Source organism: Marinobacterium sp. MBR-111, from assembly GCF_040547585.1.
In the GTDB taxonomy this organism is placed as follows: Bacteria; Pseudomonadota; Gammaproteobacteria; order Pseudomonadales; family Balneatricaceae; genus Marinobacterium; species Marinobacterium iners.
Genome location: NZ_JBEPQA010000025.1, coordinates 1 through 53,392, shown reverse-complemented (window position 1 = coordinate 53,392; position 53,392 = coordinate 1). Strand labels below are relative to the sequence as shown.

Genomic DNA, 53,392 nt, shown 5'->3' with positions numbered 1-53,392 from the left:
GGTGCCGTTCCTTCCTGCACCAGTGCCAAGCTCGTGTCGAAGAATCGACACTGCAGTCCAAACTCGATCCGGGGGCAGTTTCAGGCACTGTCATTCAGTACGGTGCCGTTCATTCCTGCGCCAGGCCAAGCGGGTGTCGAAGAATCGACACTTCAATCACACTGGGCCAGAGGCAATCTCAGGCACTGTCATTCAGTACGGTGCCGTTCATTCCTGCGCCAGTGCCACGCGGGTGTCGAAGAATCGACACTTCAATCACACTGGGCCAGAGGCAATCTCAGGCACTGACCTTCAGCATGGTGCCGTTCATTCCTGCGCCAGTGCCAAGCGGGTGTCGAATACTCGACACTTCAATCCAAACCGGATCCGGAGGCAATCTCAGGCACTTACATTTCTGCCAGATACCGGACCCAACTCAGACATTCGAGCACTTCATCCATCATTACCTATCACATCTTGAGAACTCAGGGCCGGGACCATTAAAGGATGAGATACTCACGAGGCTTGATGCTCTGCAGTGCTACCCTGCTGCACCAGAGCTCATCGAAGTTATAGCTGATGACGTTATCAGTCACACTGTAAATTATGCTGCATGAAATTAGACTGCTCAACTGGTATATGGACAGCAGCGGAATCACTTCCCGCAAGTGAGGGATTTCACGACCAGACTACTGCCCATTTTTTGGTTTTTAAAATATAGAAAATTTAAATTTCAAACTCACATACGCTTATCGTTAATAATAAAAAACCATAACCTCATAAAATATAACTGACCTTCTAATTATTGCGATTTTTCGGCAATTTCACGGCTCTACATCAGACTCTCTTGAAATAGTATCTACATCCAGTCATCCGGATGACTTTCACTGAAAAGGTTAAGAATCAATTTAAAGTCAGAGATCAGGGTAGAGATCATCACATATGAAGGTAAAACCAATCAGCTTTGTGACCAAGAAAAAGCTGGCAGAGCTTACTGGTTACACGATCGCAGCAATTGAGACAAAAGTCCGTGACGGTGTATGGCGAGAGGGGGTAATCTACGTGAAGTCGCCCGATGGCCGGCTGCACTTCAATTTGGAGGAGTACGAAAATTGGGTGCAATCCGGCAAACAGGCCTGAAAATCAGGCCTACGTCAATCCTCATCCGCTTCCAGTACCAGGGGCAGCGGTATGAGGAGACGGTCCGCATGAAGCCGACACAAGCAAACATCAAAGCTGCAGCACGGATGCGTGCCGAGATTCTCAGAGAGATCGAGCTAGGTAGCTTCACATTTGCAAACTGGTTTCCTGATAGTAAACACGCACAGAAGGAGAAGAAAACCGACAGTACATTCGAACAGGTTGCACAGACCTATATGAACAGCCTGATGTTGGCTGACTCTACGATTATGGAGTACAAAAAGGTCCTCCGAAAATACTGGATCCCAGAACTAGGCAGTATGCTTATACGCGACATCCGGTTTTCGGATTTAATCGAGGTCGTTAACAGCATTCCCTGGTCTTCAGCCAAAACACGAAACAACGCATTAACTCCGCTGAGGGGGTGTTTCAAGTTCGCAGTACAAGATATGCAGATCGAACGAGATCCATCGGAGTATTTGAAGAACCAGAAGCATATCAAACCAGAACCGGATCCATTCACCCTACAAGAGCTCAATATGATCACCGGTTGGCTCGACAAAAATGCCCACCCATGCGAAGCAAATTTGATTGAGTTTGCTTTTTGGACCGGCCTGAGATCGTCAGAGCTTTCAGGCCTAATGTGGTCCGATGTTGACTGGCAACAGTCTACAGTCAGAGTACAACGTGCCCGGGATCGGTCTGGAGGTGGTTTGAAGCCGACAAAGACCTATGAAGTTCGAGATGTGGAGCTTAATGCCAGAGCCAGAGCGGCGCTTCAACGCCAAAGGCGATGGTCTGAACTACAGGCTAAGGAGGTGTTCATTAACCCCAATACCGGTGAGCATTACATGACCAACAAAGCAGTACGCACTTTCTTCAAGAAGGCCTTGAGGAAACTGGGGATTCGACACCGCCCTCCCTACAACACGCGCCACACGTTTTGCACGCTGGCATTGATTGCAGGCGCAAACGTGATGTGGGTCAGTAAGCAGATGGGGCATTCGACAACTCAGATGACACTAACCCGCTACTCTAAGTGGATAAACGGAGTCACGACAACCAGCCAAAGCAAGATGCTGGATGCACTCAATGACAGTGATAACATGAACGAAACTAATAATTCGGAGGTCGTGAACGGTTAGCAAATATAAGGCTGTGGGACAATGATGGGACAAATCCCACACTGAATGCTGCTAACCTATTGAAAATAAAGCAAATAAATGGTCGGGACGGCAGGATTTGAACCTGCGACCCCTTGCACCCCATGCAAGTGCGCTACCAGACTGCGCTACGCCCCGACTAGGCGGGAACCGACTGATCAGTTCCGAAGAGGACGCGAATATTACCTTAAGGTTTTGAAAAAAGAAAGCTTTCACAATGGTTTTTTGTCTACGCTGATTGAGGGCAAGACAACCAACCTCGGAATATATACCGTTGAGAAAACAATCAGAACAATGGAGACATGTATGAACAATAATGACGTTGTCGTGCTGAGCGCTGCGCGCTCGGCTATTGGCTCTTTCGGTGGTGGCCTGAGCCAGCTGGAGCCTTCTGAACTGGCCGGACAGGTAATGAAGTCGTCCATTGAGCGTTCAGGAGTAGACCCTGAACTGATCCGCTACGTGACCTCAGGCCATTGCATACCGACTGACTCACGCTTTGCCTACGTCGCACGTGTGGCTTCCATTCAGGCGGGGCTGCCCATGGACTCGGTGGCGATGTCGGTAAACCGCCTTTGCAGCTCCGGTTTGCAGGCAGTGGTGACCACGGCTCAGGGCATCATGCTGGATGATTACGAATACGGTATTGGCGGCGGCGTCGAGGTCATGTCGCGCTCAGGCTACCTGTCGACCGCCCTGCGCAGTGGTGCACGCATGGGTGACAGCACTATGATCGACATGATGGTCGCAACCCTGAGTGACCCGTTCGGAGTCGGGCACATGGGCCTCACTGCAGAAAATCTGGCCGAGAAATGGGGGATTACTCGGGAAGAGCAGGATGCATTCGCTGCTGAATCTCACCGTCGCGCCGTTGCAGCGATTGAGGCGGGTCATTTCAAGGATCAGATCGTCCCGATCAGCATCAAAACGCGCAAAGGTGAGCTGATTGTCGATACCGATGAACATGTGAAAGCCGGCACAACCGTCGACACGCTGGCCGCCATGCGACCCGCGTTTAAAAAGGATGGCACAGTGACCGCTGGTAACGCCTCAGGCATCAACGACGGCGCCTCCTATCTGGTGCTGGCGTCTGCCCAGGCCGCTGCACGGGATGGCCACAAACCGATGGCCAGGCTGGCCTCTTATGCGGTTGCGGGCGTTTCCAATGAAGTCATGGGCGAAGGCCCCATCCCGGCTACACGCCTGGCACTCAAGAAAGCCGGCTTGAGTCTGGCCCAAATGGACGTCATTGAATCCAACGAAGCCTTTGCTGCACAAGCGCTGGCGGTAGCCAAAGGGCTCGAACTGGATCTTGCCAGGACCAACCCCAACGGTGGCGCCATTGCACTGGGTCATCCGGTAGGCTGCTCAGGTGCCTATATTGCCACCAAGGCGCTGCACGAACTGCAGCGAACTCAAGGACAATATGCGCTGGTCACCATGTGTATTGGTGGCGGTCAGGGCATCGCGGTTATCTTTGAACGTCTCTGAAGGCAGCCGTTGACAAGACACCCCCTGGCCGGGGTGTCAGCCTCCAGGCGGCCTGACTGAAACAGAGTTGATATACATCGAAAGAGGAAGGTGGAGACAGAGGCGCGCACTCAAACCGACTTCAGCAGTGTGCGTATCTCTTCCAGCTCGGTAATCGTCTGACGCAGCAGCTGGCGGTAACGCGCGGCGTCATCCCCGGCACTTTCCCCGGCCAACCATTGGCGCGCACCGGCGATAGTATAGCCCTGCTCGTGCAGAAGACTTCGGATCTGGCGCAGCAGCAACAGGTCCTTGTGCTGGTAATAGCGACGGTTGTTGCGCTTGACCGGCTGTACCTGTTTGAACTCCTGCTCCCAGTAGCGCAGTACATGGGGCTTGAGTTGACACAGTTCAGCGGCTTCGCCGATGGTGAAATAGCGTTTGGAAGGGATGGGCCCCAGTTCAGACGCTGTCTGGCTGGTTTCCGGCATGGATCTCCACGCGCTCCTTGAGTTTCTGCCCCGGGCGGAATGTGACCACCCGGCGGGCAGAGATGGGGACTTCCTCCCCGGTTTTCGGATTTCGACCTGGGCGCTCACGCTTGTCACGCAGATCAAAATTGCCGAAGCCGGAGAGTTTTACCTGCTCGTTGTGCGCCAGACTGGTACGGATCTCATCGAAGAACGAGTCCACCATATCCTTGGCTTCGCGTTTGTTCAGGCCTAATTCCTCATAGAGGCGTTCGGCCATGTCAGCTTTGGTCAACGAGCTCATGTCGGTCACCCTGTGTTTACTCTCGTAACGTTGCAGCACAACGATCGCGGAGTGCGGATACAACGGCACTTACCGCACTGTTGATCTCTTCGTCATTAAGAGTGCGCGATGGGTGCTGCCAGGTCAAGCCCAGCGCCAGACTTTTTCGTCCCGGTTCAATGCCTTGGCCCTGGTAGACATCAAACAGTGTCACCTGCTTGATGAACTCGCCAGCTGCTTCAGCAGCGGTATTGCGGATATCAGCGAATGCGGTCGACTGGTCCACGAGCAGTGCCAGATCGCGGCGCGACTCGGGGAATTTTGACAGCGAGCTGAAACGGGGCAGCTTGCCACCGGTCACCGCATCCAGCGTGACTTCAAACAGATAGACGGGGCCGTTCAGGTCCAGCTTCTTCACCAGTGACGGATGCAGGGCTCCCAGGAAGCCCACCGCCTCGCCATTTCGCTCAATGCGGGCAGCCTGACCCGGATGCAGTGCCATGTGACGATCCGCCACAAAGCTGAACTGATCGCCACAACCGCCCAGCGCCAGCAGGGATTCCAGATCCCCCTTGGCATCGAAGAAGTCCAGCTTATCCTTCCCGGCTGTCCAGCCTTCCGCATCACGGTTGCCCGCGATCAGACCGGCAATGACATTCTCCTGCACCAAACCTTCCTCCTTGGGCACAAAGCGCTGACCGGTTTCAAACAGGCGCACGCGGCTTTGCTGGCGATGCTGGTTGTACTGCAGCGCCTTGGCCAGTCCCGGCCACAGCGTTGTGCGCATCACTGCCATTTCAGCCGAAATGGGGTTGGCCAGCGCCAGTGCCGTATGCTGATCATCAAAGGCCTTTTGCAGCTCGGCTTCTATGAAACTGTAGGTGATCGCCTCCTGATAGCCGCGCGCAACCAGATGACGGCGCAGTTGCTGCAGCGTCAGGCGTGCCTCGGCGATCGGAGGGATCGGCAGCTGTGCAGTCGGCGTGTGGACCGGCAGATTGTTGTAACCGTATACCCGTGCAATCTCTTCAATCAGATCGACTTCGATGGTGAGATCAAAGCGATAGCTCGGCACCGTTACCTGCCAGCCATCGTCCACTTCAACCAGCAGCATGCCCAGACGGTTCAGAATCTCTTCAACTTCGGCGTCCGGGATTTCCAGTGCCAGCAACGCCGCCAGCTTGCTGCGACGCAGAAGGACCTGCTGTACTTCGGGCAAGTCAGCCTCGGATACGGCCTCAACCACCGGACCCGGCTCACCGCCAACGATGTCCAGCAAGAGAGCGGTGGCACGTTCGATCGCCTTGCGCTGAAGCTGCCAGTCGACACCACGTTCGAAGCGATGCGAGGAATCCGTATGCAGGCCGTAGCTGCGGGCACGGCCGGCAATGGCCAGTGGCGCAAAAAAGGCGCTTTCCAGGAAGATGTCGCGGGTCGACTCGGTAACCGATGTCGGCTCGCCGCCCATGATACCGGCCATGGCCACCGGGCCCTTGGTATCGGCGATCACCAGAGTGTCGGCGTTCAGTTCGACCTCCTGACCATCCAGCAGCTGCAGCTTTTCGCCCTGCTCCGCCAAACGCACGCGAATGCCGCCTTCAAGCTTGCTCAGGTCAAAGGCGTGCATCGGCTGGCCAAGCTCCAGCAGCACGTAGTTGGTGACATCCACAACCGGATCGATGCTGCGCACACCGGAACGACGCAGTTTTTCCTGCATCCACTGCGGTGTAACAACCCCCGGGTTGATATTGCGAATGACGCGACCCAGATAGCGCGGACAGCCCTCTGCATGCACCAGTTCAACATCGAAGCGATCGTCATTCTGCGGTGCGACTGGCGCTGCTTCAATAGAGGCCACTGCCGCCTTGTTCAGTACACCAACTTCCCGCGCCATACCGGCAATGCTGAGGCAGTCGCCCCGGTTCGGCGTCAGATCAACATCGATGATTTTGTCGTTGAGGTTCAGGAAGTCGCGAATATCCTCACCGACCGATGCGTCTTCCGCCAGTTCCATTATGCCGCCATGGTCTTCGGACAGCCCCAGCTCGTCTTCGGCACAGAGCATGCCAAAGGACTCGACCTGACGCAGTTTAGCCTTCTTGATTTTGAAGTCACCCGGCAGAACAGCTCCGACACGGGCAAACGCGGTTTTCAGGCCGGCACGGGCGTTCGGCGCTCCGCATACCACCTGTACGATCTGCTCGCCGTCATTGACCTGACATACCTGAAGTTTGTCGGCGTTGGGGTGCTGTTCGGCACTGACGATTTCGCCAACCACGACGCCGCTGAAATCACCGGCAACGCTTTCAATATCATCCACTTCAAGGCCGGACAGACTCAGCTGATCCGCCAGTTCCTGTGTTCCGATCTGCGGCTGAACCAGCTCGCGCAACCACTGTTCACTGAATTTCATGCTGCTTTCCTGAAAAATCTGTTGGTGTGCGTTGACGTCTTACTTGAACTGGCCGAGGAAGCGCAGATCATTTTCAAAGAACAGACGCAGATCGTCCACGCCGTAGCGGAGCATCGCCAGACGCTCAACGCCCATGCCGAACGCAAACCCGGTAAACTCTTCCGGGTCGATGCCGGAGTATTCAAATACCTTCGGATGCACCATGCCGCAGCCGAGTACTTCCAGCCACTTGCCGTCACCACGGTCGATATCGACTTCGATTGAAGGCTCTGTGAACGGAAAATAGGACGGACGGAAGCGGACCTTCACGTCTTCTTCGAAGAACTCACGCAGGAACTGCTCCAACGTGCCCTTGAGGTCGGCGAAGGTGATGTTGCGGTCAACCAGCAGACCTTCCACCTGATGGAACATGGGCGAGTGGGTCTGATCGTAGTCACAGCGATACACGCGACCGGGGCAGATGATGCGGATCGGTGGCTGTTGCGCTTCCATGGTCCGCACCTGCACCGGCGAAGTATGGGTCCGCAGCAGTGTGTGGGCATCGAAGTAGAAGGTATCATGCATCGCTCGCGCCGGATGGTGAGCCGGAATATTCAGCGCCTCGAAGTTATGATAGTCGTCTTCAATCTCAGGACCTTCTGCAACACTGTAACCGATACTGCCGAAAAAGGCCTCGATACGCTCCAGGGTGCGGGTCACGGGGTGCAGACCACCGACGGACTGGCTGCGACCGGGCAGGGTCACGTCAACGGTTTCCGCCGCCAGTTTTGCCTCCATCGCAGCACTTTCCAGTGCATCACGACGCGCGGTAATCTCAGCCTGTAAAGCTTCTTTGGCTTCATTGATGCGAGCGCCCGCAGCAGGACGTTCGTCTGCCGACAATTTGCCCAGTCCTTTGAGCAGCTGTGTCAGCTCACCTTTTTTGCCAAGATACTGCACCCGGATTTCGTCCAGCGCAGCCAGCGTATCAGTTTCAGCAACAGCCTGTTTGCCTTGCGCCAACAGGGTCTCAAGATTTTCCATTTCCGGCTCCAGACAAAAATAGGGGAAGAGCTTGCACCCTTCCCCTATTCGATTCGATCATTTACCTACCAATAGGCGGGCGTATGTTACGCCAGTGCAGCTTTGGCTTTCTCGACAACCGCAGTAAAGGCACCCTGCTCGTATACAGCCAGGTCAGCCAGAACCTTACGGTCGATTTCGATGTTGGCCTTTTTCAGACCAGCAATAAAGCGGCTGTAGGACAGACCGTTGATACGGGCAGCAGCGTTGATACGTGCAATCCACAGAGCGCGGAACTGACGCTTACGCTGACGACGGTCACGGTACGCATACTGACCAGCTTTGATGACAGCCTGTTTGGCTACACGGAACACACGGCTGCGGGCACCGTAGTAACCTTTGGCCTGTTTCAGAATCTTTTTGTGACGGGCGCGAGCCTGTACACCACGTTTTACGCGAGGCATGGCAATTCCTTCCTATAAAAACTAATAATGACCGAAAAAACTCAGAGGTAAGGCAGCATACGCTTAACCAGAGCCTGGTCAGCAGCATGAACCTGCAGCATTGGGCGAAGCTGACGCTTACGCTTGGTGCTTTTCTTGGTCAGAATGTGGCTTTTGAAGGCCTGCTTGTGCTTCACGCCGTTAGCGGTTTTCTTGAAACGCTTTGCCGCACCGCGGACAGTTTTGATCTTAGGCATTAACTTTCTCCACGCATTCGTTTGTTAGTCAGTCAACCCGAACAAACAACAGGACCCGTCACCTGATTTCCGAAGATCTCAGGCAGGCGGGTCCTGCAGTCGGGTGACTATTTCTTTTTCGGAGCCAGCACCATGACCATTTGACGGCCTTCCATCTTCGGACGCTGTTCAACAGTACTGATTTCGGCCAGATCCTTTTCGATCCGCTCCATCAGCTGCATGCCCAGTTCCTGGTGAGCCATCTCACGACCACGGAAGCGCAAGGTAACCTTGCCCTTGTCTCCGCTTTCAAGGAAACGTATCAGGTTGCGCAGTTTTACCTGATAATCCCCTTCTTCCGTACCCGGACGGAATTTCACTTCCTTGACCTGCATTTGAGACTGTTTCTTCTTAGCCTCATTTGCTTTCTTCTTGGCCTCGTACTGATGCTTACCATAGTCCATGATCTTGCAGACAATGGGATCAGACTCCGAGATCTGAACCAGGTCAAGTTCGGCTTCCTGAGCTTTCTCAAGAGCCTCTGGAATCGAAACAACACCAATCTGGTTTCCATCCGCGCCGATCAGACGGCATTCGGTGGCACGGATATTTTCATTGATTGGCGGCAGAGGCGCACGGCCCCCGCGTCTGTTATCACGCCTGATAGCTATATCTCCTGACGATTTTATTTTGCCTGACGGCCTTTGCGCTCGGTTTCCTGAACCAGCTGTTCAATCAGCGCATCGACGGTCATCGTACCCAAATCCTCACCGGAGCGCGTACGCACTGCAACGGTTCCGGACTCGACCTCTTTGTCACCTACTACCAACAGGTAGGGCACTTTTTGTAGAGTACGCTCGCGGATTTTAAAGCCGATCTTCTCGTTTCTCAAGTCCGCAGTGGCTCGCAGGCCTGATTTTTCAAGTTTTTCTGCAAGATCGCGGCAATAATCCGCTTGATTGTCGGTAATATTCATCACGACGGCCTGCAGCGGCGACAGCCACAACGGCAAGGCGCCGGCATAATGCTCAATCAAAATACCAATAAAGCGTTCAAACGATCCAAGAATGGCACGATGCAACATTACCGGTGTTTCACGCTCGCCATGCTCGTTAACAAACTGGGCGCCAAGACGTCCCGGCATGGAGAAGTCGACCTGAATGGTGCCGCACTGCCAAACACGACCAAGGCAGTCACGCAGGGAGAATTCTATTTTTGGGCCATAGAAAGCCCCCTCACCCGGCAGTTCCTCCCAGTCGAGTCCTGCTGTGTTCAATGCATCAGCCAGCGCCTTCTCCGCCTTGTCCCAACTTTCGTCTGAACCCACGCGTTCTTCCGGACGGGTGGACAGCTTGTACAGAATGTCACTGAAGCCAAAGTCAGCGTAGACCTCATGCAAGAAGTCGATAAAGTCTGCCACTTCGGTCTGGATCGAGTTTTCGGCACAGAAAATGTGCGCATCATCCTGCACGAAACCGCGCACACGCATGATGCCATGCAACGAGCCCGAGGGTTCATTGCGGTGACAGGAGCCAAATTCGGCCAGACGCAGCGGCAGGTCGCGGTAAGAACGAAGCCCCTGGTTGAACACCTGCACGTGGCATGGGCAGTTCATCGGCTTGATGGCGAAATCACGGCTCTCGGAGTGCGTAGTGAACATCTGCTCCTGAAACTTGCCCCAGTGGCCAGACTTTTCCCACAGAGTACGCTCCACCACCTGCGGTGTTTTGATCTCCTGGTAACCGTGACGGCGCTGCTTGGCACGCATGTACTGCTCGATCTGCTGATACAGCGTCCAGCCATGTGGATGCCAGAACACCATGCCCGGTGCTTCTTCCTGCATGTGAAACAGGTTCAGCTGTTTGCCCAGCTTGCGGTGGTCACGCTTTTCAGCCTCTTCAAGACGATGCAGATAGGCCTTGAGCTCTTTCTTGTCGCTCCAGGCGGTACCGTAAATGCGCTGTAGCATTTCATTCTTGGCATCACCGCGCCAATAGGCACCAGCCACCTTCATCACCTTGAATGCCTTGATATGGCCGGTTGAAGGCACATGCGGGCCTCGACACAGGTCGATAAAGTCGCCCTGTTTGTAGAAAGAGAGCGGCTGATCGCCCGGAATGGAATCGATAATCTCGACCTTATACTTCTCGCCCATCTGTTCAAACAGCTTGATCGCCTCATCGCGCGACATCACGGAGCGGCTGACCGGCAGATTTTCCTTGGCCAGCTGATTCATGCGCGACTCGATCTTTTCCAGATCTTCCGGCGTGAACGGGCGCTCATAGGCAAAATCGTAATAGAAACCATCGTCGATCACCGGACCGATGGTCACCTGAGCACCCGGGAACAGATCCTGTACAGCCATCGCCATCAGATGCGCACAGGAGTGACGAATCACGTCCAGCCCTTCTTCATCACGTGCGGTGACGATCGCCAGATTGACATCGTTTTCGATCAGATAGCTGGTATCCACCAGCTCACCGTTGATCTTGCCGGCGAGGGCAGCCTTGGCCAGGCCAGTACCGATATCGGCGGCCACATCGTGAACGGTAACGGGCTCATTGAAGGTGCGAGTACTCGCATCCGGAAGCGTAATGACAGGCATGTTCTGTTCCCTGATTGACGGATGTACCCATACGAAAGGCCACATCCTGATTGATACACGGTAAATGAAAGCGGACTTATGGTTGCGACAGGTACGAGGTGCCGGCCAGTCCGAGCGGCGATTATAACGGCCCAGTCTGGAAAGCGCGATCCGAAAGCGCAAAAATCAGCGGCATCGTTGCAGCAGGTCACGGGTATACAGGATATGTTGGCTTGCCGCTTCACGAGCCGCAGGGGCATCACGAGCCTGCAGTGCACGGTGGATGCTCTCGTGCTGCCTGCCGATGCCATCGGGATAACGGCCAAAACGCCCCAATGTGCGTGACAGCACACTGTAGATCGCATTGAAGTAACGGTGATAAAACAGCTGACTGAAGGAACACACCAGCAGATGATGACTGGACTGGGCTATCAGCATGTGAAACTGCAAATCCGCCTTGGCTTTTTCCAGCGTACTGTCACCACGGCCAACTGGGCGGCGGTTACGCTCGCACATCCGCTGATACTCCTGCGCCAGAGCGAACAGCTCCTCATCACTGGCACGCTGCGCCGCATACCAGGCCGCTTCAGCCTCCAGCACGGCGCGCGCTTCCAGCACCTGCATCTGGAAATCAATATCGTCCCCCCGCCCTTCCAGCGGCAGCTCAAGGTGTTGTGCCAACAGATTAATGCAGTGGCTGCGCCCGCCCTGACGGGTTTCGATAACCCCGTTGGCTTTCATGCCAGCCAGTGCTTCACGAACAGTCCCCCGCGAAACTCCATATATTTGCATTAATCTGCGCTCTGAAGGCACCGGGTGCCCCGGCACCCATTCGCCTTCCAGCAACAGGCTTTCCAGCTCATATTGTAGTGTCACCATCGCCCCCGGTGATCATTTTGGTAAGACCAGTTGGAAGTATAGCATTCACGCTTAGGCCCTGATCACCTATCTTGATAGCCATACCGCCATGAAACCGCACCGATAATAATCCGAGGTTGCCGACACCATGTCCGACACCCAAACCAAGCCGATCAAGGTCGGCCTGTTTGTTACCTGCCTGGCCGACATGTTCCGCCCCGAGGTAGCCTTTGCCACCGTCAAGCTGCTGGAACAGGCTGGCTGCGAAGTGGAAGTACCCCGTAATCAGACCTGCTGTGGACAACCGGCATTCAACTCCGGGGACAAACACAACAGTCGTACCATCGCGCGTCAGACCATCGAAGCTCTGGAGGGCTACCGCTATGTGGTGGGTCCATCCGGCTCCTGCATCGGCATGCTGCACCACTACCCTGAACTCTTTACCGAGGACGATCCCTGGAAAGCACGTGCGGAAGCACTCAAGGCTCGCGCCTTTGAGGTCACATCTTTTCTGGTAGACGTATTGAATTTCAGCGGCATCCAGAGCGAGTTCAACGGCAAGATCACCTATCACGACTCCTGCTCCGGGCTGCGAGAGCTTGGCATCAAGCAGCAGCCACGCCAGTTGCTCAGCGAAATCGACGGAGTTGAACTGGCCGAGATGCAGGAAGCGGAGACCTGCTGCGGTTTTGGCGGCACCTTTTGTGTCAAGTACCCCGACATATCCAACCGCATGGTCAGCAACAAGACCGGCTTTGCTGCCGACAGCGGCGCCAGCACGCTGGTGGGTGGAGACCTGGGCTGCCTGCTCAACATGGCCGGCAAGCTCAAACGTGAAGGCCGTGAAGTACAGGTACGTCATGTGGTCGAGCTGCTCGCCGACATGACTGGAACTCCGGCAATCGGCGAAGCCGATTACGACCTTGGTCAGCCACTTTAAGCGGAGCCCCCCCATGCAGATCAAAAGCCCCGAATTCAATCAAAGTGCTCGCATCGCGCTACAGGATGTCAACCTGCAAAAGGCGCTGGGCAACCTGAAGGCCGGTTTTCCCGGCAAGCGCGCCGCAGCTGTCGCCCGCATGCCGGAGTTCGATCGGCTGCGCGATGAAGCTCGCGACCTGAAGAACCATATCCTTGAACACCTGGACCTGTACCTGGAAGCGTTTGAGGCCCGCGTAGTCGAGAACGGCGGTCAGGTACACTGGTGTCGCACCGCTGATGATGCACGCCAGACCATCCTGCAGATTTGCCGTGAGCAGAATGCCAAAACCGTCACCAAGGGCAAGTCGATGGTGACCGAGGAGATCAACCTCAACGAATATCTGGAGGAGAACGGCATCCACCCGGTGGAAACCGACCTGGGGGAATATATCCTGCAACTGCGCGGTGACCACCCAAGCCATATCATCGCCCCGGCGATTCACCTCAATCTGGAAGATGTATCCGAAGCCTTCCATGAACACCACAAGCGCCCGAAATTGACCGATCCGGCCGCGCTGATGGCCGAGGCCCGTGAAATGCTGCGCAAGCAATTCGTGGCCGCGGATGTGGGCATCACCGGTGCCAATTTTCTGGTTGCCGAAACCGGGTCGACCATTATTGTCACCAACGAGGGCAATGGCGACCTGACCCAGACCCTGCCCAAAACTCATATCGTGGTGTCATCAATTGAAAAGGTTGTACCCACGCTGGAGGACATGACGCTGTTCCTGCGCCTGTTGGCGCGCTCGGCCACGGGGCAGGAATTTTCCGTGTATAACACGCTGTCATCCGGCAACCGCCGCCCGGACGACCAGGACGGACCGGAAAATTTCCATGTCGTGCTGGTCGACAACGGTCGCAGCGACATGGTTGGCACCGAATTTCAGGAGATGCTGCGCTGCATTCGCTGCTCCGCCTGCATGAACCACTGCCCGGTATACGGCGCTGTCGGTGGTCACAGCTATGGTTGGGTTTACCCCGGCCCCATGGGATCGGTACTGACTCCGCAAATGATCGGCATCGAGCGGTCGGCGCTGTTGCCCAATGCCTCAACGGCCTGCGGCAAATGCGAAGAGGTCTGCCCTGTGCGCATTCCGCTGCCCAAGTTGATGCGCCACTGGCGCGAGAAGGAGTTTGAACAGCACCTGACGCCTCGCGCTGTCCGCTGGGGGCTGGGAAGCTGGGCCTTTCTCGCCACCCGCCCGATGCTGTACCGACTGTTCTCGTCCAGTGCATCCCGGCTCATGCGTTTGCTGGGCGGCCAAAAAGGCAGGATCAGCAAACTGCCGCTGGCCTCCGGCTGGACCGACCACCGCGACATGCCGGTCCCAACCGGCAAGACTTTCATGCAGCAGTGGCAAGCGCGCCAGAAACAGGAGAACAAGTCATGAGCAGCCGTGCCGAGATTTTTGCTAACATTCGCCATGGCCTGCGCCGCAGCGAAGCAACGGATGCCCAGCGCGAAGCGGTGCAGCACCGCTTGCAGCAACACCCTCGTAATCTGATCCCCGCCCGCGGCCAGCAGGCGCCTGAGGCACAGGTTGAGCTGTTTATCCGCATGGCACAGGAAGCAGCCGCCGAAGTGGTTACACTTGAAAATATCGAGCAACTGCCAGAGGCGGTGGCGGACACCCTGGAAGCAAAGGGCCAGCATGAACTGATACTGGCCAGCGACGAGACCCTCACTGCTCTGGGCTGGGCCGCAGTACATGAGCGTATCCGCTGTCATCAGCGAGTGGGACAGGTGGGAGACGAGGCGAGCCTGACACTGGCCCTGGTCGGTATTGCCGAGACCGGCACCCTGATGCTCTACTCCCGCCCGGACAGCCCCACCACGCTCAACTTCTTGCCGGATACGCACTTGGTTGTATTGCAGCGCAAGGATATCGTAGGGGTTTATGAGGATGGATGGGATCGATTGCGCAGCCTCTGCAGCGGTCGCCTGCCCAGGACAGTCAACCTGATCACGGGCCCTTCTCGCAGTGCCGACATTGAGCAAAAACTGCAGATGGGAGCCCATGGCCCACGCCAGCTGGTGATCTATTTGATTGGATAACGTCTGATATCAGAGGCTTCTTGCAAGCCAAAGTTGCTGGGCTGCTTTCCGGTAGCCCGGTACTTTTTGAACATCGTACACCTGTACACCACTCACCCAAGTACTTCCTGTCTTGGCCCTGAACATCTGTCCATCAAAATGGTGATCGCCCACATTTCCAGCGTGGCTTGATAGGGTGTCATACCTGTGAATGACCGTCTTCTGGATCAGGGATTCCGGCGCTTACTACAACCTGAGACTCTTGCGGACAAAACCTGAAATAGAAGCAGTTTGCACGCCCTGTGTGGCACGCTGGCCCCTGCTGGTCCGCCAGGCACAGCAGGGTATCGCCATCACAATCCGCTCGCAGCTCTATCAGCCGCTGTGTGTTACCACTGACTTTCCCTTTTTCCCACAACTGTTGGCGTGAACGTGACCAATAGGTAACCCTCTTTTCCTTGAGGGTCATCGCCAGCGACTCACGGTTCATCCACGCCATCATCAACACCTCACCGGAATCATATTGCTGAGTAATGACGGGTATCAGGCCCTGATCATTCCAGCTCAGACTTTCCATAAACGGCTCTAAATCAACAGCATAACCTTCGGGACTGAGCTCCAGCTCTTCAAAAAAACTCTTTCTCATAGGACCACATATCAACCAATGAGGGACCATGCGCAAAACCAGTTTCATACCGGCATGACACAGAGTGACACTCTCTAAAATCAAGTGTTATATTATAACACGAAAACTTGATCCAACTCTGAAAAACTTACCGGACAACCCTGACATGAACCTTGCCGATATGCCTACCAAGTCCATGTTGCACCACAGACCAAAACCCGCAGCACATGTCAGCGACCACCCCGTTATCATGGGGGACATTTATGCTCCTGAGTGCAACCTGACTGTTTGGCAGCGAAGTCTCGATGATTCCATTGAGCGCTATGTACGCAGGCTTTGCGCGCAGCAATCGAGTTTGAATATAAGAACAGTGATTCAGTGTGATGAAGATTTGGAGAAAAACGCATCTGAACTGCTGCAGGCGCAACTGCCTGCAGGTGATGGCCAAGCGTCTATTGTTGCCGATATCATAGAGCTGCTACAAATGTATGAATGCCTGCTTGGCCCCTCACACATCGGTTTGCGAATGACATTGCTGAAAGCCGCCATGTGTCCGAAGTTTCATGTTGACCGGCTTCCTGTAAGACTCGTTACCTGCTATTCAGGCACCGGTACCCAATACCTGCCTGAACCTGAAGGCGACACTGCTCGCATTCCTGCGAACGAACCGGAAAGCGTATTGCAACTTACCGCTGGTGATGTAGCACTGCTCAAGGGTGATGGCTGGCACGGGAATGAAGGTTATGGCATCGTGCACCGGTCCCCACCCGTTAGCGACCACCAGGCAAGGCTGTTTCTATCCTTGGATTATATGGAATAGCCTTTTAGCTAAGCCTTATCGCGATCATTTAGGCAGGCTTAGAGTCAGCTCATTTCCTCGCTGCACCATGTCCAGATGCTGCATAAAGCTCATGCCCAGCAACACCGTATCATCGGGCATATAGGGGTTGATGCTGGCGGTCACATCCCTCAGCTCAATTCCGCCCAGCCGCACCGAGTCCAGCTGCGTGGTGTGTACACTGATCACACCATTGGCGGTCATGGTCTGTTGTCGACGCCCCTTTTCCAGTCCTATTTTGTCCGCCAGTGCCTCGGGCACACTGACTTGGGTCGCGCCGGTATCCAGCAAGAAGGTGACCGGCTCACCGTTGATACGCCCCGGCGCAACATAGTGGCCGCCTCGGTTGCGCTGCAGCACCACCTCGCCCGCATCATGGCTGACCAGGTTCAAGTTACGATTGGGGTTGCGCTTGTCCTCAACAAAGTCCGTGAAGAACAGCGTCAGCAGGAACAGCAGTGCCACCCAGGTCAAATGGTGCATCCAGCGCGCAAGCCCACGACGGGTGCGGTCAGGGTCTGACTGATGGTGATGTTCGGTCATGGCATTCTCCGTTTCCTCTTGTTGTTCTGACCTCAAAAACGACAGGACTATCCCTGCCCTCTCAAAACAGCTCCTGCTGAGGAGCGATCAGCCGGTCAAAGGACTCGCCTACGAACGGCAACAAAGTGTCAGCGACCGGCAGCAGTTGCCGGTCGATATAATGCTGGTAGTCCAGCGGTGAGCGCAGCAATTCCTGCGGTTCCGGGCCGTTGACCGTCATCAGATAGGCGATGCTGTCACCAACCCGTACGACCGGCGGCAAACCACGGTGCCGACGATCATCATCCAACATTTGAGCCGCACGCGCATGAGGCGGCCGATTGCGCTGGTACGCAGCAAGCGGTTGGCGAATACGACGGCGGTACACCAGATCACCATCCCGTTCACCGGCCCGAACGGCACGCACGGTTTCCTGCAACAAGACCTGCCAGGGCTGGTCGCGGAAGATGCGCTCATACAACGCCTGCTGGAACTGGCGCGCCAGCGGCGTCCAGTCGGTCCGGACCGATTCGAGCCCGCGAAACACCAGCTGATCGCTGCCGTCCGGCTGCACCTTGAGACCGGCATACCGTTTCTTGCTGCCTTTTTCTGAGTGACGCATGCGCGGCATCAAAAAACGCCGATAGTGCGCTTCATACTGCAGTTCAAGCGAGCAGTCGATATCAAACCGCTCCCGCAGCTGCTCCTGCCACCAAACGTTCAAATCACTGGCAAGTTGATGCCCATACCGGTCCGTATCCCGATCCGGCCAGTCATCCCCGAGCCAGACGAACACCGAGTCGGTATCACCGTAGATCACCTGATGACCAAAGGCCTGCTCGATCCGCTCGGCGGTCTGCTGCAGAATTTGATGGCCGCGCAGGGTGATGGAGCCAGACAGGCGCTGATCGAAAAAGCGGCACACCCGCGAGCCCAATACGCCATAGCAGGCGTTCATCTGAATCTTGATCGCCTGCGACAAGGCCGAATTGCCCTGCAGTTTGGCTGCGTCTCGCGCCTGCCATAGACGCTCGATAATATCGGGCAGCAGCGCATGGCGGCGATCGAAGATGGCATGGTGGAAGCCCGGCACCAACGCATCTGCGGGCGCATCACCACGGGTGCCCAGCGCCAGCCCCAGCGGATCAATCCGGAAGCTGCGGATGATGCTGGGATACAGACTCTTGAAGTCCAGCACCAGCACATGACGATACAACCCGGGACACGATTCCATCACGAATCCACCCGGAACATCCAGCCCATCCACACCGGAGGCATACTGGGGTGCCACATATCCGGCGCGGTGCAAACGTGGCAGGTAGAGGTTATCAAACGCCTGCGATGAGCCACCGACCTTGTCCAGCGGCAGCCCGGTCAGGCGTGCCCGTGCCAGGAGGTAAGGGATCAATTCCGTATGTTCAAAAATCTCGCTGACCAGGCGGCAGTCTTCCAGGTTGTAGCGCACCAGCGCCTGCGGATCTTCGCGATACAGGCGCTGAATCTCCTCTCCTCGGTCATCCGGAGTGTCGATCAGCTTGCCACGTCCCAGCAGCTCACGCGCCACAAATTCCAGACTGTAGCGCTCGAACTGCCAAGTCGCGCCTTTAAGAGTATCGATCCCGTCCAGTACCACACGACCATTGAGACGGGCATACCAACGCCCCGTTCGTGTCTGCTCAACCCGTACCGGTTCCTGATCACGACCCAAACAGAGCGGCAAGCGCTGCGCCTCGGCACGCTGCTGCAGCACCCTCAGATCAAAGCCGATCACATTCCAGCCGATAATCAGGTCCGGATCGAAGCGACGCACTTCGGCCATCAGCTGCTGCAGCAGGTCACGCTCGTTATGACAGCGCACAACGGCAGGCGAGTTGGCGATGTTGCCGTTGAACAGCACTCGTTCATAGCCTTGTGACTGCAGCGCAACGGACAGGATTCGGTCGGCCCGAAGAGTGGTTTCGATATCCAGTGACAGGATGCGCAGTGGCGGTTCAAACTCGGCGCGTTGCAGGCGAAGCCCTGAAGCATCATCAATGACCCTGGCGGATGCAAAGATGCCGCGCTCAATCAGATACCGGTCAGCCGGGCGAATATCCTCTTCCATGAGCGCGACACCCGCCTGCTGCAAACGACCAAGCGCTTCATGCCATTCACGCAGGCTGTCTGCATACAGAGCACTGACCGGCTCATGATTCAGGCTTGATAATGACAGCGGTCGCAACTGACAGCCGGGCAGGTCTGAGAGGAGTTCAGCGACATGAGACCCATCCGATTGCAGTATAAAGGCGACAGCAGCCTCTCCCTCAATGACCACCTCATGGGCACCGGTGGCGGTTCTGAGCCAATAACTCAGTTGCAGTCGACCGTTGTGATCTCGCTGTCGACGGGTCAGCGGGAAACCGATCAAGGCGGACATCAGCGGCTGCCGAAAGGCTCCACGGTTTCCAGATCAGGGAAGTGACGCAACACCTCGTCACGGCACTGCTGTTCAAACAGCAGCTTTAAGTTGGGGCCTGCATCCATGGTGAAATATACAGGCACCCCATGTCGACGAAGCGTCCACACCGTCTGCATCGCCGCTACCGATTCCGGTTGCCAGTACAGCAGTGGTGGCCAGCTGGCGATCATGGTGGCATGCATCGACAGCGCATTCTGTTCAGCAGTTTGCCCCAACAGCTCAAAATCCTGTCGTGCGATAGCCTGATGCAGCTTTTCCAGATCAGCCGCCGCCTGCAGAGGCCAGCTCTGGTAGAGATGGGCGGTTTCCACCGTGCGCTGCATGCCAGAGCGGGAGTCTACCGCCTTTTCTCCGGCATCCACCTTGGCAAGGCCAATACACAGGCCGGGCCATTCTGCGTCCAGTGCAATACCGTGGCTGTCGAGCCCATCTTCACGCTGTCCCATACGCCATTCGACGAAGCCATCAAACACCGAACGGCAGGCGCTGCCACTACCATGGCGGGCCAACACCGACAGCAGTTGGGGCTCCAAATCCAGCCCAAGCGCATCATTCAGTGCCAGCGTCAGTGCAGCAAAGCCCGAGGCGGAAGACGCCAGCCCGGCGGCGGTGGGGATGTTGTTGCGGGTTTCCACCCGGAAGTACAGATCCTGCTGCCGACGAAACAGGTCGATGAAGGCTGATACCTTCTGGCTGAATTTTGCACTGGGCAAAAGCTGCTGCCCATTGAGCCAGACTTCATCCACTTCAGCATCAATCGGGGTGAGCCGGGTATGGGTCCCCAGATAATCCAGCGAAACGGACAGGGATGCGTTGACCGGCAAATTAAAGCTTCGGTCACGCTTGCCCCAGTATTTGCATAACGCAATATTACTGGGGGCAAAGAGCTCCGATGACGCCTTTGCCTGCAGGTGCGAGGGTAATAAACGATCAATCACTTCAGCAGGTGTCATGGCTAATCTCCACTCCAGTAGCGGCTACCGAGACCGGGATCGACTCCCAGGGCAGCGTTTCGGTCATGTGTCCCAGTGCCAGTACACAGTCACCCAGGCCCGAGCCCGATATTTTGGAGCCCAGAATGCCCGGTTGCGCTCTCAAGCGCCAAATCATCTCGGACAGGGTGGCATCATTCACCCCCAGCGCATCCATCAGGCCCTGATACAGATTCATCAACTGCCCCAGTTGCGACCAGTCGGCGCTGTCCACCGCACTTCGACCCGCCTCACAGGTCTGACCCATGAGACGATACAGCCCGGCATAGAGTGAGGGTTGAGAGGCCGCACGGGATTCCACAAGCGCCAGCACCTCAGGGGTTTTCATCTTGTAGCCGCAATACAGCAGCGCCAGTGGCGGCAGGCCATTCAGGCGTTCCACCGTACGCGGACTCACACGGTATTGAACGACACCACCATAGATACTGGCCGCCAGATCAGTTCCGGAGCCGCGTCCGTTCTGGGCTTGATGCACGGCATGCAAGGCCACCTCAAACAAGGCTTCAGGCGTTGTATCCGTGCCACAAAATTCGGCCAGTGCTGCTGTGACCGCTGCCGTGACTGCCGCCGAAGAGCCAAGCCCTACGGTATGTGAAAAACCGGAGCGTATCTGCAGGCGAAAGCCCTGTTTCAAGTAAGGTCGGTACGCCTCAATCACGGCCAGCACAAAGCTCAGCGCAGGTTCCGGTTGCAGCTGACTCAGATCACTTCGGTAGCGTGCTAGTGCGCTGTCAATTTCTACCCGTTGTGATGCCAATGGTGTCAGCTCGACTTCAAGCCAGTGCTCCAGCGCACAGGCCAGTGCCGGTTCGCCAAACAGTACCGCATGCTCACCCATCAGCATGATGCTGCCGGGGGCGCGGGTGTTAATCTTCGAGTATGCGGACACCTTGTCGATCCTCTTTCAGAACACCCCAGTGCCAATGCGACTGCAGCGGCAACTGGGCCGGGGTTCCCTGCGGCAGCCAGAGCAGCATCAGCCCACCCTGATCCCCGGAGACCGCACCCGCGCCACAGATTTTGGCGGCACCACCTCGCTGTTCGACACGCTCGGCAAAGCGTTGCAACGAGGCAGGTACAACACCGATACGGCTCAGCAATCGATGGTTGGCACGCACCTGTTCCAGCGGTGTATCACCCTTGAGCAGCGCCGTTGCCACCTGCTCGGTGATGTCGGCAAATTCACTCCAGATTTCAGACTGACCGAAGTGATGCCTCACCTCATCCACGCAAGCGCCTGTGCTGCTGGCCGGAGTACCGGTAAACAGCCAAAACCACCCGGCCCCCAGCCCCTCATCAGCCAGCGGAAGCCGTGACACCTGCTCACCCTGCAACTTGACCAGCCCTCCACTGCACACAGCCGCTGCATCGATCATGCTGCCGCGCCCATGCTGCAAACGCTCACAGTAACGCACCTGCTGAATCAGTTGTTCAAGGCTGTCAAAATGCCCAAACAGTTTCAACAGTGCCGCAATCAACGCCGCGGAAGAGCCCATGCCAGCACCAATGGGTATATCCGAGTCGATACTGAGGCTGCCTCGCGGCTGAATATCAAGTCCGGACAGCACTCGCGCCATATCAATGGCATAGAAAGCCAACTCAGCGGGTTTTTTCAGGATACGGGTAATTGGCAGTTCGCCGCGCAGATAGCGCTCGAAGTGATTGTCGAGGCGACGCCGCAGGCCGGCCAGCTTGTCCAGCCCCAGCTCATGGGTGCGCTCGCGGGTATGCCAGCTCAAACGCGGCAATTGATCAGGGCGGTAGTGGATCCGCATGTGCCGATCCACCGCCAGTGCCAGCGCCGGCGCGCCATACACCACAGCATGTTCACCACTGAGAATGATCTTGCCCGGAGCGCAGGCGGTCGGCATCAGCAGGGAATATATTCGCGTTTGTGATGGATAATGCCCGCCAGACGGAAGCGGCCGGTGGTGCCTTCAGGGAAGGTGTATTCGCCGCCATCAGTCGGCACCTGATGCTGATACAGTTTCAGGTATTCATCATGGCTGATTTCGCGCCGGGCGTTTAGCATCTCTCGATGCAGTTCGGTATGCAGTGCCTGTTTATAGCCTTCCACCACGGTGCCGGAAAAAAACTCAGCTACACAACCGGAGCCATAACTGAAAAAACCGATCCGCTTGCCGGCCAAATCTTCCAGCGTATTTTCCAGCAGCGAGGTCAGGCCGATATACATGGAAGCGGTATAGCTGTTACCGATGATGCGGTTGTACAGCAGGGTATTGCTGATCTGCGCCTCCTGCTCGGCTGAAGACAGGCCAGCCCTGTTCAGCTTGACCAACTGCTGATGCGCTTTTTGAGCCATGCGACTGAACGGCAGGTGGTAACAGAAATGACTGAAGTCGGCAAACGCCAATGAGCTGGCCTCACGGAAATGCTCCCAGGCTTTTTTGAGGGCCTTGAGATAAATTTTGGTGGAGTACTTGCCATCCACCAGTGCGGTCGAGCGATAGTTCGGCCGCCAGAAGTCCATCACGTCTTCAGTATAATTGCCAACTTCCGGGTCGATGGTGACCAGACGCGGATTGGCACTGATCAGCAGAGCCACGGCACCGCAGCCCTGAGTCGCCTCGCCGGGCGTATCCAGATCGTAGCGAGCAATGTCAGAAGCGATCACCAGCACCTTGCTGTCCGGCTTGCGCGCCACCAGTGCACAGGCCATCTGAATGGCGGCGGTCGCGCTGTAGCAGGCCTGTTTCAATTCTACAACCCGGCAATTGGCGCTCAGGCCAAGCAGACGATGCACGTACACACCTGCAGCCTTGGACTGATCAATGCCGGTTTCAGTGGCAAACAGCAACGTCCCGATTGTTTCAGGCCCAATGCGCTCTACCAGTGGCAAGGCCGCATTGGCTGCCATGGTGACGATGTCTTCGTCCGGCGCGGCCATACCCATTTTCTCCTGACCAATGCCGGTATAGTACTTCTCCGGATCGGTGCCCTGCACCTGTGCCAGCGTGCGCAGGTCCAGATAATAGTTGGAGGTGTAAAAGCTGATTTCGTCTATACCAACGGACATACTCGACCAGGGTCCTCAACGCTCTTGGACAATAAGCGTCCTGTTCCGGAACAGCGCCGCCACATCAGGCGTACCGAGCAGAAACATCGCAGTAACAAATTCGCGGCGCAAACGCTCAATGGCGTCTACAACCGCTTCGGCAGATTCCATCGCCGGCTGCAGCAGGGGCGCAGCCATACCGCACAGCGAGGCGCCGAGTATAACAGATTTGGCCATATCAATCCCATCTCTGAGCCCGCCACTGGCGATCAGGGTAGCCCGATCCAGATAGGGCTCTGCCTGCTGCAGTGCCAGAGGGGTTGGCAGCCCCCAGTCCTGAAATCTGAGCCCAATATCGCTGCCATCATGGCGTCTATGATGCTCTATCCGGCTCCACGAAGTGCCGCCAGTGCCGGCAATATCAAAGTGACGAATGCCCTGCCTGAGCCCCAACTCTATATCCGCCGGGGATAGGCCAGACCCCACCTCCTTGAGCATCACGGGAACCGATAGCCCTGCCGCCACTGCACCCATCTGCTGCGCCAGATTACTGAAGTTGGTGTCACCCTCGGGCTGCACCGCTTCCTGCAGCGGGTTGAGGTGGAAGTAGAGCGCATCGGCCCCGACACAGTCCACTGCCTCCTGACAACGCTGGAGATCGAAGCCATAATTGAGCTGCACACCACCAACATTGCCTATAAGTACAGTAGTCGGGGCAAATTGACGCAACTCAAAACTGGCACGCGCTTCCGGGTGGGTAAACATCACCCGCTGCGATCCGACCGCCATAGCCACCTGACATTGCTCAGCGGCCAACGCCAGGTTCGTATTGATACGTCGTACCAATTCATGATCACCTCCGGTCATGGAAGAGATCAGCAGCGGAAACGAGAGTCGTTTGCCAAGAAACTCAACCGATGGATCAACCTCATCGAATGCCAGTTCGGGCAGAGCTCGGTGCATCAGTCGGATCCGATCAAACCAGTGCCCCTGCCGATCGGTCAGGGGATCCTGCTCAATCGCACGGATATGTTCGATTTTGCGCTCGTTGGTGGGGTCGGTCATTACCGCTCCAGCTTGATATGGGCTTCCATGAGTTCACCAGGGTTGGTCTGGGCCGCCATCAGCGACAGTTCGCCACACAGCACCGTGGCTGCACAGATCGCGGCCAGCCTGCGGGCATTTGCGCCTGGCTCACGCGCTTCCTTGCAACCCAGCTGGCGCAGATTGTCCTCGACAAAATCGATTCCCTTGCCGTTACCTACCGAGCCTACAATCAGGTTCGGAAGCGTACAGGAAAAGTAGAGGTCGCCATCACGCACTTCGGCGTGCACAACCCCCTGTGAGCCTTCGATGATGTTGGCGGCATCCTGGCCAGTAGCCAGATAGAACGCCAGCAGCATGTTGGCATAGTGGGCGTTGGCACTTCGCAGCCCACCCGCCATCAAGGTCCCTATAAGGTTCTTTTTGATATTCAGATCAACCACTTTTTCCGGCGTGGTTTTCAGCCGACGTTCGCAGATATCACGTGGAATCAGAATCTCACTGACTACGTATTTGCCACGCCCCAGAATTCCATTGACGGCCGTGGCCTTCTTGTCAGAGCAATAGTTGGCCGAGATAGAACAGTAACGCAGTTGAGGATACTGCTGCAGAATCCATGGAATCAGTTTGTCAGCGGCGTTGGTGACCATATTGTGACCGGATGCATCCCCGGTCGTGAACTCCAGTCTCAGATAGATCAGGTTGCCCACGATCTGGCTGTGCATGTCAATCAGGTTGGCAAAGCGACTGCTGGTGGCCACAACGGCATTGAGATCGCCCTTGCGTGCCTTGATTGACTGCAGCGCCTGATGTGCCGCCAGCGCATCATCCGCTTCCAAAAGAATTGAGCGCGTCATGCGCTCGTCCACCACTGTGGTGACAATGCCCTTTTCGGTCAAGGTGGACACGCGTGCTCCGCGGCCAACGGATGGCCACAGCGGCGTTTCATAGGTTGCCAGGGGCACACTGAGCTTTTCATTCAGCACATCGCCGCCGATCTTGATTGGCCCGACCCAGCGCATCGGGATGGGAGCTTCCAGTATTTTATGTGACTTCATGCTCAACGCATCCTCTGAAAACAAAAAAGGGCTGCAACTGTGGCAACCCTCTTGAAAGACCTCAGGCTGCGCGGGATTTTAAGCCACCCGCGCAGATGGATGCAATTACTGGCCGCTGTCAGCAACCTCCTGCTGCGCTGCACCCTGTTCACCCACATCGGGCAAAGGTATGTTGAGCGCTTCCAGTAAGTCACCGGTACCGGTCAGGATACGCAGCTGTGCAATCTGATCGTCGACTCGCGCTTCTGCCAGCTGATTCTTCGCCGAGAACACTTCGTTCTCGGTATCCAGCAAGTCGAGCAGTGAGCGCTGGCCAATATCGAACTGTTTTTTGTAGGAGTCGCGAGTATCCTGACTGGAGAGCACATGACGCTCCAGATACTCCATCTGCCGAGTCAGAATTTCATGGGCGTTCCAAGCCAGCTCAACACTTTCGCGAATCTGGCGCTCGGCATCACGCTGAATTGCCTGAGCTTCACCGATCTGATGTTCAGTCTGACGAATACGCGCCTTGTCGGCACCGCCATTGAACAGATTGTAACGCAACCTCAGCATGGCGGTCAGGTCTTCATCATCACCCTCTACACCATCTATGTTGTTATCCCAGCGACGCTCTACTTCAAAATCCAGGCGTGGATACATGGCACTTTTAGCTGCATCACGTTGCGCGACGGCCGCTTCCACATCGAACTGTGCAACACCGGCTACGGGCTGGTTTTCCAGCCCCCGTGCAATGGCCTCTTCCAGGCTGGCCGGCAGGCTCAAGTCAGCCGCCTTGAAAGGCTCTGGATTTTCAGGTGCCGGCTGACCAACCACTCGCAGATAGCTGGCCCGCGCATCGCGCAGGTTGTTTTCGGCCGCCAGCATATTAACTTCTGACAACGCCAGACGGCCTTCCGCCTGCTGAATGGAAGCCAGACTGTCCATGCCGGATTCGCTTCGCCGTTTGATCTGGTCATAGATGGTGACATGGTTATAAAGGCTTTCCTTGGCCAGCGTCAGAAGCTGATCACGACGCAGCACCTCCATATAGGCCCGACTGGCCTCCAGGGCATAACGCTGAGCTGTATCTTTCAGGCTGCTGGCACGAGATGCCGCACGCGCTTCATGACGCTTCACCTCACTGCTGGTAGCAAAGCCATCAAAGATCATCTGGTTCAGGTTAAGGCGAGCTTCACGTCTATCCAGCTCAGTATCCTGAGTACCATTCTCTTTATCAGTCCACTCGTAGCCGTAGCCAATAGTGGCATCGAGGGTAGGATAATAGCCTGCCCGAGCCTGACGAATTTCCTGAATTACGGCAGCATAGTTCTGAAGTGCGCGCTGCACTTCCGGGTTCTGCTCTATATTGTCAGCAACCACGTCCTGAAGGGTGGCAGCGGAACTCCAGCCCGCAACTCCTGCACTCAGGGCAAGTGCCAGCATTGAGTATCGAAATTTCATATCCTTGCTCCGGCTATTTTCAATGTGGGTACACCTGACCGTTTGCCTTGAGGATCAGGTCAATCCTGTCCCTCGCTCCGGCCTTTTCCAGAATGGCACTTACATGTGCCTTGACTGTACGTTCGGTTATGTTCAATTCGCGCGCAATCTCCTTGTTGCTCTCCCCCCGCTTAAGAGCCGCCATCACCTGCGACTCACGCTCACTCAGTGACCACCAGGCCGGAACATCCGCCGAGGGTTGCGATTGCTGCAGCAGACGTCTCAGCAGACGCTGCAGCAACTCGGGCCCCGCCCAGATATCGCCACGCCCAACTGCCATTACAAGCTCAGTCAGCAAGGCGCCCTGAATAAACGTGTTGGCGTATCCCCTGAAACCTTCCTGCAGCAGCTCTATACCTTCCTGATCACTGGGCGTATCAACCAAGGCAACAAGACGCAGATCATGACTGCGTGCGATCAGCTCCTGACGCTGCTTCGAATCCAGCGCACTCCAATGCAGAAGCAACACAGCCCCGTTTGGCAGTTTCAACAGCGAGCCTGAATTCAGGTCCAGCACAGCCGACTTTGCCAGCTGGGTCTGCCAACGTTCCCTGATGTCTTTTCGTTCGCTCCAGACAAACAACTCCATATCCTATCGCTCCGTCAACGCCCGCTCTTTTGCCCGATTGATCGGCTTCAACAGGTAATGCATTACTGATTTCTTACCTGTCATGATATCCACGCTGACCGTCATGCCGGCCATCAACGGCAGTACCTCCTGCTCAGCACCCACCTCTGGGGCATCCATCTCCAAACGCACCAGGTAATACGGTTGTTTGCTTTCTTCATCCATAATAGTACCGGGCGAAATAAACGCCACTTTCGCCTCCATTCCACCGTAGATGGCGAAATCATAGGCGCTCACCTTGACCACGGCAGGCTGATTCAGGCGGATATTGGCAATATCAGACGGCTTGATACGCGCTTCCACCAGCAACTGGTCCTCCCAGGGTACGATGCTCAACAGCGGGTCACCCGGCCTGACTACACCATCAATGGTATTGATCATCAGCTGTTTAACGGTCCCCTTGATGGGCGCACGCACCTCGGTACGGCTGATGCGGTCCTCCATTCCACCCAGCGCTTCTTCCAGCCTGACCTGCTCGGCAAACACTTCATTCAGCTCGGCCCGAGCGCGATTACGAAAGTTAAGCTCCATCTCTTGCTTCTTCTGCTGAATTTCCTCAATGGTGGATTCAATTCTCGGAATACTCAGCTCGATGCTCGACATCTCTCCTCGCAGATCATTTACCTGACGCCGCAGGCGCAGATGCTCAACCTCTGAAATGACGCCTTCCTTTACCAAAGGATCACTGATGCGCAGCTCTCTCAACAACAGGTTGTAACTGCGACGCAGCTGTTCAATTCTGGCCCGCGCCTCAACAAGCTCCTGTCCACGTTGCTCCTGTTGCTGCTCAAGTACCGAGAGGTTGGTACTAAGTTCTTCCCGTCGGGACGCAAACAGCAGGCGTTCCTGTTGCAACAGGTTCTGGTATTCAGACGGGAAGTCCTCAGGCAAAATAAACTCTGCATTATTTGACTCGGCTTCCAGGCGGGCGCCGCGTGCATTCAGCTCCAGCAACCGCACCTGATTCTCACGAAAGGAGCTGGCAAAGCGCTTGTCTTCGATCCGCAACAGCACTTCACCCTTATCAACAAGCTGCCCTTCGCGCACCAAAATTTCGGACACGATGCCACCTTCCAGGTTCTGGACAACCTGCAACTGATGAGACGGGATTATTTCACCCTCTCCACGTGCCAGCTCGTCAAGCTCCGCCCAGTTTGCCCAGATAATGGCAAAAACGATAAACATCGCCCCTGCCCAAAGCAGAAGGCTGGCGCCACGTGGCACTTGCTCCAGCATCGCTTCACTGATACTGGAGGTGTAGCGGATATCATCACCCTGCGGCTGTGGGGAGTGTTGGCTCATGCTTTACTTCCTCACCTGCAAACGACCCTGTTTCAAGGCTTCGAGGACACTGTCCTTAGGACCATCCGCCAAAATCCGACCGCCGTCGACGACAATAAGACGGTCAGCAAGATCCAGCAGCGACATTTTGTGAGTCACCATAACCAGAGTCTTGTTTTTCAGGTAACCCTTGAGCTGGCGTCTCATAGTCTCTTCGGAGGCGTTATCCATGGAATTACTCGGCTCATCCAACACCAGAATGGCAGGATCATGCAGTAGCGCCCTTGCCAGTGCCACCGCCTGACGCTGACCACCCGACAGGCGGCTGCCGCGCTCACCCACCGGCATATCGAAGCCCAAAGGGTGCTGATTCACGAAACTTTCCACTCCGGCCAACCGTGCAGCCGCCAGGATCTGTGTGTCGGTCGCGTGAGGCAGGCCAATAGTGATGTTATCGCGTACAGTACCAGCGAAGAGCATCACATCCTGAGGCACATAGCCCACCGAACGACGCAGATCGGTAGGGTCTATCTGGTTAAGATCGATACCGTCAATCGAGATTGCGCCTTCGGCAGGTCGGTAGAGCCCCAGCAGCAACTTCTGAATGGTACTCTTGCCCGAACCGATGCGTCCGATCAGTCCCACCTTTTCACCCGGCTGCAAGCGGAACGAAACCCCATGCAGAGCACCATATTCGGTCGAGGGGTAGGTGAAGGCTACATCCTTGAACTCGACTCCCCCCTTCAGCTCCGGTCTGTGGATATAGCGTCGCCCTGCCTCATGCTCATCGGGCAGTGCCATAATCTCGTCAAGGGTTTTCAGTGCCTTGAGCGACTGTTCATAGTGCGCGATCAGGCTGGCAATCTGTGCCAGCGGGGCTATGGCTCGGCCACTCAGAATGACACAGGCGATCAAACCACCCATGGACAGGGTCTGCTCCATGATCATGTAAACACCACCGATCACCAGCAGTACCGATGCCAACTGCTGCACAAACCCGGCCACATTCACCACTGATGAGGACAGCATGCGCGACTTGAGCCCCCAGTTAGCGATGTAGCCCACAGCACTTTCCCAACGCCCCTGCATTGGACTGGCCGCTCGCTGAGTTTTGAGGGTTTCCATGGCCGTCAGGGACTCCACCAGCGTGCCGTTTTTCTGCGCTGACGCGGTAAAGGTGTGCTCAATGGAGCGACGCAGTCGAGGCTTGACCAGCAGCGCATAGACCAGAATGATCGGGATCGCCATTGCCGGCACCACCACCAACGGGCCACCAATCCAACTGATCACCAGCAGGAACAGCAGCATAAAGGGAATGTCGATCAATACCGTGTTAGTGGTTGAGCTTAGAAAGTTGCGAATGCTCTCAAACTCGCGCAGATTACTGGCAAAAGCACCCACCGAGGCCGGCATGGCGTCGTAACGTACCCCCATCACCTTTTCAAACAACCGTGCCGACAACAGCACATCTGATTTCTTTCCGGCCACTTCAATAAAATAGGCCCTCAGCATTTTCAGGCCGAAATCGAACAGGTACACCACCAGCACACCAATCGCGAGCACCCAAAGGGTTTCAACCGCATGATTGGGTACCACTCTGTCGTAGACATTCATTACGAACAGAGGGTTGGCGAGCACAAAGAGATTGATCAGCAGCGACGCGAGCAGCACATCCCGGTAGATACGCGCCGAACGCCAAATCGTACTCCAGAACCAGTGACCCCCACGATCATCCAGTTCACGTGTTGTGGTTTCACCAAAGCTGTATTCGGCGCGCAGGAAAATGACAAAACCGGTATAGAGGGATTCAAGCTCATCCAGGCCGACACTGACGATGCCACCACTTTCAGGTTGCTGAATCTCGGCCTCACCTTTTTCGAAATCAATTTTTTGCAGTATGCATGACTGCTCATCCTTCAACAGCAGAACAGCAGGCAGCAGCAATCTGGAAAGCTTCTGCAAAGGTCGTTGGGCCACTTTGGCGGCAAACCCTGCACGTGCAGCTGCACGCAGGAAAAGCTTGGGGGTAAGGCGCCCATCAACCAGAGGCAACCCCTCAACCAGTACCTGAGCGGAAAATGGACGCTGGCTTTGCTGTGTCAACAGCACCAGGCACTCCAGCAACGGGTCCTGTCTTACATCCATGCATTACTCCAGACAGTGTAAAAACAAAACTCTAACACTTGTTTTAATCGATATAAACCCCAAATACAGGTTACAGCCGAGAGTTCTAGAGCTACACTCGAACCTGTACTTAGCTTAGATCAGGTTTATTGTAATGCTCTACGCACTCAGAGACGAAGCGGGCAATATCACCGCCCTGACCGATCGTCAGATCCCTGACTCCCATGCAGTGGATGCCGCCAATCCAGAGGTATTACGCTTCCTGTCTCTGGATTCTTCTGCTTTTACCGCCAACGAGTTTCTGGAAGATTCGGATCTATCTACCATCCGCATCCTGGAAGACTTGATCGACACCCTTATCGACCGTCAGGTAATACGCTTCACTGACCTGCCAGACGCAGCCCAGCGCAAGCTGCTCAGTCGTAAGGTCGCACGCTCCATCGTCCACCCTGATGAATATGTAGCAGCCGACAGCGACGATATGGATTCAGAGATGTTTCTCAAGGATGAGGATCAGTTATTCTGATCCTGCTGTGACAATAGCTGCACCTGGGCAGCCAGCCGCTCAGCCAGCGCCGCATGACGCTGCTGTTGGCGGGCGCTGAGCGCCGCATACTGGATTCCATAGAGCACATCATCACAGCATCGGATTGATGCCAGCAAATCCGGCGATAGACCTCGCTTGATCAATTCCAGCTCAGTTTGTACCAGATTCAAGCCAATGCTGGGGTTATCAGGCTGCACCTGCAAAGCAAAGGCAAACGCGTCACAGGCCTGCGCGAGCTCGGCCTTGCGAAAGTGCATCATGCCCTTGAGATTAGCTCTGGCCCAGTCAATATTGACCATTTTACGGGTCAACTCCTGACGCAACACTGCCACACTGCGTGAGGCTTCCGACAGCTCCAACCCGTCGCTAAGCTGATCAATCCACTGCGCCTGATCATCCAGCGGCAGTGCCAGAAAAAGATCCAGTGCCGACCTTGCTGCCTGCTCCGCCCTCGGCACATCTCCGCTACGGCGCAAAACATCTGATAACAGAAGGCGAGATTTGAAAAGTGCCACCCGATCCTGATCGAAGTCGGAAATGACCTGCTCCAGCACTTGAATCGCTTCAGCCTCGGACTCAGCGGCCAGCCCCCCCTGCTGCCCTTCGACACGGTCGCTGAGCGAACGCGCCAGAGCAAAATAATAGTCCGGCAATTGAAAGGCCGAATAGCGACCAAAGCGAATGGCTGCACGAAAGGAATCAGTTGCCAAGCGCCAGTCCTGCAACCGGGCTGCCACATTGCCAAGCTCCCCTTGCAGTGCCGCGACTGAGGGCTGAAGCAAGACAGACTTGCGCAGCAATGTCATCGATTGACTAAGATCTCCGCGCAAACGATGCAGTCGCGCCAACCAATTGAACGCATCCACGCTAACCTGCTGCTGATTAATCACCGTACTAAGACAGTCATAGGCCAGATTAAAACGCCCTTCACGGTACGCTGCAACGCCTGCCCCCACTCGCATCCAGTGCTGATCACGTGCTTCAAGCATGCGTTCAAACAGCGTCCGCGCTTCCGGGTAACGCTCCAGCCTCAGTAGAATAATCCCCTTGAAGCGCAGCAGAAATATCTTAAGCGCCGGAAATTCTCGAATCTTTTGATCACAAAGCATCAGCGCCTCAAGCCATTTCTGCTGATCCATCAGCTCAGACAAGGGCTTGAGCGACTGCTTCAAACGCACTAGCTTCTCAAGGACCTGGCGTAACTGGACACCGTTATAAGGCTTGTTGATGCAAAGATCAGGGGAGTACTCGAGAGAGCCAAATAAAAGCTCGGATGTTTCAGGGGCGGCCACCAGCACGAAACCGGTTCCGTAATGACGAATGCCTTCAGCCTGAGCCTCATGCATCACCTGCAGGCCACTTTTTTCACCTTTGCCCAGATCATAGGACATAAAGCAGATATCGACATTCTGCTCACGCAGAATCGACAGCGCCATATTGACGGACGACGCGACCTCGATGTGCCCGAACCCCAGGCCGGTGAGCAGATCACGCAACGTCCGGAGGTCTTCCAGCTGCTTATCGAGGATCAGCACCTTTTTGCCTGAAAAAAGAGTATCCATAGGCCTACAGCAACCAAGACTACCGAAAAAATAGCATGAGGGTCTGACTGCAGGCAAAACCCTTTTCCACACAGGGCTTTAGCACAGCACAAAAACAAAGGGGCGATGCCGACATGTGCCGGCATCGCCCCTTATAGATTTCCTTCAACAGGAAATCAGTCTTCAAGCAGGTTGCGCCCCTTACTGGCTGCAATGCGCATGCGCAACGCGTTCAGCTTGATGAAGCCTTCGGCATCTTTCTGGTTGTAGGAACCGGCATCGTCTTCAAAGGTCGCGATGCTTTCATCAAACAGGCTATCTTCAGAGCGACGACCCACCGCGCTGACGCTGCCCTTGTACAGCTTGATACGCACTTCGCCATTCACGTTGCGCTGACTGTAGTCGATCATCTGCTGCATCATCTTGCGCTCTTCCGACCACCAGAAGCCGTTGTAGATGATCTCGGCGTAACGCGGCATCAGTTCGTCTTTCAGGTGGGCTGCTTCGCGGTCCAGAGTGATCGACTCGATGGCACGGTGAGCCTTCATCATGATGGTGCCCCCCGGCGTCTCGTAGCAGCCACGGGACTTCATACCGACAAAGCGGTTTTCAACGATGTCGAGACGGCCAACACCGTTGGCACCACCCACCTTGTTCAGATATTCCAGTACAGTTGCCGGGCTCATCTCTTTGCCATCGATAGCCACGATGTCGCCATTGCGGTAGGTCAGTACCAGGTAGGTCGGCTCATCCGGTGCCTGCTCGGGGCTGACGCTCCAGCGCCACATATCTTCCTCGGCTTCAGCCCAGGGATCTTCCAGAATGCCGCCTTCGTAGGAAATATGCAGCAGGTTGGCATCCATGGAGTAAGGCGACTTCTTCTTGTTCTTGCTGAAGTCCACCGGAATATTACGCTCTTCGCAGTACGCCATCAGCGTTTCACGGGACGTCAGATCCCACTCGCGCCAGGGTGCAATCACTTTCACGCCCGGCTTCAGCGCATATGCACCCAGCTCAAAACGCACCTGGTCGTTACCCTTGCCAGTAGCGCCATGGGAGATCGCATCAGCACCGGTCTCATTGGCAATTTCAATCAACCGCTTGGCGATCAACGGACGCGCAATCGACGTACCGAGCAGGTATTCACCTTCGTAGATGGCATTGGCACGAAACATCGGGAATACGAAGTCACGCACAAACTCTTCACGCAGGTCTTCAATGTAGATCTCTTTCACGCCCAGCGCTTCGGCTTTTGCACGTGCAGGCTCTACCTCTTCACCCTGCCCCAGATCGGCAGTAAAGGTCACCACTTCGCAGTTATAGGTATCCTGCAACCAGCGCACGATGACGGAGGTATCAAGCCCACCCGAATACGCCAGTACGACCTTTTTTATATCGGACATGTTGCTGCTCCAGAAACTGAGTGTGCCGGTCACCACGACCGGCACACGGAAACAAATCACTCGGCACAAAGGCGAGTATCATACCAGAAAGCACAAAGGCGCTGAACAGCCTCTATTCGCGCTCAAGCCGGATCGCCACACGACGGTTCCGTGCCCGATTTTCTGCCGTATTGTTGGGCACGACCGGATAGCGTTCACCGTGATAGCGAGTGGTGATCATATCTTCCGACACTCCTTGACTGACCAGATAACGCGTCACCTCCTCGGCCCTGCGCTTGGACAGATCACGGTTCAACAGACGCCGACCGTAATTGTCTGAGTGGCCATCCACATACACTGAATGCACACTGTCATCGGTCTTGATATAAAGGGCAATCAAGTCGAGCCGCTCACGCGTTGCATCGGACAACTGCCAAGCAGCAGAAGGGAACAGCAACGCCGTACGTGCCACCTGACGATAATTTACCGGCAGCAACGTATCAAGACAGCCCAAATAATCATCGTAGGCTGATTTGAAATTGGCTGCCGAAATACCAATCTGAACCGGCTCATCACTCTGATACCAGCGCTCACTGGAAAAGGTTGGGGTCATGCCACGATGCAGCGCAACCAGCATCTGACTGGCCGCCTCACTGTCCAACTCGAGCACACCCGATTGCTGATCCACTTCCACTTCCGCGATGTTGAACGGAGCCTCCCCCGGCTGCCAGGGCGATGCCTGCGCCACCAGCATGGCAGACCCGCTTAGCTGAAAGGTTTGCGTGGGCTGCAGCCTGAAACGCAACGGTTCACCCGCCTCATGCTCGAACACGGCTCGGCCGAACGCAGGTACAGACTGGCTCAAGCGACAAAAAAAACGCGAAGTTTCCATCTCCCACACAGACTGATCGATTGATGCCCGAAACACAACGGCCTGCGCCCATCCCGGCAGCAACAGGAGCAATAGCAGGGCCATACTGGGATATTTCAATTCGGTCTCTCCCGACAATCAGGTCAGCATTCAAGTATCGGCACCAGCCGCAGGCACTTTAACTCTCATTTTGACGCCACTACCCAGACTGTTAGAATGCCTGCGGCCAATCACCTGCTGCAATAAGGACTTTCGTTGACTCAACGCAATTCAGCCCCTCATCCAATGGCAGATCGTTTTCGCGGTTTTCTGCCGGTCGTTATTGACGTCGAAACCGCCGGCTTCAACCCGCGTACCGATGCTCTGCTGGAAATCGCGGCCGTCACGCTTACGATGGATGAGAACGGCTACCTGATGATCGATCAGAGCTACGATGCGAACGTACATCCATTTCCGGGTGCCAATCTGGAGCAGTCCGCTCTGGACTTTACCGGAATCGACCCTCACGACCCGGAGCGTAACGCCCTGCCTGAAGAGGAGGCACTTGAGCAAATTTTCAAGCCGATCCGAAAATCGATCAAGTCACACGGATGCAAGCGGGCCGTTCTTGTGGGCCACAATGCATCGTTCGACCACGGGTTTGTTACCAACGCAGCTGATCGAGCCGGTATCAAGCGCAACCCTTTTCACCCGTTTTCCACCTTCGATACCGTCTCGCTGGCAGGACTGGCCTACGGCCAGACCGTTTTGGCAAAGGCCTGCAACATGGCCGGCATCGACTTTGACGGCAAACAGGCGCACTCAGCGCTATATGACACCGTCAAGACAGCAGAGCTGTTCTGCGCCATTGTTAACACCTGGAAAGACATGGGCGGCTGGGACATGGTTCTAGCCACTAGAGGCTACCAATGACCCTCTTGTCCACTTTACTCTCTCTGACCGCAATAGCTTTAAGCTTCAAATCAATTCGCACCATCCCCATGCGAGTGATATTGGCATTACTATGCTTTTTTCAACTTTTTTTACTTGGTTTCTATTTTGTTGCTGATCATTTAACCGGATCAGGAGTCAACGAATCGGTCCTTTATCACTTAAACACTGACATGGAAGGCGCCGGCCTTAAAGAATTCTCTTACCTAATAGCGCTCAGTACAGCATATCTCCTATCCATTTTATTAATGAGCACCCTTCTCTATAGGAAAAGCCATAATACCAACCACGCAAACCTCATACGCTATTCGACCAGCATAGCATTCTTCATTACAGCTTTAGCCACAAACCCCACATTTTTGGACATTGGAAGAGCTTTTTACTCAAACCAGAGTGGTACACCCTCTGATTATATAGACATAAAGAAAGCCTCCTTACCTGAAAACCCAAAGAATTTGGTTTTCATTTATTTAGAGTCACTTGAGCGCACCTATTTTAATGAAAAAATTTTTCCTAACCTGCTTCCAGAACTGAAAGCCCTTGAACAGCAAGCCATAAGCTTCACAGATATACGACAGGCATACGGAACCGGCTGGACAATTGCGGGAATCACAGCTTCACAGTGTGGCGTGCCTTTGATAACACCCGCAAATGGCAATGCAATGGGCAATATGGATCAGTTTCTCCCAAGAGCAAATTGCCTGGGTGACTTACTATCCAAACATAATTATGAATTAAACTACCTTGGCGGTGCGCATCTAAATTTTGCTGGTAAAGGGCGCTTTTATAAAACTCATAATTTTCAGCGTATTGAAGGATTACAGGAGTTACATCACACACTCAAAGACCCCTTATACACATCATCCTGGGGCCTTTTCGATGACACACTTTACGATTTGGCATATCAACGCTTTGAGGAGTTAAGCACCAAAAACCAACCTTTTGGTTTATTTATGCTTACTCTTGACACACACCATCCATCAGGCCTCCAGTCAAGCACATGCAAGGAGGTACAGTATGCCGATGGAAAAAATCCGATGCTGAATGCTGTTCATTGCGCAGACCGTTTGGCTTCATCATTTATACGCCGACTACTTTCAAGCAAGGCAGCAGACAACACCATTATCGTTGTAGCATCCGATCATTTGGCAATGCAAAACACTGCTTCTGGACTCTTAAACCAATCCCCCCGTCGTAACTTGCTCATGATGTTTGCCCCAAACCACTCTGGTGATCAGATCAGTAAACCAGGATCTACGCTGGATACTGGACCAACAATTCTACAATTGCTTGGCAGTCCAATCCGGGTTCTGGGAATGGGGCGCTCATTACTGGAAAAAAACACACCTACACTTACCGAAGCACACGCATCTCTAGATGACACCCTTACAAGCTACAGGAATTTTTTTAAATCCCTATGGTCATTTCCACAATTAGAAGCAGGCATTACTGTACAGCCAAACTCTCAGAAGCTTTTTTTGGGACAGCGGGTGCTTGATTTCCCGGCACTGATACTTCTCAACGCAGACCTGCATGTCAGAGAAGTCCGCTTCCCATCAATAGAAGACCCATCTTTGTCTTATCAGGTTTCCGACCTAGCACCGGAACAGCTTTTTATTTTGGTGGACCATTGCCCCGGGAAAAAAATATCAACCCCGACTCCCCTCTGAGCGATACCTTATTCTGCATGTCCTATGGTGCACTTGGTGCAGACGAGCCCTTCAAACGCTTAGCACTCAGAGAGAAAATACATTTTTCCAAGTACCAATTGGAAGAAGAGCTATTGGCCTATAAGGCTAGGGGGGCCGGTAAACTGTACGCTGAGCAGCGGCAACAATTGTTGTTTCTTGATCGTTACGGGACAGCAGATGTCATCGATTATGATTCATCCATTAATTCATCTTTCACCCTGGTTTCCTCCAGCTCGCCTTCCGGCAACTCACGCATAGAGACAGGCACAAGCGACATGGAACTCAGTAGAGGACTAACCTTGATCGGGCTTGGGAACGATCAAAGTGCCGTAGTACTTCAACACCAGGATACGTGTGAGCCTTACCGACACCAGGAACCACTCGTAGACTCATTCCAGAACATAATGAACCGCGAGTCGTTCCAAGTATTTGCAGTTATCGCCCATGACAGCGCCTGGTGCAGGGACAAAGAAGACATGCGCCCTGCTTTGGAGTCAACCAACCTCGAGGCATGGCAAACACTGGAGTTTCGCGTGCCATATATTGCGATTATTGACAAGAATCGAACTCAACAAGAGTTCCTGGGAAGCCCAAATGAAAGCTTAGTCATCCGAATTAATTGACTATTGTTTCTTCGTTTAACACCGGTTTGAGAGACATCCAGGCATCAAAATCGTGGAGCTGGAAGAAGACTCAAGGGACCAGCCCATTCACACACTCACCGCAGCCATTTACTTTCCAGTTGATCTTCAACTGATCAACTGAACTGCCATCGATGGTTGAAGGACTGGCCCAGCTCTCTCAATACAGCATCAGTCATGCTTCGATAATGCGTTGCTGTATACAACTACTTGCCTTAGGCCTCAGCCTCACCGGTATCCTTGGCCGCCGCCTGAATCATCTCTTTCAGCTCGCCACTTTCAGCCATCTCGCAAATGATGTCACACCCCCCAACCAGCTCACCGTTGATCCACAACTGCGGAAATGTCGGCCAGTTGGCATACTTGGGCAGCTCGGCACGGATATCCTGATTTTCGAGGATATTAACGAAGGCAAAGCGCTCACCGCAGGACATGATGGCTTCAACCGCACGCGAAGAAAAACCACACTGCGGGAACCTCGGCGTACCTTTCATGTACAGCAGGATGGCATTGTTTTCGATCTGTTCTTTGATTGTGTCGACTACACTCATTTAAAAACACCTTTGGTTAACACTTGTCGGACTGTGCCGGTGAGCAACAGTCTACCATATAACCCACCAAATCACTCAACTTAGCCATCACAACCCGGCGGAAATCTGTTTACTGTTTATCGAGGAAAGACCATACTTTTTCAAGTCGTTGGAGACCATTTTGTTACCTTGTGGCAGCAGGATTAAATTGCCAAACGCGGTAGCTACTCATAGAATGGTCGTTTTTTCGGCAGCTCTGGCTGCCTTTTTGCGTTGTAGGGAGAGTCCCCCATGGCCACGCAGCCACTGATGAATGTATTCAACCGGCTCTCAGTTGCCTTCGATCACGGCGAGGGTGCCTGGCTTTACGATACTGACGGTAACAAGTACCTGGACGCCCTTAGCGGCATTGCAGTCACGGGGCTTGGCCACGCACATCCGGCCATCACCCGCGCGATCAGTGAACAGGCTGCAAAGCTGATTCACTGTTCCAATATTTACACCATTCCACAGCAGACTGAACTGGGCGCTAAGCTGACCCGTATCTCCGGTATGGAAAACGCGTTTTTTGCCAATTCAGGCGCGGAAGCCAACGAGGCCGCCATCAAGCTGGCTCGTCGTTACGGTCACAACCGCGGCATCGACAACCCGGCCATCATTGTAATGGATCAGTCCTTCCACGGACGTACGCTGGCCACTCTGAGCGCCACAGGCAACCGTGCCACCCAGCAAGGCTTTGAGCCACTGGTAAGTGGTTTTGTACGTGTTCCCTACGATGATGTTGAGGCGGTGCGCCAGGTTGCCCGCAACAACCCCAACGTAGTGGCGGTGCTGGTTGAGCCCGTGCAGGGCGAAGGCGGCATTCACATTCCAGCATCCGACTACCTGAACCAGCTGCGCGACATATGTGACCAACACCAGTGGCTGCTGATGCTGGACGAAGTTCAAACCGGCAATGGTCGTACCGGAACCTATTTCTGCTTCCAGCAGAACGGCATCCTGCCCGATGTAGTGACCACTGCCAAGGGCCTGGGTAACGGCTTCCCGATCGGCGTTTGCCTGGCACAGGGCGTCGCCGCCGATGTTCTGACGCCAGGTACGCACGGCACCACCTATGGTGGCAACCCGCTGGCCTGCGCTACCGGCATCGCCGTGGTCGATACCATTGAACAGGACAACCTGTGTGCCCGTGCTACTGAACTGGGTGAGCGCATTGCTAACGGCTTCCGTGCACAACTTGGCCACAGCCAGTACGTGAAAGAGATACGCAACAAGGGCCTGATGATCGGCATCGAGTTGACAGAGGCAGGCTCTGAACTGGTCGTACTGGCCAAGGTAAAAGGCATACTGCTGAATGTGACCGGTGGCGGCAAGGTCGTGCGCCTGCTGCCCCCTCTGATCATGAGTGACAGCGAAGCTGACCTGCTGGTCAGCACTGTATCGCAGCTGATCAAGGTATATACAGGTGAAGAGCGCGACAGCGCAGAATGAGCAAGACCCCCTTTAACTGACCTCAGGAGCCGGCGGCTTCGGCCGCCGACTGACAACTGACCTATGAGTACACGACATTTTCTGACCCTGCTCGACATGACGCCAGAAGAGCTGCAACAGATCGTGCAGCGGGCCATCATCCTCAAGCAGATGCGCAATGCCGGTGAAACCTACGAGCCTATGAAAAACAAGGTCATGGCGATGATCTTCGAGAAGGCATCCACCCGCACACGCGTTTCCTTCGAGGCCGGTATGGCCCAGTTCGGCGGTCACGCCATGTTTCTGTCACCCCGGGATACCCAACTGGGTCGTGGCGAGCCAGTGGAAGACAGCGCGCGCGTCATCTCCAGCATGGTCGATGTAGTGATGATACGCACGTTCAGCCACGAACTGGTTGAAACCTTCGCGCGTTATTCACGCGTTCCGGTTATCAACGCCCTGACGGACGAATACCACCCTTGCCAGCTGCTGGCCGACATGCAGACCTTCATCGAACAGCGCGGCTCCATCAAGGGAAAAACCGTAGCCTGGGTCGGCGATGGCAACAACATGTGCAACTCCTATATCAACGCAGCGCGCCAATTCGATTTCCACCTGAACATTGCCTGCCCGGAAGAGTTTGCCCCCAACGCGGATCTGGTCGCCCGCAACAGTGACCGGGTGAGCGTGTTTGAAAGCCCAGAGTTGGCTGTCAAAGGCGCTCACCTTGTCGTAACTGATGTTTGGGCATCCATGGGACAAGAAGCGGAACAGCGTGAGCGTGTACGCGAGTTCCGTGGTTACCAGGTCAGCCCAGCGCTGATGGACCTGGCTTCACCTGACGCCCTGTTCATGCACTGCCTGCCCGCCCACCGCGGCGAAGAGGTCAGTGAAGACATGCTCGATGACCCGCGCTCAGTGGTGTTTGAAGAAGCCGAAAACCGCCTTCACGCCCAAAAGGCGCTGCTCGAGTTTCTGCTGGTCAACCACAAGTGATCCTCCGGCAGCCCGACAGGGCTGTCCTTACCTCGCCAGACTCCCACATTCGATACTATACTGGCTGTGATTCTGATTACGGGAACCGGGCATGATCGAGATACGTCATCTTAAAACACTGACCGCGCTGCGCGATGCCGGCAGTCTGGTCGAGGCTGCCGAACGGATACACCTGACCCAGTCTGCACTCTCTCATCAGATCAAGGACCTGGAGGAGCGTCTCAACTGCTCACTGTTTATCCGCAAGACTCGACCGATCTGCTTTACCAGCGCAGGCCAGCGCTTGCTGACACTGGCTGACGAACTGCTGCCGATGGTTCGCAGCACTGAGCGTGACGTCATGCGCCTTGCTGGCGGTGAAACCGGACGCCTTAACATCTGTATAGAATGTCACAGCTGCTTTGACTGGCTGATGCCGACCATAGACTATTTCCGCCAACACTGGCCCGAGGTGGAGCTCGATCTGTCTACCGGTTTCAGTTTTCAACCATTGCCGGCACTTGCACGGGGTGATCTGGATCTGGTGATCACCTCCGATCCGGAAGAGCGCAGCGGGATTCACTATGTTCCCCTGTTCAGCTATGAGTCCGTACTCGTCATGGGCCGGCAGCACCGACTGGTAGCAAGACGCCACATACAACCTCAGGACCTGGCCCAGGAAACCCTGATCACCTACCCGGTTGAACAGGATCGACTCGATGTTTTCTCGCGCTTTCTCGACCCTGCGGATGTGGAGCCCGCCGAGATTCGTACCGCCGAGCTGACCGTGATGATCATGCAGTTGGTCGCCAGCGGCCGCGGCGTGGCTGCCCTGCCCAACTGGGCGGCGCATGAGTATCTGGAGCGGGAGTACATTGCTGCCCGCCCACTGGGCGAAAAGGGGCTTTGGTGCACGCTCTATGCCGCCATGCGGGAGGACCAGAAAGACGCCGACTTTATGGTCGACTTCCTGAGCACCGCCCGCGATGTCACTTTCCGCAACCTGAACGGCATCCGCTCGGCCTGAGCTTAAGGCATCTGCGCCAACTCCCGGCGGATTTCCTCTGTGGTCAGGCGCAGCTGTGCTTCGCCACGGCACGCACGACGCTGCGCCAGCCAATACAACAAGGGTGCAGCGATGAACACCGATGAACTGGTGCCTACCACCACCCCAAACAGCATCGGCTGTGCGAAGCTGGCCACGGCAGTGCCACCAGCCAACGCCATTGGCAACAACGCCAGCAATGTCGTAACGGATGTATACACCGTACGCGTCAGCGTGGCAGCAATGCTCTCATTGAGCAGCGTCAGCAACGGTTTGTCCGGTGTAGCACGCAGACTTTCACGCACACGGTCAAATACCACCACTTTGTCATTGACCGAATAGCCGATCAGCGCCAACAGAGCGGCCACCGCTGTCTGATTGAACTCTACCCCCGCCAATACGAAAAAGCCGATCGTTTTGGTCAGATCCAACGCAATGGTCAGGGTTGCCGCCAGCGCAAAGTGCGACTCAAACCGCCACCAAAGATAGGCCAGTACACCGCCACCTGCCAGCAATACTGCCAGGATGCTCAGATCACTGAAGTCACCACTGACTTTGGGCCCCACCAGTTCGGTTCTGGGGAAGCTGGCAGCCGGGCTCTGCTCCTGTATGGTCTGCTTTAGCTGCTCCATCTGCTCGGCCGTGATTGCCGGTTCTGCCGCTACCGGCAGGCGTACCAGATAGTGCCCATCCACTCCCATCTCCTGCAGACTGGCCTGCTGCGGCAATACCGATCGCAGCGATTCTGCCGCCAGTCCCGGTGCCGATACTTCAACCAGCGTGCCGCCAGTAAAGTCGATGCCATATTTCAAACCCGGCTGCAGGTACAGCGTAACCGCCGCCAATGACAGTACTGCCGAGGCGATCAGGCCCACCACACGCCCTTTCATCACATTGGGTACTCGGGCACTGAGTCGGTCCAGCCAGCCCGAACCACCCCAGCGGATCGGTTGACGTTCACGACCCCGAATCTGCCACTCGGTCAGCAGCCGCGTCAGCGTAATGGCGGTAAACAGTGAAGTGACAAGGCCGATACCGATGGTGATGGCAAACCCCTTCACCGGCCCGCTGCCCATCAAAAACAGAAGGCTGACCGCAATCAGGGTGGTGAGATTGGAATCCAGAATAGTGGCATAGGCCCGGGAAAAACCTTCCTTAACGGCCATGGCTGCACTGCGCCCGCGCCGACTCTCCTCCCGGATGCGCTCGTTGATCAGAATATTGGCATCCACCGCCATCCCCAGTGTCAGGATGATTCCGGCAATGCCGGGCAGCGTCAGTGTCGCCCGAAACAGGCTGAGCACTCCCAGCATCAGCACCAGGTTAACGGCCAACCCCAGACAGGCGATAAGCCCCCGGCCACGATAGACCACCAGCATGAACGCCACCACCAGCACGAAGCCGATCAGGCCGGTTGTCAGGCCCATGTTGATGGCGTCACGCCCCAGATCAGGACCAACCGAGCGCTCTTCGACAACCTCAAGGGGCACCGGCAACGCCCCGGCTCTGAGCAGCAGCGCCAGTTTTCCGGCCTCCTGCGGGGTAAAGTCGCCGCTGATCTCGCCACTGCCACCAGCGATCACGCTGCGGATCACCGGTGCCGTCAGCACCCGACCATCCAGCACGATTGCCAGCGGGCGGCCGATGTTATCGGCGGTCATGCGGGCAAACTCACGCCCCCCATCGGTGTCGAGCGTAAAGTTGACCACGGCAGCACCGGTTTGCGGATTGAAGGCCAACTGAGCATCACGGATATGCTTGCCCTCCAACGCCACCGCCTTATCCAGTCGATAGTACTGATCACCCTCGACAGTCGGCAGTGTCATCTCCGCCACCGCTTCTCCACCCATCAGCACCCAGTGAAAGGTCATTTTGGCGGTCGTGCCCAGCAGTTCGCGCACCTCGCGCGGATCAGCTACTCCGGGCATCTGCACCAGAATAGCATCATCCCCCTGACGCGCCACCAAGGGCTCCACCAGCCCGGTTTCGTTCAGGCGCCGACGCACCACCTCCAAACTCGCAGCCATCACATCCTGACGCAACTGCGCCTGATCGGGTACTTCGCTCAGATCGGCCTGTAACAGCAGATGTGAGCCGCCCTGCAGGTCAAGCCCCAATGACAGGGTGTTATCGGTGTACCACTGCGGCAGTGATTGGCTGGCACTGGGCGGCAGAATATTGGGTGCGGCGCTGAGCAGGCCACACAGAATCAGCAGACCACAGGCAAGGGTCCGCCAGGAGAATACTTTCATTATGATCCCCGGATCTCATCAACAACTGATCAAACAAACAGAACTGAACCGCCGTTAAGCGGCGAATACTGAGAGATCAGCGGACGGGTGGGGCACGCAGGGGAGGCAGACTGACCGCCGTCCAGGCTTTGGCGGCAGGCGATGATACCGGGGTCGGAATAATCTGACGGGCAACGAGCAGCAGTACCAGACCAGACAACAGTGCCAGCAGCCATTGTGGTTCGTCACCGCTGTCTAACGGCGTCAGTGACTGTTGTTCGTCCGTCGCCAACAGGCTGCTCGGCTGAATCAACGCCACTCTGGCATCGGAGGTGCCCACGTAACCACTCTGCTTCACCCCAGCGTTGAGCATGCCGAACCCCAGCAGCAGGGCGGCCAGCAGCATCAACATGACAGACAGGCTGTAACGCTGATTCAAGGCGGGAAGAGGTGCGACAGCACCGGAGACGTGGGACAACCGGAATACTCCTGATTAGAAGTTCGAGTATGAACCTGACACTGTATCAACGTCAATCCACAGCGATCAGCTGCTCACAGCATTGCAGCAAATCGACCGTTACTTGACCAGACTGACCGATAGAACCGATACAATTCGTTGCGCAGCACCGCTCCACACGTATCGATAGTGGCCTCCCTGTATGGGGATAGAGGTCGCCCTCGGAGTGAATAGCGCAGCACACTCCCCACCGGCACAGCGCACACTGGAATACAACAGTCCCTTGACTCCCGCCTTGCGCTGATCATGTGCAAACCGCTGAGCAGCCGAGTAATCCGTAGGATGGTGAAGTGCCACGTACTGATCACCGCGAATATCCAACAGCGGCAGCTGAATCATGCTGATGTATTCACGCATGGTGATTTCCGTATCGGGCTCTTGAGTCGCGGACAAAAAACGCTCACGGTGATACCGCGTTTCGGCGATTGCCACATCCAAGGAATTTCCGGCGTAGTAAACACCATCGCGCCCGTCGGTAAACCGGCTGGCATATCCAACGTGAGTGAATGCCGCCATGACGGGGGTCGAACCGGGACCGGAAATTCGTTCCGAAGCAGGCACTCGCCTCAGGTCACCCGCCTCATCCATCAGGCGATCATTGGTGAGCCCTTCAATTTCAAAGATTATGTCCAGATCCTCGGGATCGGCAACGCTTTCGAACAGATTGATTGGCGGAAAGTGGCTGGGCACCATTCGATGCGCTCGCTCCCATTCAGGCATCAATTGCTGCATGGTCAGCCTCGCACAGCATCAAGGTAACGCCTGACATCCGCCAGATTGATCACCCTGCCCTTGAGCATCACGGAGATGGCCGACTCGCCATCAAACTCCCAGTTTGCCTTGCCTGGCCAGGCGTTGGCCTGCTCCTCGGTGGGAAACAATATGCGCAACGCCTTGTAGATGCCCAAAATATAGGAGATGCGCTCCAGCGTATCCCCGTTGATAGCTGGGCCTTCGCCTTTTTTCCACTTATAAAAAGTACTGCGTGGCGGACTTCCCAACAATACCTGCTGTTCCTGATTACCGAGCCCCCAACCTTCCGTAATACGAAAGAACGCCTTGAGTGCGACCTCGGATCTGCGTCGCTCATCCGTTTTCGCGGCATGTCCTGATTTAGCCAACACAATGAACACCTCAAGCCATTTGCATTAAGCCCAATATAGTCTACACATATACAAATATCAATTTTAGTCCCTATAGGGACACTCAGACCCACTCATGCCCTTCTGAACAACTGACCGAAACGGGTTGCCTGGCAAGCACTTGCCAAGATGCGCCGTGCCTGCATTGTGGTAAGATCGAAGTTCTTGTTTAATCGATTTTCAGTGAGAGAGTAAATGGAACCCTGGACACCCGAAAGCTGGCGCAGCAAACCGATCAAGCAGCACCCGACCTACCCTGATCAAGCAGCCCTGTATCAGGTCGAGCGCACGCTGAGCGAATATCCGCCGCTGGTGTTTGCCGGGGAGATCCGCTCTCTGACTCAGGACCTGGCTCAGGTGGCCGAAGGCAAGGCGTTCCTGCTGCAAGGCGGGGACTGTGCCGAAAGCTTTACCGAATTCAACGCCAACAAAATTCGCGATACCTTCAAGGTGCTGCTGCAGATGTCGGTCGTCATGACCTTTGCCGGCAGTTGCCCGGTGGTCAAGATCGGTCGCATGGCCGGTCAGTTTGCCAAGCCTCGCTCGGCCGATACCGAAACCATCAACGGTATTGAACTGCCCAGCTATCGTGGCGATATCATCAACGGCATCGAATTCACCGCCGAAGCCCGTACTCCCGATCCGCAGCGCCTGCTGTCCGCCTACCACCAGTCGGCGGCCACACTGAACCTGCTGCGGGCATTCGCAACCGGTGGTTTTGCCGACCTGCACCGGGTGCATCAGTGGACGCAGGGCTTCGTGCAGCAAAGCCCACAGAGTGAGAAATTTCAACATCTGGCCGACCAGATCGACCAGACCATGGCGTTCATCGAAGCCTGCGGCATCAGCTCGGCCAATACCCCGCAGCTGAAGGAAACCAGCCTGTACACCTCGCATGAGGCGCTGCTGCTGGGCTACGAAGAAGCCCTGACACGTCAGGACAGCCTGACCGGCGACTGGTATGACTGCTCTGCACATATGCTTTGGATCGGTGACCGTACCCGTCAGCCGGATCATGCTCATGTGGAGTTCCTGCGAGGCGTGCGCAACCCGGTCGGCATCAAGGTCGGACCGAGCACGCAGCCGGACGATCTGCTGCGTCTGCTTGATATTCTTAACCCAAGTCAGATTCCGGGCCGCATCACCCTGATTGCGCGCATGGGCGCCGACAAGATCACTGAGCTTTTGCCACCGCTTGTGCGCGCAGTGAAGGCCAGTGGTCACCACGTGGTGTGGAGCTCCGACCCAATGCACGGCAATACCATCAAGGCCTCCAGTGGCTACAAGACCCGTAGCGTAAATTCAATTCTGACCGAGATGAAGGGCTTCTTCGAAGTGCACAATGCCGAAGGCACCCATGCCGGCGGCGTTCACTTCGAGATGACCGGCAACGATGTTACCGAATGCATCGGCGGCGCTTATCAGATCACCGAAGAGGGACTGGCCGATCGCTATCATACCCAGTGTGATCCGCGCCTTAATGCCGATCAGTCACTGGAACTGGCATTCCTGATCGCCGATACACTCAAGGCCGCACGCAAGGAGTAAACATGCAACGTACTGAACAGGTATCCGTCCTGTTGCTCAAGATCAGAACCGAGATGGAGGAACTGGAACTTTGGCAGTCCAGCCCTCCCAGTGCGCAGGCGCTGGCCAGCACCCAGCCCTTCTGTGTTGACACCCTGCACTTCACCGAGTGGCTGCAGTGGCTGCTGATACCCCGGCTGCAGGAGATGATCCGCCAGGAGGTTTCGCTGCCTCACAGCAGTCAAATCCATCCCATGGCGGAAGAGGTGTTCAAGCAGATACAGGCAGACACAGACCAACTGCTCGAGCTGATCGAGCAGTTGGACAAGACCCTCTGCACGCTGCACTGAGCCGACACCCAAACATGGACCTCAATTCATGGCTTACGAGAAACATGACAACTTTCTGTTCCGCATCGGCTTTGGTGGTGTAGACCCCTCCGAAAGCCCCAGGGCCAAACGCTGGGGCAAACGGCTTGAATGGCCCATGCTGTTTCTTGCTCTCTGGATCATGGTAGATTGGTACATGCGCTCCCAGAACCTGGGCACTGAGCGTTCAAACCTGTTTACAGACTGGCTGATTTGGCTCGGATTTGTGGCCGAGCTTACAATCATGTTGCTGGTCGTACAGGACCGAGGACGATATCTGCGCCAGAACTGGATGACTTTGGTTATCATTGTCGGCGGCCTGCCTGCCATATGGGGCGCCCACTCTTTCTATGCCGGTGCCATCCGCATGCTGCGCCTGATGGTTGTAGTTGGCATTCTGTTCAAGGTGTCACGCGATCTACGCTCCATTCTGGCGCGGCACAATCTCGGCACGACACTGCTGATCTGCTTCATATTTCTGATCATTTCAGGCCTGGTTATATCCACCCTTGATCCTGCATTCGATACCCCCTGGGATGGTATCTGGTGGGCCTGGGTCACAATTACCACCGTAGGCTATGGTGATATCGTACCCGCCACAAACGAGGGCAGACTGTTTGGCGCGATCCTGATTCTGATCGGGATTTGCATGTTTTCACTGCTGACGGCCAGTTTTTCAGTATTCTTCATCGAAAAGGATGAGGGCGAGATCGCCATCAAGGAACAGCAAAATCTGGAACGCATCCACCACTTGGAAAACAGATTGGAACGCATTGAAGGAAAGCTTGAGCGCGCTCTGATTCTACTTGAGTCGGCACAAAACCGGCCCGTTGATGTCACATCAGAACAGGGAAAAACAACTCGAGGAGACTAGTCTGTGAATTACCTGAGTGAACTTGGTCACAGCTTTCTCCACGCGTTAAAAAACCTGCTGCCCATCGTTGCAGTGGTACTGCTGTTTCAGCTGATTATTCTACAGCAAGTCCCAGAAAACAGCCTCGCCATGGCTGGGGGCTTGCTGATTGTTGCCGTTGGTGTGGCGCTCTTTCTACAGGGACTGGAACTGGGTATTTTTCCGGTCGGCAAAAGCCTTTCCAACCAGTTTGCCCGTCAGGGGTCTTTACCGATACTGCTGGGATTCGGCTTCTGTCTGGGCTTTTCCGCTGTGGTCGCGGAACCTGCACTGATTGCAGTTGCCGATCAGGCACAGCAGATCAGCAATGGGCGCATTGATGCTCTTACGTTGAGAGTACTGGTTGCTGCCTCAGTGGGTGCCGTTACCGCATTAGGGGTGTTCAGAATCATTTTCGGCCACCCGATCCATCACTACATGATCGTTGGTTATATTGTAGTGGTAATTGTCACCTTCTTCGCACCGGAAGAGATTGTTGGCCTTGCCTACGATTCCGGCGGTGTAACAACCAATGTAGTCACTGTCCCTCTGATTGCCGCTCTTGGCATTGGCCTCGCATCCTCTATTCGTGGTCGCAGCCCGCTCAGGGATGGCTTTGGGCTGGTAGCCATGGCTGTAATGGTTCCGATGATCAGCGTACAGCTGTACGGTACATGGGTGTATTCGCAACCCACCTCCGAAGCCGAACTATTGACGCCTTCAAGCGAAAGCGGCGACGGCAACACTCACCCAGTACTCAAAGGCCTGTTGGACCTCGCCACCATGGTGCGCGATGTACTACCAATCATTATCACCATTCTGTTTTTTCAATACCTGATTCTACGACGCCCTCTGGCCAACCCTCGCCAGGTCATATTGGGTTTTATACTGGTCATTGTCGGCCTGTACGCTTTTGTGATCGGCCTGAAACTGGGGCTGTTCCCGATCGGCACCAGCATGGCAGAACAACTGATCGCCCGTGAGGGTTATCTGTTGATCTACCTCTTTGCCTTCATGATCGGTTTTGCCACCACCATGGCAGAACCTGCCTTACTGGCAATCGGCAAGCAGGCCGAAGAAGCGGCAGTTGGCCAAATCAACGCTGCCGCCATTCGCCTGCTGGTGGCACTGGGTGTCGCTGTGGGCATCACGCTGGGTGTGTGGCGACTGGTCCATGGAGACCCTCTCCACTATTACATTATTGGCAGTTACATTCTGGTGATTGGCCTTACACTTATCGCTCCGCGCTACATCGTTGCACTGGCCTACGATTTGGGTGGAGTTACAACGTCAGAAGTGACCGTCCCACTGGTAACCGCACTGGGAATCGGTCTTGCCAGTCAGATTGATGGTCGTAACGTATTGATTGATGGTTTTGGCCTGATCGCCTTTGCCTCAATATTCCCGATTGTAACCGTCATGCTTTATGCCATCTGGGCTGATTGGGCCAACCGTAGAGTCAAACAGGAGTCCGTATGAAATTCACAGCCGTAGTCGGTATTGTGCCTGAGGATATGGAGCAACAGTGTGTCGACAGGGCCCGAGAGTTGGGCGCCGGAGGGATTACCATTATTCAGGGACGCGGTATAAGCAACGAAACTCGAAAGACCTTTTTCGGCTTTGCCTACGATGGCAATCAGTCCGTATTGCTTATGGTGCTTGAACGTCAACTTTCCCTGGAAATACTGAAGGCGTTTGATGCCATCCTTCATGCCGATGACGCCTGCAACTCAAAGGGACTGGTATTCAGCCTCCCGCTTGAGCACTTGCGCGGAATGGATATGGCACAAATCCAGAAGTTTGAACAACATCTAAAAGATTCACTCTGACAGGAGATTACCATGCTGGTACAAGATGTAATGGTCCGCGATGTCGTGATGATTTCGCCCTTCGCAACACTGCGCGAAGCCCTCAGCATGATGAAACGCCGAGACCTGAAGTCTCTGGTTGTGGACAAAAACCATGATTACGATGCATACGGTCTGATCACCTATACCAATATTGTGAAAACCGTGATCGCGGAAAGCGGCGATATTGACCTGCTCAACGTCTATGACGTGTGCGTGAAACCTGCCTTGAGCGTTGGCAAGAGCCTGGCCGTTCGACATGTGGCCGAGTTGATGTCACAACACAGAATCAAACGCATTCTGGTCGTCGAAGACAACGACCTTATCGGCCTGGTGACCATGGATGACATGGTAGAAACACTGCTACAGGAGATTGATTGAGCCCGGGTGAAAACACACGGGCTCAATCTCTCGTTACAGCACTTCCTGCTGCTTGCGTTCACCCACACTGAAAATATGTTCGGCCAGACCTACACCGGTTTCAGCCATGGTTTGATAGGTGTGGTCGGCGCCTGCGCGCGTGATTGCATCAGCGTGGTCGGCAAACATGCTGTGCGCCACGATCACGCCTTCGAAGCCGGACTGTCGCAACTGACGCGCCGCTATGACCTTGGCTTCCACATCATTGGCAGCCAGTATCACATACTCCAGTTTAGGCGCTTCAAGGTTCTTCCAGAGTTGAATATCCTCGGCATCAGCGAACACCACATGACGGCCTCTATGCTGGTGCTCGGCCACTTTGGCCGGGTCTGAGTCCAGGCCTACCATGGCAATATTGCGTTTTTTAAGGTGATCATAGGCTGCCGTGCCTGTACGCCCCATACCAATCACCAGTATGCGCGCATCACCCAGCGACAGCGGCTGCTCGTCTGGATGAAAGCCCTTGCGCTCGAAACGCGACAGCCAGTCACCGAAACGATCGTATAAGGGGTGCGCCATACGGTACAGTGGTGCGGATATCAGGAATGACACCGATACCGCAATTGCCAGCGGGATCAGCCACTGCGGCAGCACAATACTGGCCACAATAAGGCCGAACTCACTGTAATTGGTCAGGCTCAAGCCCGACAGGAAGGCACTTCGTGCCCGCAGTTTGAACATCAGCAGCAGGAAGAAGAACAGAATCCCTTTCAGCGGCAGCAGCACACCCATTACCACCGCGAACACAATCGCATCCATATCCGGCAGACCACCCATACCGATCTGCAGGAAGAAGCCCACCAGAAATACTTCCTTGATGCTCCAAAGCGACTGAGACAGCTCCCCTGCTCGCTTGTGATTGGCCAGTAGAGCACCGAACGCCAGTGCACCCAGCTCAGAGCTGAGGCCAATACTTTCAAAGCCGTGCCCACCTATCACCAGCGCCAGCAACAGCCCCAGCAACACAAGCAGTTCGTCATGCCCGCTGACATCAAGCACCTTGTACAGTATTGGTCGCAGAAGCGGTATGCCAAACACTACCAGCGCCCACATGGAAGGCGTTTTGCCGCTGGCCAGCGCCAGCACCAGCAGTGCCAGAAGGTCCTGCACAATCAGAATTCCGATCGCGACCCTGCCGTGAAAGGCACGCAGTTCCCGCTTGGACTCCAGCACCTTGGCGGCCAGTACCGTGCTGGAAAAGGAGAGAGCAATACCCAGCATCAGAGAGGTGTACCAGTCCAGCTCCATAAAGAAATGTATGCCAGGCATGAAAAGCAAGATAGAGATGACAAAGTGGAGCACACCCCCGCCAATCACTTCGGGACGCACCAGATTCCGAACCTTGAGCTTCAACCCCACCGTAAACAGCAGCAGCAACACCCCCAGATGAGCCAGGTGCTCCAGTACATCGGTGCCCTCAACGGGAATGCCGGCAATGTCACCAGCCGCCACAATGGCGAAGCCCGCCGCCAGGTAGCCGATCAGCGGGGGCAGTCCCACCAGCTTGACCGCCATTCCCAACGAAAAGGCAAAGATAATCCAGACAGCTTCGATCACGCGGTACTCTCCTTATTAACCCGGCGGTAGTTTATATCTGATATAATACCTGCATGAATACAGACGCACGCAAGCTCAGCCCAGAGCAACAGGAACTTCTCAGGCAGAAGGCGATTCGACTCCGCGAGAAGGGTAAAACCTTC

The 53,392-nt window shown here is 55.3% G+C and carries 51 protein-coding genes and 1 tRNA gene; 20 read left to right on the top strand and 32 right to left on the bottom strand.

The features are described 5' to 3' along the window. The first annotated feature begins 921 nt into the window (after nucleotides 1-921). Nucleotides 922-1,119 (top strand): excisionase family protein, encoded by a 198-nt coding sequence (xisR, locus tag ABIE61_RS15295; RefSeq protein WP_354411025.1) that lies wholly within the window; start codon nucleotides 922-924, stop codon nucleotides 1,117-1,119. Continuing rightward, complete coding sequence (locus ABIE61_RS15290) at nucleotides 1,092-2,264, top strand: tyrosine-type recombinase/integrase (protein ID WP_354411022.1); 1,173 nt, start codon at nucleotides 1,092-1,094, stop codon at nucleotides 2,262-2,264. Before xisR ends, ABIE61_RS15290 begins: the two co-directional genes overlap by 28 nt. 79 nt (nucleotides 2,265-2,343) lie before the next feature. Here the strand turns inward: ABIE61_RS15290 and ABIE61_RS15285 are convergent. Next, nucleotides 2,344-2,420, bottom strand: a tRNA-Pro gene (locus ABIE61_RS15285). 168 nt (nucleotides 2,421-2,588) lie between these two features. On the opposite strand from ABIE61_RS15285, the gene ABIE61_RS15280 reads away from it, so the two are divergent. Further along, nucleotides 2,589-3,773 carry an acetyl-CoA C-acyltransferase family protein gene (locus ABIE61_RS15280; protein WP_354411019.1) on the top strand — a complete coding sequence of 395 codons (1,185 nt, stop codon included), beginning with the start codon at nucleotides 2,589-2,591 and terminating at the stop codon, nucleotides 3,771-3,773. Between the two features lie 110 nt (nucleotides 3,774-3,883). On the opposite strand, the gene ABIE61_RS15275 is transcribed toward ABIE61_RS15280, so the two are convergent. The 9 genes from ABIE61_RS15275 to ABIE61_RS15235 all read right to left on the bottom strand — a co-directional run bounded on the left by ABIE61_RS15275 (nucleotide 3,884) and on the right by ABIE61_RS15235 (nucleotide 12,062). Next, the gene (locus tag ABIE61_RS15275) at nucleotides 3,884-4,243 is read right to left on the bottom strand and encodes a MerR family transcriptional regulator (protein ID WP_354411016.1); all 360 of its coding nucleotides are present in this window, start codon (nucleotides 4,241-4,243) and stop codon (nucleotides 3,884-3,886) included. Further along, nucleotides 4,215-4,526 (bottom strand): integration host factor subunit alpha, encoded by a 312-nt coding sequence (ihfA, locus tag ABIE61_RS15270; protein ID WP_091821389.1) that lies wholly within the window; start codon nucleotides 4,524-4,526, stop codon nucleotides 4,215-4,217. The genes ABIE61_RS15275 and ihfA overlap by 29 nt, the downstream gene beginning before the upstream one ends. 16 nt (nucleotides 4,527-4,542) lie before the next feature. Next, nucleotides 4,543-6,918, bottom strand: coding sequence for a phenylalanine--tRNA ligase subunit beta (gene pheT / locus ABIE61_RS15265; protein WP_354411013.1), 2,376 nt, complete (start codon nucleotides 6,916-6,918; stop codon nucleotides 4,543-4,545). Between the two features lie 39 nt (nucleotides 6,919-6,957). Further along, nucleotides 6,958-7,941 (bottom strand): phenylalanine--tRNA ligase subunit alpha, encoded by a 984-nt coding sequence (gene pheS / locus ABIE61_RS15260; RefSeq protein WP_091821395.1) that lies wholly within the window; start codon nucleotides 7,939-7,941, stop codon nucleotides 6,958-6,960. An 86-nt stretch (nucleotides 7,942-8,027) separates the two neighbouring features. After that, nucleotides 8,028-8,384, bottom strand: coding sequence for a 50S ribosomal protein L20 (gene rplT, locus ABIE61_RS15255; RefSeq protein ID WP_091821399.1), 357 nt, complete (start codon nucleotides 8,382-8,384; stop codon nucleotides 8,028-8,030). 41 nt (nucleotides 8,385-8,425) lie between these two features. Beyond that, entirely contained in the window at nucleotides 8,426-8,620 is a 195-nt protein-coding gene (rpmI, locus tag ABIE61_RS15250; protein WP_091821403.1) for a 50S ribosomal protein L35, read from the bottom strand. 107 nt (nucleotides 8,621-8,727) lie between these two features. Next, on the bottom strand, nucleotides 8,728-9,219 hold the full coding sequence (gene infC, locus ABIE61_RS15245) for a translation initiation factor IF-3 (RefSeq protein WP_502915062.1): 492 nt from the start codon (nucleotides 9,217-9,219) through the stop codon (nucleotides 8,728-8,730). A 65-nt stretch (nucleotides 9,220-9,284) separates the two neighbouring features. Beyond that, complete coding sequence (gene thrS / locus ABIE61_RS15240) at nucleotides 9,285-11,204, bottom strand: threonine--tRNA ligase (RefSeq protein WP_206839606.1); 1,920 nt, start codon at nucleotides 11,202-11,204, stop codon at nucleotides 9,285-9,287. A 165-nt stretch (nucleotides 11,205-11,369) separates the two neighbouring features. Further along, a complete protein-coding gene (locus tag ABIE61_RS15235) occupies nucleotides 11,370-12,062 on the bottom strand; it encodes a FadR/GntR family transcriptional regulator (protein ID WP_254774936.1) in 693 nt (230 codons plus the stop codon). 127 nt (nucleotides 12,063-12,189) lie between these two features. Here ABIE61_RS15235 and ABIE61_RS15230 point away from each other — a divergent pair, with 127 nt between their 5' ends. From ABIE61_RS15230 to ABIE61_RS15220, 3 genes are read left to right on the top strand one after another with little or no spacing between them, the layout of a single operon-like run. Further along, nucleotides 12,190-12,981, top strand: a complete 792-nt coding sequence (locus ABIE61_RS15230; protein ID WP_354411008.1) for a (Fe-S)-binding protein — start codon at nucleotides 12,190-12,192, stop codon at nucleotides 12,979-12,981. Between the two features lie 13 nt (nucleotides 12,982-12,994). Next, the gene (locus ABIE61_RS15225) at nucleotides 12,995-14,413 is read left to right on the top strand and encodes a LutB/LldF family L-lactate oxidation iron-sulfur protein (RefSeq protein WP_354411005.1); all 1,419 of its coding nucleotides are present in this window, start codon (nucleotides 12,995-12,997) and stop codon (nucleotides 14,411-14,413) included. Continuing rightward, a complete protein-coding gene (locus ABIE61_RS15220) occupies nucleotides 14,410-15,078 on the top strand; it encodes a LutC/YkgG family protein (protein ID WP_354411002.1) in 669 nt (222 codons plus the stop codon). Before ABIE61_RS15225 ends, ABIE61_RS15220 begins: the two co-directional genes overlap by 4 nt. A 178-nt stretch (nucleotides 15,079-15,256) precedes the next feature. On the opposite strand, the gene hisI is transcribed toward ABIE61_RS15220, so the two are convergent. Further along, nucleotides 15,257-15,703 carry a phosphoribosyl-AMP cyclohydrolase gene (gene hisI / locus ABIE61_RS15215; RefSeq protein WP_354411000.1) on the bottom strand — a complete coding sequence of 149 codons (447 nt, stop codon included), beginning with the start codon at nucleotides 15,701-15,703 and terminating at the stop codon, nucleotides 15,257-15,259. Nucleotides 15,704-15,848: 145 nt separating this feature from the next. Between hisI and ABIE61_RS15210 the strand changes: the two genes are divergently transcribed. Beyond that, entirely contained in the window at nucleotides 15,849-16,502 is a 654-nt protein-coding gene (locus ABIE61_RS15210) for a DUF1826 domain-containing protein (RefSeq protein WP_354410997.1), read from the top strand. A 24-nt stretch (nucleotides 16,503-16,526) separates the two neighbouring features. On the opposite strand, the gene ABIE61_RS15205 is transcribed toward ABIE61_RS15210, so the two are convergent. From ABIE61_RS15205 to ABIE61_RS15150, 12 genes are all read right to left on the bottom strand, one after another. Beyond that, nucleotides 16,527-17,063 carry a retropepsin-like aspartic protease family protein gene (locus ABIE61_RS15205; protein ID WP_354410994.1) on the bottom strand — a complete coding sequence of 179 codons (537 nt, stop codon included), beginning with the start codon at nucleotides 17,061-17,063 and terminating at the stop codon, nucleotides 16,527-16,529. 61 nt (nucleotides 17,064-17,124) lie between these two features. Beyond that, nucleotides 17,125-19,458, bottom strand: a complete 2,334-nt coding sequence (locus tag ABIE61_RS15200; protein WP_354410991.1) for a DNA polymerase II — start codon at nucleotides 19,456-19,458, stop codon at nucleotides 17,125-17,127. Beyond that, nucleotides 19,458-20,453: a diphosphomevalonate decarboxylase gene (gene mvaD / locus ABIE61_RS15195; RefSeq protein WP_354410989.1), complete on the bottom strand. Its 996-nt coding sequence runs from the start codon at nucleotides 20,451-20,453 to the stop codon at nucleotides 19,458-19,460. Before mvaD ends, ABIE61_RS15200 begins: the two co-directional genes overlap by 1 nt. Next, nucleotides 20,440-21,381 carry a mevalonate kinase gene (gene mvk / locus ABIE61_RS15190; protein ID WP_354410986.1) on the bottom strand — a complete coding sequence of 314 codons (942 nt, stop codon included), beginning with the start codon at nucleotides 21,379-21,381 and terminating at the stop codon, nucleotides 20,440-20,442. Before mvk ends, mvaD begins: the two co-directional genes overlap by 14 nt. Beyond that, nucleotides 21,359-22,363 (bottom strand): mevalonate kinase family protein, encoded by a 1,005-nt coding sequence (locus tag ABIE61_RS15185; protein ID WP_206839565.1) that lies wholly within the window; start codon nucleotides 22,361-22,363, stop codon nucleotides 21,359-21,361. The genes mvk and ABIE61_RS15185 overlap by 23 nt, the downstream gene beginning before the upstream one ends. Next, nucleotides 22,363-23,529, bottom strand: coding sequence for a hydroxymethylglutaryl-CoA synthase (locus ABIE61_RS15180; protein WP_206839561.1), 1,167 nt, complete (start codon nucleotides 23,527-23,529; stop codon nucleotides 22,363-22,365). Before ABIE61_RS15180 ends, ABIE61_RS15185 begins: the two co-directional genes overlap by 1 nt. 15 nt (nucleotides 23,530-23,544) lie before the next feature. Further along, nucleotides 23,545-24,573 carry a type 2 isopentenyl-diphosphate Delta-isomerase gene (fni, locus tag ABIE61_RS15175; RefSeq protein ID WP_354410983.1) on the bottom strand — a complete coding sequence of 343 codons (1,029 nt, stop codon included), beginning with the start codon at nucleotides 24,571-24,573 and terminating at the stop codon, nucleotides 23,545-23,547. Next, nucleotides 24,573-25,610 carry a hydroxymethylglutaryl-coenzyme A reductase family protein gene (locus ABIE61_RS15170; protein ID WP_354410981.1) on the bottom strand — a complete coding sequence of 346 codons (1,038 nt, stop codon included), beginning with the start codon at nucleotides 25,608-25,610 and terminating at the stop codon, nucleotides 24,573-24,575. Before ABIE61_RS15170 ends, fni begins: the two co-directional genes overlap by 1 nt. A 105-nt stretch (nucleotides 25,611-25,715) precedes the next feature. After that, nucleotides 25,716-27,053: a TolC family outer membrane protein gene (locus ABIE61_RS15165; RefSeq protein ID WP_354410979.1), complete on the bottom strand. Its 1,338-nt coding sequence runs from the start codon at nucleotides 27,051-27,053 to the stop codon at nucleotides 25,716-25,718. 19 nt (nucleotides 27,054-27,072) lie between these two features. Then, complete coding sequence (locus tag ABIE61_RS15160) at nucleotides 27,073-27,681, bottom strand: helix-turn-helix transcriptional regulator (protein ID WP_354410977.1); 609 nt, start codon at nucleotides 27,679-27,681, stop codon at nucleotides 27,073-27,075. 3 nt (nucleotides 27,682-27,684) lie between these two features. Further along, nucleotides 27,685-29,022: an HlyD family type I secretion periplasmic adaptor subunit gene (locus ABIE61_RS15155; RefSeq protein WP_091821455.1), complete on the bottom strand. Its 1,338-nt coding sequence runs from the start codon at nucleotides 29,020-29,022 to the stop codon at nucleotides 27,685-27,687. Between the two features lie 3 nt (nucleotides 29,023-29,025). Next, nucleotides 29,026-31,146, bottom strand: coding sequence for a type I secretion system permease/ATPase (locus tag ABIE61_RS15150; protein ID WP_354410975.1), 2,121 nt, complete (start codon nucleotides 31,144-31,146; stop codon nucleotides 29,026-29,028). Nucleotides 31,147-31,279: 133 nt separating this feature from the next. On the opposite strand from ABIE61_RS15150, the gene ABIE61_RS15145 reads away from it, so the two are divergent. Further along, on the top strand, nucleotides 31,280-31,651 hold the full coding sequence (locus tag ABIE61_RS15145) for a hypothetical protein (protein WP_354410974.1): 372 nt from the start codon (nucleotides 31,280-31,282) through the stop codon (nucleotides 31,649-31,651). Here the strand turns inward: ABIE61_RS15145 and ABIE61_RS15140 are convergent. The 3 genes from ABIE61_RS15140 to ABIE61_RS15130 form a co-directional block, all read right to left on the bottom strand. Continuing rightward, a complete protein-coding gene (locus tag ABIE61_RS15140) occupies nucleotides 31,639-33,207 on the bottom strand; it encodes a hypothetical protein (protein WP_354410973.1) in 1,569 nt (522 codons plus the stop codon). The genes ABIE61_RS15145 and ABIE61_RS15140 overlap by 13 nt on opposite strands. A 182-nt stretch (nucleotides 33,208-33,389) precedes the next feature. Next, complete coding sequence (locus tag ABIE61_RS15135) at nucleotides 33,390-34,616, bottom strand: argininosuccinate synthase (RefSeq protein ID WP_206839550.1); 1,227 nt, start codon at nucleotides 34,614-34,616, stop codon at nucleotides 33,390-33,392. 112 nt (nucleotides 34,617-34,728) lie between these two features. After that, a complete protein-coding gene (locus ABIE61_RS15130) occupies nucleotides 34,729-35,586 on the bottom strand; it encodes a flagellar protein MotY (RefSeq protein WP_254774937.1) in 858 nt (285 codons plus the stop codon). Between the two features lie 165 nt (nucleotides 35,587-35,751). Here ABIE61_RS15130 and rnt point away from each other — a divergent pair, with 165 nt between their 5' ends. From rnt to ABIE61_RS15115, 3 genes are read left to right on the top strand one after another with little or no spacing between them, the layout of a single operon-like run. Beyond that, entirely contained in the window at nucleotides 35,752-36,378 is a 627-nt protein-coding gene (gene rnt / locus ABIE61_RS15125; protein ID WP_354411027.1) for a ribonuclease T, read from the top strand. Continuing rightward, a complete protein-coding gene (locus ABIE61_RS15120) occupies nucleotides 36,375-38,066 on the top strand; it encodes a sulfatase-like hydrolase/transferase (RefSeq protein WP_354410971.1) in 1,692 nt (563 codons plus the stop codon). Before rnt ends, ABIE61_RS15120 begins: the two co-directional genes overlap by 4 nt. A gap of 17 nt (nucleotides 38,067-38,083) precedes the next feature. Further along, complete coding sequence (locus ABIE61_RS15115) at nucleotides 38,084-38,710, top strand: hypothetical protein (protein ID WP_354410968.1); 627 nt, start codon at nucleotides 38,084-38,086, stop codon at nucleotides 38,708-38,710. Nucleotides 38,711-38,943: 233 nt separating this feature from the next. Here the strand turns inward: ABIE61_RS15115 and grxD are convergent, their stop codons facing one another. Beyond that, nucleotides 38,944-39,279 (bottom strand): Grx4 family monothiol glutaredoxin, encoded by a 336-nt coding sequence (gene grxD, locus ABIE61_RS15110; RefSeq protein ID WP_354410965.1) that lies wholly within the window; start codon nucleotides 39,277-39,279, stop codon nucleotides 38,944-38,946. A gap of 270 nt (nucleotides 39,280-39,549) precedes the next feature. Between grxD and ABIE61_RS15105 the strand changes: the two genes are divergently transcribed. The 3 genes from ABIE61_RS15105 to ABIE61_RS15095 all read left to right on the top strand — a co-directional run bounded on the left by ABIE61_RS15105 (nucleotide 39,550) and on the right by ABIE61_RS15095 (nucleotide 42,730). Beyond that, nucleotides 39,550-40,749, top strand: coding sequence for an aspartate aminotransferase family protein (locus ABIE61_RS15105; RefSeq protein WP_354410962.1), 1,200 nt, complete (start codon nucleotides 39,550-39,552; stop codon nucleotides 40,747-40,749). A gap of 63 nt (nucleotides 40,750-40,812) precedes the next feature. Then, nucleotides 40,813-41,724, top strand: coding sequence for an ornithine carbamoyltransferase (argF, locus tag ABIE61_RS15100; RefSeq protein WP_354410959.1), 912 nt, complete (start codon nucleotides 40,813-40,815; stop codon nucleotides 41,722-41,724). A gap of 91 nt (nucleotides 41,725-41,815) precedes the next feature. Next, on the top strand, nucleotides 41,816-42,730 hold the full coding sequence (locus tag ABIE61_RS15095) for a LysR family transcriptional regulator (RefSeq protein ID WP_091821490.1): 915 nt from the start codon (nucleotides 41,816-41,818) through the stop codon (nucleotides 42,728-42,730). 2 nt (nucleotides 42,731-42,732) lie between these two features. On the opposite strand, the gene secD is transcribed toward ABIE61_RS15095, so the two are convergent. The 4 genes from secD to ABIE61_RS15075 all read right to left on the bottom strand — a co-directional run bounded on the left by secD (nucleotide 42,733) and on the right by ABIE61_RS15075 (nucleotide 46,620). Beyond that, nucleotides 42,733-45,000, bottom strand: coding sequence for a protein translocase subunit SecD (gene secD / locus ABIE61_RS15090; RefSeq protein ID WP_354410956.1), 2,268 nt, complete (start codon nucleotides 44,998-45,000; stop codon nucleotides 42,733-42,735). 76 nt (nucleotides 45,001-45,076) lie between these two features. After that, nucleotides 45,077-45,457, bottom strand: a complete 381-nt coding sequence (locus ABIE61_RS15085; protein ID WP_354410954.1) for a hypothetical protein — start codon at nucleotides 45,455-45,457, stop codon at nucleotides 45,077-45,079. 99 nt (nucleotides 45,458-45,556) lie between these two features. After that, on the bottom strand, nucleotides 45,557-46,228 hold the full coding sequence (locus ABIE61_RS15080) for an RES family NAD+ phosphorylase (RefSeq protein ID WP_354410951.1): 672 nt from the start codon (nucleotides 46,226-46,228) through the stop codon (nucleotides 45,557-45,559). A 2-nt stretch (nucleotides 46,229-46,230) separates the two neighbouring features. After that, on the bottom strand, nucleotides 46,231-46,620 hold the full coding sequence (locus ABIE61_RS15075; protein ID WP_354410948.1) for an MbcA/ParS/Xre antitoxin family protein: 390 nt from the start codon (nucleotides 46,618-46,620) through the stop codon (nucleotides 46,231-46,233). A 213-nt stretch (nucleotides 46,621-46,833) separates the two neighbouring features. On the opposite strand from ABIE61_RS15075, the gene ABIE61_RS15070 reads away from it, so the two are divergent. From ABIE61_RS15070 to ABIE61_RS15045, 6 genes are read left to right on the top strand one after another with little or no spacing between them, the layout of a single operon-like run. Continuing rightward, entirely contained in the window at nucleotides 46,834-48,186 is a 1,353-nt protein-coding gene (locus ABIE61_RS15070; protein ID WP_206839520.1) for a class II 3-deoxy-7-phosphoheptulonate synthase, read from the top strand. Nucleotides 48,187-48,188: 2 nt separating this feature from the next. Further along, a complete protein-coding gene (locus tag ABIE61_RS15065; protein WP_206839518.1) occupies nucleotides 48,189-48,515 on the top strand; it encodes a YqcC family protein in 327 nt (108 codons plus the stop codon). A gap of 28 nt (nucleotides 48,516-48,543) precedes the next feature. Continuing rightward, nucleotides 48,544-49,407 (top strand): potassium channel family protein, encoded by an 864-nt coding sequence (locus tag ABIE61_RS15060; RefSeq protein ID WP_206839516.1) that lies wholly within the window; start codon nucleotides 48,544-48,546, stop codon nucleotides 49,405-49,407. A gap of 3 nt (nucleotides 49,408-49,410) precedes the next feature. After that, the gene (locus tag ABIE61_RS15055; RefSeq protein WP_341868544.1) at nucleotides 49,411-50,904 is read left to right on the top strand and encodes a DUF1538 domain-containing protein; all 1,494 of its coding nucleotides are present in this window, start codon (nucleotides 49,411-49,413) and stop codon (nucleotides 50,902-50,904) included. Continuing rightward, the gene (locus ABIE61_RS15050) at nucleotides 50,901-51,254 is read left to right on the top strand and encodes a transcriptional regulator (protein ID WP_091821519.1); all 354 of its coding nucleotides are present in this window, start codon (nucleotides 50,901-50,903) and stop codon (nucleotides 51,252-51,254) included. Before ABIE61_RS15055 ends, ABIE61_RS15050 begins: the two co-directional genes overlap by 4 nt. 12 nt (nucleotides 51,255-51,266) lie before the next feature. Further along, nucleotides 51,267-51,653, top strand: coding sequence for a CBS domain-containing protein (locus tag ABIE61_RS15045; protein ID WP_091821521.1), 387 nt, complete (start codon nucleotides 51,267-51,269; stop codon nucleotides 51,651-51,653). Nucleotides 51,654-51,686: 33 nt separating this feature from the next. Here ABIE61_RS15045 and ABIE61_RS15040 read toward each other — a convergent pair whose 3' ends face one another. Continuing rightward, on the bottom strand, nucleotides 51,687-53,249 hold the full coding sequence (locus ABIE61_RS15040) for a cation:proton antiporter domain-containing protein (RefSeq protein WP_206839514.1): 1,563 nt from the start codon (nucleotides 53,247-53,249) through the stop codon (nucleotides 51,687-51,689). Between the last annotated feature and the right edge of the window lie 143 nt (nucleotides 53,250-53,392).

Excerpts from the sequence above, each read along its gene's own strand:
- xisR (WP_354411025.1), top strand. The coding sequence starts at position 922 with ATGAAGGTAAAACCAATCAGCTTTGTGACCAAGAAAAAGCTGGCAGAG.
- ABIE61_RS15280 (WP_354411019.1), top strand. The coding sequence starts at position 2,589 with ATGAACAATAATGACGTTGTCGTGCTGAGCGCTGCGCGCTCGGCTATT.
- ABIE61_RS15275 (WP_354411016.1), bottom strand. The coding sequence starts at position 4,243 with ATGCCGGAAACCAGCCAGACAGCGTCTGAACTGGGGCCCATCCCTTCC.
- ihfA (WP_091821389.1), bottom strand. The coding sequence starts at position 4,526 with ATGAGCTCGTTGACCAAAGCTGACATGGCCGAACGCCTCTATGAGGAA.
- pheT (WP_354411013.1), bottom strand. The coding sequence starts at position 6,918 with ATGAAATTCAGTGAACAGTGGTTGCGCGAGCTGGTTCAGCCGCAGATC.
- pheS (WP_091821395.1), bottom strand. The coding sequence starts at position 7,941 with ATGGAAAATCTTGAGACCCTGTTGGCGCAAGGCAAACAGGCTGTTGCT.
- rplT (WP_091821399.1), bottom strand. The coding sequence starts at position 8,384 with ATGCCTCGCGTAAAACGTGGTGTACAGGCTCGCGCCCGTCACAAAAAG.
- rpmI (WP_091821403.1), bottom strand. The coding sequence starts at position 8,620 with ATGCCTAAGATCAAAACTGTCCGCGGTGCGGCAAAGCGTTTCAAGAAA.
- thrS (WP_206839606.1), bottom strand. The coding sequence starts at position 11,204 with ATGCCTGTCATTACGCTTCCGGATGCGAGTACTCGCACCTTCAATGAG.
- ABIE61_RS15235 (WP_254774936.1), bottom strand. The coding sequence starts at position 12,062 with ATGGTGACACTACAATATGAGCTGGAAAGCCTGTTGCTGGAAGGCGAA.
- ABIE61_RS15230 (WP_354411008.1), top strand. The coding sequence starts at position 12,190 with ATGTCCGACACCCAAACCAAGCCGATCAAGGTCGGCCTGTTTGTTACC.
- ABIE61_RS15225 (WP_354411005.1), top strand. The coding sequence starts at position 12,995 with ATGCAGATCAAAAGCCCCGAATTCAATCAAAGTGCTCGCATCGCGCTA.
- ABIE61_RS15220 (WP_354411002.1), top strand. The coding sequence starts at position 14,410 with ATGAGCAGCCGTGCCGAGATTTTTGCTAACATTCGCCATGGCCTGCGC.
- hisI (WP_354411000.1), bottom strand. The coding sequence starts at position 15,703 with ATGAGAAAGAGTTTTTTTGAAGAGCTGGAGCTCAGTCCCGAAGGTTAT.
- ABIE61_RS15210 (WP_354410997.1), top strand. The coding sequence starts at position 15,849 with ATGAACCTTGCCGATATGCCTACCAAGTCCATGTTGCACCACAGACCA.
- ABIE61_RS15205 (WP_354410994.1), bottom strand. The coding sequence starts at position 17,063 with ATGACCGAACATCACCATCAGTCAGACCCTGACCGCACCCGTCGTGGG.
- ABIE61_RS15200 (WP_354410991.1), bottom strand. The coding sequence starts at position 19,458 with ATGTCCGCCTTGATCGGTTTCCCGCTGACCCGTCGACAGCGAGATCAC.
- mvaD (WP_354410989.1), bottom strand. The coding sequence starts at position 20,453 with ATGACACCTGCTGAAGTGATTGATCGTTTATTACCCTCGCACCTGCAG.
- ABIE61_RS15185 (WP_206839565.1), bottom strand. The coding sequence starts at position 22,363 with ATGCCGACCGCCTGCGCTCCGGGCAAGATCATTCTCAGTGGTGAACAT.
- ABIE61_RS15180 (WP_206839561.1), bottom strand. The coding sequence starts at position 23,529 with ATGTCCGTTGGTATAGACGAAATCAGCTTTTACACCTCCAACTATTAT.
- fni (WP_354410983.1), bottom strand. The coding sequence starts at position 24,573 with ATGACCGACCCCACCAACGAGCGCAAAATCGAACATATCCGTGCGATT.
- ABIE61_RS15170 (WP_354410981.1), bottom strand. The coding sequence starts at position 25,610 with ATGAAGTCACATAAAATACTGGAAGCTCCCATCCCGATGCGCTGGGTC.
- ABIE61_RS15165 (WP_354410979.1), bottom strand. The coding sequence starts at position 27,053 with ATGAAATTTCGATACTCAATGCTGGCACTTGCCCTGAGTGCAGGAGTT.
- ABIE61_RS15160 (WP_354410977.1), bottom strand. The coding sequence starts at position 27,681 with ATGGAGTTGTTTGTCTGGAGCGAACGAAAAGACATCAGGGAACGTTGG.
- ABIE61_RS15155 (WP_091821455.1), bottom strand. The coding sequence starts at position 29,022 with ATGAGCCAACACTCCCCACAGCCGCAGGGTGATGATATCCGCTACACC.
- ABIE61_RS15150 (WP_354410975.1), bottom strand. The coding sequence starts at position 31,146 with ATGGATGTAAGACAGGACCCGTTGCTGGAGTGCCTGGTGCTGTTGACA.
- ABIE61_RS15145 (WP_354410974.1), top strand. The coding sequence starts at position 31,280 with ATGCTCTACGCACTCAGAGACGAAGCGGGCAATATCACCGCCCTGACC.
- ABIE61_RS15135 (WP_206839550.1), bottom strand. The coding sequence starts at position 34,616 with ATGTCCGATATAAAAAAGGTCGTACTGGCGTATTCGGGTGGGCTTGAT.
- rnt (WP_354411027.1), top strand. The coding sequence starts at position 35,752 with ATGGCAGATCGTTTTCGCGGTTTTCTGCCGGTCGTTATTGACGTCGAA.
- ABIE61_RS15120 (WP_354410971.1), top strand. The coding sequence starts at position 36,375 with ATGACCCTCTTGTCCACTTTACTCTCTCTGACCGCAATAGCTTTAAGC.
- ABIE61_RS15115 (WP_354410968.1), top strand. The coding sequence starts at position 38,084 with ATGTCCTATGGTGCACTTGGTGCAGACGAGCCCTTCAAACGCTTAGCA.
- grxD (WP_354410965.1), bottom strand. The coding sequence starts at position 39,279 with ATGAGTGTAGTCGACACAATCAAAGAACAGATCGAAAACAATGCCATC.
- ABIE61_RS15105 (WP_354410962.1), top strand. The coding sequence starts at position 39,550 with ATGGCCACGCAGCCACTGATGAATGTATTCAACCGGCTCTCAGTTGCC.
- argF (WP_354410959.1), top strand. The coding sequence starts at position 40,813 with ATGAGTACACGACATTTTCTGACCCTGCTCGACATGACGCCAGAAGAG.
- ABIE61_RS15095 (WP_091821490.1), top strand. The coding sequence starts at position 41,816 with ATGATCGAGATACGTCATCTTAAAACACTGACCGCGCTGCGCGATGCC.
- secD (WP_354410956.1), bottom strand. The coding sequence starts at position 45,000 with ATGAAAGTATTCTCCTGGCGGACCCTTGCCTGTGGTCTGCTGATTCTG.
- ABIE61_RS15080 (WP_354410951.1), bottom strand. The coding sequence starts at position 46,228 with ATGCAGCAATTGATGCCTGAATGGGAGCGAGCGCATCGAATGGTGCCC.
- ABIE61_RS15070 (WP_206839520.1), top strand. The coding sequence starts at position 46,834 with ATGGAACCCTGGACACCCGAAAGCTGGCGCAGCAAACCGATCAAGCAG.
- ABIE61_RS15065 (WP_206839518.1), top strand. The coding sequence starts at position 48,189 with ATGCAACGTACTGAACAGGTATCCGTCCTGTTGCTCAAGATCAGAACC.
- ABIE61_RS15060 (WP_206839516.1), top strand. The coding sequence starts at position 48,544 with ATGGCTTACGAGAAACATGACAACTTTCTGTTCCGCATCGGCTTTGGT.
- ABIE61_RS15050 (WP_091821519.1), top strand. The coding sequence starts at position 50,901 with ATGAAATTCACAGCCGTAGTCGGTATTGTGCCTGAGGATATGGAGCAA.
- ABIE61_RS15045 (WP_091821521.1), top strand. The coding sequence starts at position 51,267 with ATGCTGGTACAAGATGTAATGGTCCGCGATGTCGTGATGATTTCGCCC.